Source organism: Kitasatospora sp. NBC_01287 (genome assembly GCF_026340565.1).
Classification (GTDB): domain Bacteria; phylum Actinomycetota; class Actinomycetes; order Streptomycetales; family Streptomycetaceae; genus Kitasatospora.
The window spans coordinates 1,311,254-1,368,924 of sequence record NZ_JAPEPB010000001.1 but is presented as its reverse complement, the minus strand read 5'-3'; the positions used below and the strand labels follow the sequence as shown (position 1 = coordinate 1,368,924).

Here is a 57,671-nt window from a genome sequence, read left to right as displayed (position 1 = left end):
CTGCGCAAGGAGTACCCGGGCGCGGCGCTCACCCCGTTCGGCCGCCGCGCGCGGGTCCCCGCGCTGGACGGCGTCGACCTCGACCTGCACCGGGGCGAGGCGCTCGGCGTGGTCGGCGAGAGCGGCTCCGGCAAGACCACCCTGGGCCGCCTGCTGGTCCGCCTCCTCGAACCCACCACGGGCCTGATCGAGTGGGCCGGTCGCGACATCGGCCACGCCACCGAGCGAGCGCTGCGCCCGATCCGCCAGGACCTGCAGATGGTCTTCCAGGACCCGCTCTCCTCCCTCAACCCCCGCCGCACCATCGGCGACGCCATCTCCGACCCGCTGCGCCTGCGCCCGGGCGCCGGCACCGAGGCCGAGGCGCGCCGCGAGGTGGGCCGGCTGCTGGAGCGGGTCGGCCTGGACCCCGCCTGGCACCGGCGCTACCCCCACGAACTCTCCGGCGGCCAGCGCCAACGCGTCGGCATCGCCCGCGCCCTGGCCCCGGGGCCGCGCCTGCTGGTCTGCGACGAACCGGTCTCCTCGCTGGACGTCTCGACCCAGGCCCAAGTCGTCAGCCTGCTCGGCGAGTTGCAGGCGGAGCTGGGCCTGACCCTGGTCTTCATCGCCCACGACCTCGCCGTGGTGCGCCAGGTCAGTGACCGCATCGCGGTGATGCGCGCGGGCCACGTGGTCGAACTCGGCCCGGCCGACGAGGTCTACCAGCACCCCCAACACCCCTACACCCGAAGCCTGCTGGCGGCGGTCCCGCTGCTGGATCCGGCCGCCGAACGCGAACGGCGGCGCGCCCGCGCGGCCCTCGGGGGCGGGGCCGAGCAGCCGGATCGGGTGGCGTAACGGCGGCCGGGCCATGGGGATCAGTGTCTTCCGCGTGTCGGAGCGAGTACCTCCCGACGCCGGGGAGGGCGGCTCTTCGAGGAGGCTGCGTGCGGTGCTGGTGCCGAGCCACGGCCTGCGGGCCGCGACCTGCTGGCGAAGGAGCCACCAGCATGACCGCTGGACAGGGCCGACGGACTGATCGAGGTCACGACGGTTTTCCTGGAGGTGGAAAATAGATATACCACTTGCCGTTGGCTTCCTTCTCCAGTGGGACTATGAATGCAGGGTGCATTGACTTCGGACTGGAATTTGTCCGACAGTCGACCCGCGAAGAGATTGGTGCGCTTGGTAGGGCCGACGGCGAAGAGGCGCTCGAGCAGAGAGTACCGGTCAGCGTGACAGTGGCAGTATTTCCAGACAGCGCGGCCGGTTCTGCCGAGAGATTATGTTTCCTTCGGTAGTTGTGTGAAGTGTGCGGGCACGGCACTGCCTCCCGCTCCTGGCACACCTGTGCTGGGAGCCGGGACTTGAAAGCCTCCTCGCCGTGGCTCCGTGTCAAAAGGAAGCCACTGGGTCAGGGCCAGGAGGACGATCCCCCAGACGAATGCCCCACCTGTCAGCAGTAGGGCGCTCCTGCGTGCCGCGTTTGCCGGAGTGCTTGAAGTGCGGCTGGTTGCATGGCTCATCGTGAGCGTTCCGATCGTCCGGCCTTCGAGAAGTGCCGGTCCAGTTCGTTGGCGTAGCGCAACCCGAGTTGGGGGCCGTGGGCGGTGAGCCAGTCGGTGAGTGCTGTCCGTCCTGTCGACGGGGCGTCGGAGTCGGCGAGTCCTGCCGCCATCGCCCGGTACTCGTCGCGGGTCAACAGGACGTCGTGGAGTACCAGGCCGAGAGCGCGCGCGAGGACGGGTAGGACGGGGCCAGGAACACGCGCGATGCGGGAGCGGCTTCCCACGGCTGCGCGGACGGCCTCTACCAGTTCGAGGAAGGTCGGCCGCTCGGGGCCGACCGCGTCGACGACGCTGTTCGTCGACTCTTTGCCGTGGATGACACAGAGGCGCGCCAGATCGTCGACGTGGATGCCGCGGATCCGGTAGTCGCCGCGGCCTCCGACGCCGAAGACCGGGAGACGACGCAGCAGCCAGGCGATGTTGTTGATGAGGACGTCGTCGCCACCGAACAGGATCGCCGGGCGCAGGATCGCGTACGGGACGCCGGTCCGGGCCAGTTGCTGCTCGACCTCGGCCTTGCCACGGAAGTACGGCAGCGGTGACTCGGCGCTGGGATGCGTGATGCTCACGTGGACGATGCGCTGGATGCCGGCCTCACGCGCGGCAGCGACCGGACTGGGCGCCTCTCTCCGGCGACGGCACCGGGGCGGGTGTCGAGCCGTGGTCACGACTCGGCACACGACCTGGCACGGGCCTACAGCCAGCGGTCGAACCAGGTGCGGATGCGCCGGAGGGCGTCGAGTTGATGGGCGCGCTCGTAGAGCCCGTGGCCCTCCCGGGGGTAGACGACGAACTCGTGCTCGACGCCGAAGTGGCGCAGCGCGCGATGGAAGTGGACCACCTGGCCGAGCGGGACGTTGGTGTCCTCCTCGCCGTGCAGGATCAGGAGCGGGGTGCGGATCCGGGACGCGTAGGAGATCGGGCTGTTCCGGTCGTGGACGTGCGGTCCCGGCCCGTCCCAGCCGGTGCTGCCGCCGAGCACCGCGTCCATGGCGCCCCAGTCGCCGGTCCCGGCCTGCATGCCCCAGTCGCTGATGCCGGCGCCCATCACGGCGGCCTTGAAGCGCTCGGTCCGGCCGATGGCCCAGGCCGCCGTGAAACCGCCGTGGCTCCAGCCGGAGATGCCCAGGCGTTCGGGATCGGCGACTCCCTCGGCGACCAGCAGGTCGATCCCGGTGAGGATGTCGGTCCACTCGTCACCGCCCACCGCGCCCGCCACCACGGCGGCGAACTCATGGCCGTGGCCCGACCCGCCCCGGGGGTTGGCCAGGAAGACCGCGTATCCGGCGGTCGCCAGCCACTGGCCGCAGTCGACCACGGTGAGCGCGAACTCGTCGGCGTGGCGGAAGTAGGGGCCGCCGTGGACCAGGGTGACGAGCGGGAACGGACCCTGGTCCCGGGTCCGGCCGGCCGGCAGGATCAGCAGGCCGTCCAACTCGAGTCCGTCGGAGGCCTGGTAGCTGAGCCGTTCCTGGACACCCCAGCGGATCCCGCGCAGTTCGGGACTGGTGTCGCTGAGCCTGAGCAGCGGCCCGCCGGTGGGTCCCGCGTGGACGTTCCTGGGCTCGTACGCGGTGCTCGCCAGCACGGCGAGGGTCTCTCCGGAGCGACTCGCGGTGAGCCCGGCGAGCGTGCCGGGCGCGCGGGACAGCCGGTGGAACCGTAGCGACTGCGGATCGAGCCGGTGCAGCGCGGTGTCCAGCCCGTCGGCGAACAGCGCCAGTGGCGGGCCGTCGGCGACCTGCACCAGCTCGGTGGGGCAGGCGGACAGGCCGGCCGTGAGATTGCGCTCTTCGACGGTCGGGCCGGTCGCGGGCGGGACCGTGTCGATCACGGCGAGCGCGCCGACCAGGTGCCCGGGGGTCACCGCCAGGTGGGCCAGATGCCAGGCACCGTCGTGCTGCCACCAGACCGGGGAGTGGGCCTCGAACCCGACCGGGCCCAGGTCCTGGACGGCTCCCGTCTCCGGGGCGACCAGATGCAGTCCCGCCGCCGTGACGCCCGGGTCGATCTCGGGGGTGGCCCAACTCAGCACGGCCAGCGGGCCGCCGTCCGGGCGCTGGGCCACCTCCACGACATGGCGGTCCCCGAGGCCGTCCACGGTGCGGACCGCGCCGGTCGCCAGGTCGAGCAGGCGCAGCCGGGTGACCGGGAGGTGCCGGCCCCAGACCTTCGCGTCGTCGCCTTCGGCCTCCCGGCGTTCGTCCTCCGCGGTGGGCTCGTCCTCGGCGAGCAGCGCGACGGTGCGGCCGTCGGCGAGCGGGTAGTGGTCGCCGATGCCACCGCGCCAGCTGGTCAGGGACTCTGCCTCGGCGATGCCCTCGATGCCCTCGCTGCCGTCCAGGAGGATCCGCTGGAGTTGAGCGGTGCCCTGCTCCTCGCGGTCGGAGGTGAAGAACAGAGAGGCCGAGTCCGGCGCCCACTTCGGGGCGGCGTCGTGGGCCGTGCCGTCGGTCAGCCGGCGCGGGGCCGTGCTGCCATCGGCGGCGGCGATCAGGACCGAGCTGTGCGCGCGTCCGTCCCCTCCGCCGGTCGCGACCACGCCGTAGGCGACCAGGCGGCCGTCCGGTGAGATGGCCGGCGCCACGGGGGCGGCCGCGTCCACCACCAGTTCCGCGGTGAGGAGGTCGGTCGACCCGGGAGCCGGTTGCGGTGCGGGGTGCGGCATGCGGACTGCCTTTCACTCGCCAGTACGACAGGCGGACATCGTGTCGCACTGACGGGCCTGTGTCAGTCGGGTTTCGGAGATGGCCTTCCTGCACCGGCGAGTTGGGGTGTGAGTGGCCTGCGGGCGGCGTTCCCGCTCCTGGACGCCACGGGAAACCACTGGCGGTGGTGAGGCCTGGCCGGGGAAGCTCCCACCGTGACACTTCATGACAACGAGATCCAGGTGGACGAGGCGCTCGTCCGGACGCTCCTGCGCGAGCAGCGACCGCATTGGGCGGACCTGCCGATCTCGCCGGCCGGCGCGGGGACGGACAACACGATGTACCGGCTCGGCGAACACCTACTCGTACGGCTGCCGCGCACCCCGGACAACGCGCAGGCCGTCCGGAAGGAGCAGACCTGGCTGCCGCGGCTGGCCCCGCATCTTCCCTGCCGCATCCCCGAGCCGGTGCACAGCGGCACGCCGAGCGCCGCGTTCCCGCTCGCCTGGTCGGTGTACCACTGGATCGACGGCGACGAAGCGGGCCCGGAGTCGGTCACCGACTGGTCCGCCTTCGGTGCCGACCTGGCGTCGGTCGTGCGGAGCCTGCACACCGCCCCCCTGATGGGAGCCACCCGCGAGGGCGAGCTCAGCTGGTACCGCGGGGGCGGCCTGCGAGCGTGCGAGCGGTGGATCGGCGAGTGCTTCGACGCCTGCCGCACGCTCCAGGGCCTCGACCTCGACCTCGCCCGGCTGCGCGACCTGTGGCAGAGCGCGCTCGCCCTGCCCGAGCCGTCCGGCCCTCACGTGTGGCTGCACGGTGACCTCAAACCCACCAACCTGCTGGTCCAGCAGGGGAAGCTGCACGCGGTCATCGACTTCGGCGCCCTCTCGGTCGGCCTCCCCGACGCCGAGCACTCAACCCTCTGGGACTTCCCGCCCGCGGCCCGACAGGCGTACCGGGACGCGCTGGGCCTCGATGACATGACGTGGCTGCGCGCCCGGGCGTGGGCCATCGCGGTCGGGGTCAGCGGGGTGTCGTACTACTGGGACACCTACCCCGCCTTCGTCAGGGAGTGCCTGGCGCGGCTGCGCTCGATCCTGGCGGCCGCCGACGAGTCAGCAGCCGGCAGCCGGGCAACCTGACGGGCGATATTCGGCTGCCAGTTGATCAGCGCCCTGCTTGGATGGGCGGCATGAACAGCACTCACTCCATAGACACCCCTTGGGGCATGTCGGTGTTCGGCGCGGCCAGCGTGGACGCCTCGCCGGATCTGGCCCGCCTGCGGGTCGCGATCACCCAGACCAGGCCGCAGGCGGGCGAGGCCTTCGAGGTCACCCGCACCGGGGTCAACCAGATCCGCGAGGTGCTGCGGGGACACCGGGTCCCGGACGCGGCCGTCTCGACCTCTCGGCTCAACCTGGAGTCCTCGTGGTCCTACCGGGGCAACGACCGTGAGTTCCTGGGCTATGAGTGCACGGCCTCCTTCGTGATCGAGCTGCGCGAGTTGGAGGACCTGGAGACCGTGTTGGTCGACGTCGTCGAGGCCGGGGCGAACCAGGTCGACGGCGTCGAGTTCGACGTGAGCACGAAGAAGGAGCTCCGCGCCCAGGCCCGCGTCGGCGCGGTGGCCGCTGCCCGGGAGAAGGCTGCGCTGTACGCGGAGGCCGCCGGCGTGCGGCTCGGCCCGGTCGTCCACATCACGGACGTGGACTCGGAGCAACTGCAGAACAGGTACCGCGGCCACGGCCGCGGCAGTGGTGGCGGGTCCGGCGACGGCGACCTGGCCCCCGGCCAGATCACCGTCTCGGCGGGCGTGCTCCTGGGGTTCTCGCTGATCGAGGGCTGACGGCTGACCGTGCGCCGCACGCCGGCGGGCCGGGCCGCTGGCGTCAGCTCGCCCCGGCCGCGAAGCCGCGGTCCTCGATGACCGGGAACGCCCGCTCGGTGGCCACGACCCAGGCGTCGACTGCTTCGGGGGAGCTGCGGAGAGCACCGATCAGCTGCTCGACGATGTCGAGCTTCGACGGCCCGACGTTCAGCCGCAGCTGCTCGATCGTCACCTCCTGATACCCCATGAGAAGCTGCCACCAGAACCGCATGAGGTAGCGGCACTCCTGCTGCTCCCTGTCGTCCGCGAGCCGGTCGTGGACCACCCGCTGGACACGCTGTCGTTGGGCGTCGTCGCGGAAGCCCGTGCGGAGGTTCGTCAAGGTCACGCCGGGACGGTACCAACCAGGCCCAGCGGGAGGCCTCCCATTTTCCACTCAACAGGGCTGACCGGAGCGACAGTCGGGCGCAGCTCAGGAGCCGGCCGACAGGCTCCCGTCGCGCAGGCCGGTGAGGAAGGCCTGCCAGGCGGCGGGGGCAAAGGCCAGGGCGGGTCCATCGGGGCACTTCGAGTCGCGTACGGGGACGGCGCAGGGGATGCCGTCGGCGACCTCGACGCAGTTGCCCTGGTCGCCACTGAACGTGCTCTTCCGCCACCGGGCGTGACGCAAACTCATGTCACAGTGTTCTGTGTGCATCATTCAAGCTCCTTTGCCACCTCTGTGATCAACCGTCCTGATGTACCCGGTCTGCGCACGCAACGTGACAGCCCTCGGCATACCGAGGGCTGTCACGCTCACCCGGGGGCTCAGCAGTCGGCAGCCAGGCCCTCGGTGTGCACGCAGGCCACGAACGTCTGCCAGGCGCCGGTCGGGAAGGCCAGCGCGGGCCCCTCCGGGTCCTTCGAGTCGCGGACGGCCATGCCTCCGGCGACGAGGTGCCCGGTCTCCACACAGTCGTTCGCCTGAGCGCTGTAGCTGCTCTTGTACCAGCCCCGAGCGGTGATCTCCGGCACGGTCATGTGCTGACACCTCTTGTCTGTTCTAGTTCTCACGATTCTGCCGCGATGGCGGCGATCATATCCCGCGATCGCGCAGGGTTCAGGGCCGAGGACCTCAAGTAGTCGAAGGCGAGCCCGTATCCATCCAATTCGCTCTCGTTCTCCAGATAGTGGCTACTCGTCAAGGTCTCAAGGAACACCGCACCGGGCATGGGTGAGTCACTGAACCCGAACATGACGAACGCGCCGCATGCGCCGGCGGTTGCTCCGACTTCGAGTGGAACAACTTGGAGCGTGACGTTCGGCAGCTCAGCCACCTCGGTGAGATGAGTGAGCTGGGTCCGGTGTGCTGCCTCGCCGCCGACAGGGCAGCGGAGGGCAGGCTCCCAGATGATCGCCCAGAAGCGGGCAGGGTCGGCCTTGTTCAGGACTTCCTTCCGTTCCATCCGAATTCTGACCAGTTGCTCGACCCGTTCCTTGCGCACGGCAGCGGGGTTGGCCTCCAGTAGCGCGCGAGTGTAGCCCTCGGTCTGCAACAGGCCCGGGATCACCATGGGCTGCCAGGTCCGGATGTAGCGTGCATCGTTTTCGAGGCCGAGGAAGTCCGCATAGGCAGGCGGCACTGTATCGCCGTAGTCGTGCCACCAGCCGCGCTTCTTGCCGTCCCGAGCCAACTGTTCGAGAGCGTCCCGCGCGTGAGGCTCAGTGATGCCGTACAGGTCGAGCAGGACGCTCAGATCAAGGCGACGGATCCCCGAAGCGCCCGTCTCTATCCGGCTGATCTTCGCGCGGGAACACTTCAGCACGCCCGCAGCATCCTCGGTGGACTTGCCGGATGCATCTCGAAGTCGGCGAAGCTCCGCGCCCAAGCGGCGGCCCCGCACGGTTGGCCGTGATTCCTCGGTCATCGATCCTCCTGTGACGGGCTCAGTCTGCCCTTTTGCGGCCCCGCTGAGCCAGCAGGCAGACAAATCTGCATCGTTGCAACTCATTCGCTTGCGAGTCGCACCGATTCAGTATCACACTACGGGGAGTGGATACATCCACGACAGACCGTGATCATGACGGTTCGTCACCGGGCATCCCCATGTCCGCGTCCGCCCGTCGCCCGGGGGTGCTCGTCTCGCGCCCTCGTTCTCCAAGAGCCATGCCGTGACAGGAGCTTCGCCATGCCCGAAACGCCCGCCCGCCCGCCTTCCCGCCCCTCCGTGCCCGCCTCGCCCGCCGCGCGCGAGCACTGCTGGCTGCCGTGCAGCGAGCGTTCGCCGGCCTTGGCCCGCCGTCTGCTCCGGGAGTTCCTGCTGAAGGTGCGCGGGGGTGAACTCTTCGCGGAGAACGGCGCGCTGGTGGTCAGTGAGCTGGTCACCAACGCGCTCCAGCACGGCACCAGACGCGGTCAGCTGATCAAGCTCGGCCTGGAGGCGGACGGCGAACTGCTCTGTGTCTGGGTGGAGGACGCCTCCGACCAGGCGCCGCAGCTCTGCGTCGCGACCGAGGGGGAGCGCGGGCGCGGCCTCCTGCTGGTCGACAAGCTGTCCCAGCGCTGGGGCTGGGGTGCGCGCGACGGCATCGGCAAGCGCGTCTGGTCGGTCATCGAGCCCGCCCCGGCGGGAGTCCGGCCATGACGGAGGACCACGCCGCAGGCCCCTTCCTGGTGGAGCTGACCGGAGTCGCGCCCCCGCCGTCTTCCCGCGCCTGGTCGACGCGCTGGCCGCCACCTGGGAGGCGATGAAGCTCCTGCCGCTCGACAACGCGCACCGCTGCGCGTTCGAACTGATCCTCGCCCGTCCGCGATCCGAGCGGTACATGCTCGAACGCCTGGCGCAGGACGGTGCGGTGGCCCTGACCTTCACCCTCTCCGACGGCCCCCACCTGCTGAAGCTCGCCCCGAACGCCCCGAGGGCGCCCGGCTGTGCACCGGCCGTGGACAGCATGACCGGTAAGGACTAGACCACTCCCGAGCCCAGGGGCCAGACCATGGTCGAGGTGATCTGCTCATCGGTCGGGTCGACGCCGCCGGCGTGCGTGACGGGGTCAGCAGGATCAGCTTGTTCAGCCGCTCGGGGTAGACGGCCGCGTACATGAGCCCGAGGTCACCGGACCGTGAATGCGCCAGCAACTCCATTGTTTCCGACGTGCCTGAGCGGCGAGGTCAAGGCGATGATCGGCGCGGCGAGCAGACCGAGGCAGGCGAGTGCGATGGACCCCCGCAGGCCGACCCGGGTCGAGGCGAAGCCGCCGGCGAGAGCCCCGACCGGCATAACTGCGACACTCACCCAACGGTGCGCGGCGATGACACGAGAGCGAAGACCGTCCGGTGAGGCGATCTGCCGCAGCGATCGCGACGTCACCGAGTAGCAGACGGAGAAGAAGATAGCGATGAACTGTGCTGCGACCGCGATTAGCTTGCCGGCGAATCCGGGGTGAAGCAGGAGGACTACGGCTTCGGCCGGCCCTCCTGCCAGCACGGCCGTGAGCAGCAGGCGGTCGGTGCCGAGCCACTTGTGCAGACGCCCCGCCAGCATGGAGCCGATGATCCCGCCGACGGCAGCGACACCGAGCACCAGGCCGACGGTCTGCGCCGACCAGTCCAACACCCTTACGTAGAAGACCATGAGGATGGCCTGGATCCACGCGAGGAAACCGTTGTCGACACCGTTGATCGCCATCAGGGTGCGCAGGACCGGGTTGCGGACCACGAACCGAAGCCCTTCGAGGATCTGCTGGCGCAGTCTCGTCCTCTCGCCGGCCACGACGATCGACGGCTCGGTCGACCGGATCCTGAACAGGGTCACGGCGCTGAACACGCTCCCGAATGCTGCCAGGCCGACCGTCGGCGGTCCCCCGAGCGCCGTCATGAGAAAGCCGGCCGCCGTCGGTCCCGCCATGGTCGCGACCGACTCGCTGAGGGCCATTCTGGAGTTCGCCTCGATCAAGTGTGAGTCTTCGACCAGGAACGGGATCAGTGACTGGTCGGCCACCTGAGAAACGATCGCGAAGCTGGTCGAGGTGAGTCCGACCAGGCACAGCACGAGAATTGAGAGTGCATGTAGCCACCACAACAGTGGCAGCAAACCCAATGAAACAGCCTGAGCGAGGTTGGCCCACAGCATCGCCTCCCGCTTGGGCAGCCGGTCCACGATCGCCCCGACCGGCAGGGTGAGGAGAACGGCGGGTACCAGGGAGATGGCCGACACCACGGACGCCTCGAACCCGGACGCGTGCAGGGACAGCACTGCGATCAAGGGCATGGTGATCGGAGTCACCGCCGCGCAGAACAAGGCGACCGATTGCCCGGCGTAGTACGACCGAAAGCTAGCGTCGCGCAGGATCGAGTCTTGGGCGAGGAGCGCCACGTGATGTCTTCTCCGATCGAGCAGTATGGAGGTGGTGTCGGCCCCGGGGTCATCGCTGGTCGCCTCGGTCTGGAGCGGCGCCTCGGGACGACCGAAGCGCACGGCATTCGTTCGGGCGTGGCTCCGGAGATCGACATCCGCCCGTCGAGCTCGACCGCGAGGCCGCGCCCGTTCGACGACATGATTGCGATGAGGGCCCGTCCTCGCGGCGGTCCTGCAGGAGGTCGCGATCCGCTTCACCGAAGAGTATGAATTGGCCTCCAGGCGGGTCGCACCCTCAGGACCGGTCGTTCGGTCGGAGCTGAACCGAGCGGCCACGCCGGACAGTACGGAACCGGAGAACCTGGCGAGCGCTACCCGGCACTGGTTCATCGCACTCAGCAGCGGACCGATCGCCTCGTGCTCAGGAATCAGTTTCGGGTCGTCGGACCAGTAGGCGAAGGACTCGTTGGGATCCGGACGGTCCGGCGTCGCGGAGTGCTGGCGTCCGCACGGGCGGAAGCCGTAGTGGAAGTCCGGGCACGCGTGCCCGAGCTTCGCCTTCCCGTCGAGGGCGAAGAACCGGGCCGCCCCTGAGCGCAACACCAGTGCGCCGTCTGGTCGTCACCGGTCAACACGTCGAAGCCGGACGTTCGCTGTTCGGCGGTCGTGTCAGGCCCGGCTGCACCGGCGGTGGCCAGATGAGACCGCGTCATTCATTCATCTCCGTATGGGAATAATGGCAGGTCAGACAGGTCAGACAGGTCATCCGACGGCGACGCCGTGTTCGCGGAACCACGCGTCCAGCGTTAGCTTGGTCATGGACTTCACCCACCGCAAGCCGTTTTATGACGAGCAGACAGTTCATCCCGAACTCGCCGCCAGGGAACCAACGGGGCCGGGTCGCGCTCCCACCCACCGACCAGGCCGGCGCCTCACCGCGGGGAGCTCGGCCCCGATTTCAGCGTCGAACGCCCGCGTTCCCGTGGCCGCCCCGTGTCACTGAACCCCAGCAGTCGGCCCCGGTCAGACTCAGAGCACCCAGGGCACGCCGGCCGGCACCCGCCGGTCGGCCTCCCCGAACGGTGCGAGCCCTAAGGGCCGTAAGGACTAGACCACTCCCGAGCCCAGGGGCCAGACTTCCGTCATGGGCGACACAACGGCTCCACCTGGGCGTGACGAGGTCCTGGCCCGCTGCCTGGCGGGCCTCGGCGGTGGCGGTGGCGGGGGAGTGCTGCTGACCGGGCCGGCCGGGATCGGCAGGTCGGCGGTGCTGGACGCGGTGCAGGGGGAGGCGGAGCGGGCCGGGGCTCTGGTGCTGCGCAGCAACTCGGCGGCGTGCGAGGCGGGGCTGCCGCAGTTGGCGCTGTACGACCTGTTCGCCGCCGCGCTCGCCGAACGGGACGAGCGGGACGCGTGGGAGCCCGACTCCACCGCCCTCGCGCCCCACCTGCGGGCCGCGCTCGACGCGGCGCTGCTGCGGGCGCCCGCCGGTGACGGCGCCGCCGGGCAACTGGCGCTGCGGCTCGCGGTGCTGGAACTGCTGCGCGCGCTCGCGGTGAGCAGACCGGTGCTGCTGGTGCTGGACGACGCGCACTGCCTGGACCCGGCGAGCGCGCAGGTGCTCGCCTTCGTGGCGCGGCGGCTGGCGGGGCAGCGGGTGGCGGTGCTGGCCGCCGAGCGGCTCGCGGACGGCGCGGAGCCCGGCTGCCTGGACCTGCTCCCCGGGCCGGTGACCGAGGTCGCGCTCGATCCGCTGCCGCCCGCCGTCATCGGGGAGTTGCTGAGCGCGCGGGGCGGGCTGGCCCCGGGGGATCCGGTGGTCGAGCGGATCGCGGCGGCCAGCGGCGGCAATCCCGGCTTCGCGCTCGCCCTGGCGCGCACGGCCCGCCGCTCGTGCGCCCCGCCCGGCGCGGACGAACCGCTGCCGGTGCCGCGCGGCCTGCGTGAGCTGTTCGCCGCCCAGCTGGCCGCGCTCACACCCGAGTTGCTGGCCGAGCTGCTGCCGGCGGCCACCGCGCGCCCGGTGCCGCGCTGGCCCGCCGGGGAGGCGCTGGGCCAGGCGTTCGCGGCGGGCCTGCTCACCCGCACCCCTGGGGGCGAGCCCCGCTTCGCCCACCCGCTGCTGCGCGAACTCGTCTACGCCGACGCCACCGGCGCCCAGCGCCGCCAGTGCCACGCCGCCCTCGCCGAGCAGTTGGACGATCCGCTGGAGAAGGCCAGGCACCGCGCCCTGGCCACCCCCGGGCCCGATCCCGCCCTCGCCGCCGAGCTCGCCGCCGCCGCCGAGCTGGCCGTCGACCGCGGGGCGCCCGCGCAGGCCGCCGAGCTGGCCCGGCTGGCCGCCGAACGCACCGACCACGACCCGCAGTTGGCCGCCGACCGACTGCTGACCGCCGCCCGGCACGCGCGCGACGCGGGCCGGGCCGACCAGGCCCGCCGGACCTGCGACGCCGTGCTGCGCGGCGCGAACCGGGCCGCCCGGGTCGGCGCCCGGCTGCTGCTGGTCGAGCTGGCGGGCGGCGACCGCTCCGGCGTCCCCGCGCTGCTGGACGCCGCGCAGGCCGAGGCCGGTGACACCCCGGGCCTGCGCGCCGCCGTCCAACTGCACCGCGCCGAGCACGCGATCAGCACCGGGCGGCCCGACCAGGGGCTGGCCGAGCTGGCCGAGGCCGCCCGCCAGGCCGAGCGCAGCGGCGACCTGGCCCAGCAGCTGGAGGTGATCGCGGTGCGCGCCCCGATCGAACTGCAGTTGCGGCCCGAGTGGGTGCTGCCCTCGCTGCGCCACGCCACCGAGCTGGCCGCCCGGCGCCCGGCCGCCGCGCCGCGGGCCGCCTCGATCCAGATCCGCTGCTGCCTGGTGGTGGGGCTGCTGCGCGCGGGCGCGGTCGGCGAGGCGATCGAGGAGGTCAACCAGCTGCGCGCGGACGTCGAGAGCGCCGGGCGCCTCAAGGACCTGGCCGACGTGCTGCACCTGGTCGCCTCCACCCATGAGCGCGCCGGGCGCTGCGTCCAGGCCTACCAGGCGGGCCGCCGCGGTGGCCGGCTGCGCCGCGAGCTGGGCCCGACCCCGGCCCCGGGCCTGGTGCTGAGCGCCGCCGCCGAGCTCAACGGCGGCACCGCGCAGCGCGCCACCGAGTTGGCGACCTCGGCGCTGCTGGCCGCCGAGGCGGCCGGTGACGCCGAGTGGACCGCCTACGCGCTGGGCCTGCTCGGCCGCGCCGACCTGCTGGGCCGGCGCCACCAGCGGGCGGCCGAGCATCTGGGCCGCTGCCGCACGCTGCTGCGCGGGCTGGGCTTCACCGACCCGGCGCTCTTCCTGGTGGACGCCGACCTGGTCGAGGCGCTGGCCTGGTCCGGAGCCCTGGCGCCGGCCTGGCAGCTGCTGCGCGAGGCGGGCGCCGAGGTGGACCGGCTGGACCGGCGGGTGCTGCGGCTGGGCCTGGCCCGCGCCCGCGCGGTGCTCGCCGCGCGCGACGGCGACCCGCGCGGCGCCGCCGACGAGCTGCGCGCCCAGCTGCCGGCCAGCCACCCCTACCCGCTGGAGCGCGCCCGCGCCCTGCTGACCCTGGGCGACCTCGAACGCCGGGCGCGCCGCCGCGCCGCGGCCCGCGCGGACCTGCGGGCCGCCGCCGAGGCCTTCGCCGCCGCGCAGTGCCTGCCCTGGCTGGCCCACACCGAGGAGCGGCTGGCCCGGCTGGACGGACTCGACGGCGCCGACGGGCCGGGCCCGGCGCTGAGCGAGCTGGAGCGTCAGATCGTCGCGCTGGTCCGGCAGGGAGCCACCAACCGGCAGGTCGCGGCCGCGCTGCACGTGTCGGTGAAGTCGGTCGAGGGCAGCCTCACCCGGCTCTACCGGCGGTTCGGCGTGCGCGACCGCGCCGGGCTGACGGCTTGTCCGTCGGCCGGGTGAGGGCGGCTGGGCCGGAGACCGGAAAGTCCTGGCGGGGCACGGTCAAGGGTCCCCCCTCGGGTGAGCAAGTCAAGGGCAAGGGTGGCACTTTGACTTCGATTCATTGACCCGCCCCAGGGGGCCGACTACGTTTTGCGCTCGACGCGGGATGCGCAACCCCCACCCCAGCCGACCGCGTCACGCACACCATCCTTCGATGCCCCGACCACGTCCGGGGCCCGGTTCGCCGTGCCCCGGTACCGACTCGGCGGCGCGGGATGCGCTCGCGGGCGACCCCGTCCACGAGCCTCGTCCGCCCCCACACCAAAGGGCGAATTCCGCAAAGGAGTCCGCATGGACAACCGTCCTCCGGAGCACCATCGTCCGGACCACGGCCGTCCCGACCACGACCGCCCGGCACGCCGGCGCCGGTCCAGGTCCAGGTCCAGGTCCGCGACGCTGGCCCCGCTCTCCGTCCTCGGCCTGCTGGTCGCCTCGCTCAGCACGGCCTTCACGGGCACCGCGACCGCGGCCCCGGCCCTGACGGTCGCCGGCTCGAACGGGATCACCGTGGCGCGCTCCTGCGCCGTGCCGACCCACCCGGGCGAGCTGGCCTGCATGGCGCTCAAGCGCACCGACATCCAGGAGAAGGCGCTCTCCCCGCAGGCGACCCCCTCCGGCTACGGCCCCACCGACCTGACCAGCGCCTACAACCTGCCGTCCGGCGGCTCGGGCCAGACCGTCGGGATCGTCGACGCGCAGGACGACCCGAACGCCGAGTCGGACCTGGCCGCCTACCGCTCGCAGTACGGGCTGCCCGCCTGCACCACGGCCAACGGCTGCTTCAAGAAGATCAACGAGAACGGCGGCACCAGCTACCCGACGCCCGACACCGGTTGGGCCGGCGAGATCTCGCTCGACGTCGACATGGTCAGCGCGGTCTGCCCGAACTGCCACATCCTGCTGGTCGAGGCCAGCTCGGCGAACGTGTCCGACCTGGGCGCCGCGGTCAACCAGGCCGTCGCGCAGGGCGCCAAGTTCGTCTCCAACAGCTACGGCGGCGACGAGGACTCCTCGGTCACCTCCTCCGACGCGTCCTACTTCAACCACCCGGGCGTGGCCATCACGGCCAGCGCCGGCGACTCCGACTACGGCGCCGAGTACCCGGCGACCTCCCAGTACGTGACGGCGGTCGGTGGCACGGCACTCAGCCGCGCCTCCAACAGCCGCGGCTGGACCGAGCGGGTCTGGGACACCAGCTCCACCGAGGGCACCGGCTCCGGCTGCTCGGCCTACATCGCCAAGCCCTCCTGGCAGCACGACACCGGGTGCGGGAACCGGATGGAGACGGACGTCTCCGCGGTGGCGGACCCGGCGACCGGCGTCTCGGTCTACCAGACCTACGGCGGCAGCGGCTGGTCCGTCTACGGCGGCACCAGCGCGGCCTCCCCGATCATCGCCTCGGTCTGGGCCCTGGCCGGCGCGCCGAACGCGGGCGACCGGGCGAGCCAGTACCCGTACAACCACACCAGCAGCTTCAACGACGTCACCTCGGGCAACAACGGCTCCTGCTCGGTCTCCTACTACTGCACCGCCGGGACCGGCTACGACGGTCCGACGGGCTGGGGCACGCCGAACGGGACCAGCGGCTTCACCGCGGGGACGGTCGGCGAGAGCGTCACGGTGAGCAACCCGGGCAGCCAGAGCGCGACCGTGGGCCAGGCGGTCTCGCTGCAGCTCTCGGCGAGCGACTCGGCCGGCAAGGCGCTGACCTACTCGGCGACCGGTCTGCCGGCGGGCCTGTCGATCAGCTCCTCGGGCCTGATCAGCGGCACCCCGACCGCGGCGGGCAGCAGCACCTCGACGGTGATCGCGAGTTCGGGCACCGCCTCGGGCAGCGCCGGCTTCAGCTGGACGGTGACCGCCGCCGGCGCCGAGACGATCACCTTCCGGGCGCCGGGCAACCAGTCCGGGGTGGTCGGCACCGCGGCGTCGCTGCAGGTGAGCGCGAGCGACTCGGCCGGCAACGCGCTGACCTACTCGGCGAGCGGCCTGCCGGCGGGTCTGTCGATCAGCTCCTCGGGCCTGATCAGCGGGACGCCGAGCGCGGCGGGGACCTCGACGGTGACGGTCACCGCGAGTTCGGGCACCGCCTCCGGCAGCACCGGCTTCAGCTGGACCATCACCGCCGGTGGCGGCGGCGGTTGCGCGGGCCTGGCGGCCTGGAGCGCCGGTACCTCCTACGTCCCGGGGAACCAGGTGTCGTACAACGGCCACAAGTGGCTCTCCACCTGGTACTCCACCGGTGCCGCCCCGGGGGCGCCGGCTTCCTGGTCGGTCTGGACGGATCAGGGCTCCTGCTGACCGACCCCGGCAGGGCATAGCAGGGGAGCGGTGACCCTGCCGGAGGGCGCGGACCGCGATGGTTTGGGGATCATCGCGGTCCGCGCCGCTTTTCGCTCACCGGTCGGTCGTTCAGCTGCCCAGGCGCTCAGGCGCTCAGGCGCTCAGGCGCCCAGGCGTTCAGTCGTTCAGTCGTTCAGGCGTCCAGCCGGTCGTTGATCAGCCGGGTGAGCCGCCGCAGCCCCTCGGTGATCTGATCAGGCGTCAGCAAACTGACAGCGAGTCGCAGTTGGTGCCGCGCCTCCGGTGCCTCGGTGAAGTGGTGCATCGGGGTCCAGAGCAGCCCGTAGTCCCGGGCCGAGGTCTCCAGCAGCGCGTCGTCCACCTCGAACGGCACGCTCACCACCAGGAAGAATCCGCCGCTGGGCGTGTTCCACCCGACGCCGGACCCGGCGGGGAAAGCGGCGGCCAGGCCGGTCAGCAGGTGGGCCAGGTTCTCCCGGTAGAGCGCGATCTCCCGCGCGTTGGCCCGTACCAGACTGCCCTCGTGCTCCAGCAGCTTGCCGGCGATCACCGCCTGCGCGATCGGCGCCGTGTTGACCGTCAACATGCTCTTCAGCTTGGCGAGTTCGTCGGCGAGCAGCGACTGCGTGCCGTCCGCCGCCGTGACCAGCTGGTCGGCGACCACGAACCCGACCCGGGCGCCCGGGAGTCCGGTCTTGGCGTAGGAGCCGAGGTGGACCACCCGCCGCCGCCGGTCCAGCGCCTTGAGCGTGGGCGGCCGCTCGGCCGGGTCGCCGCTGGCGAAGACGCCGTAGGGGTTGTCCTCCAGCAGCAGCAGGTCCTCGCGCTCGGCGAGTTCGAGCAGGGCGTGCCGGGTCGGCAGGTCCAGGCTCAGGCCGGAGGGGTTGGAGTGGTCGGCCAGCAGGTAGCAGGCGCGCGGGCGCAGACCCTCGGCGCGGGCCCCGCGCACGGCGGCCGCCAGCTCGGCCAGGTCGATCCCGCCAGGTCCGCCGGGCACGGTCAGCACCGGCATGTCGACCAGCTTGGCCGCACCGGTCAGGCCCACGTAGGTCGGTGCCACGGCCAGCACCACGTCCCGCTCGTCGCGCCGCAGCGCGCGCAGCACCAGGAACATCGCCTCCTGGCAGCCGACGGTGACGACGATCGACTCCGGCTCGGCCGAGATCCGCTCGTCCACCGCGAGGTTGCGCGCCACCAGCTCGTGGATGATGCCCTTGGTGCGGCCGTACTGGAAGAAGGCGCGGCGCGCCTGCTCCGGCGAGTAGCCCTGATCCTCCGTCAGATACCGCTGGTAGCGCTCCAGGTAGCGGTGGATGTCGGCGATCTCGAAGAACTCCTCGTGCGGCCGCCCGGCCGCCAGCGAGAGTGCCTCGGGGTAGCGGCCGGCCACCTCGTTGAGGAAGTTCATCGACTCCAGGGCCGGGTCGGCGAGGGAGCCGTGCAGCTCCAGCAGGGCCAGGGTGGTCAGATCGGTCACGGCGACTCCAGGCGGTGGGGGCGGATCACGGTGCGCAGGGAGCGGGCTTCGGCGGGGGAGAGGCACCCGGCCAGGCCGAGCGCGTCGTCGAACTCGGTGGCCAGCAGGTCCAGTACGCGGTGCGCCCCGGCCTCGCCGTCCGCCGCCAGGCCCCAGATCAGCGGGCGCCCGACCAGCACGCCGTCGGCGCCCCGGGCGAGCGCCCGCAGCACGTCGAGGCCGCTGCGGATGCCGCCGTCGAGCAGCACCTGGCAGGCGTCGCCGACCGCGCCGCCCACCGCCTCCCGGACCTCGCCGACCAACTGCACGGCCGGCACCGCGCCGTCCAGCTGGCGACCGCCGTGGTTGGAGACCACCACGGCGGCGGCGCCGGCCCGCGCGGCGAGCACGGCGTCCGCCGGGTCCAGCAGGCCCTTGAGCACGATCGGCAGCCGGGTGGTGGCGCGTAGCTGCTCGACGTCCGCCCAGGTCAGGTCGGGTGCGAAGGCGAGGGCGGTGTGCGTGGCGACCGCCGAGCCGCCCGCCGCGCCGCGGTGCGCGGCCGAGTCGGTCGCCTCGGTCAGGTTGGCCGCCACCACCCCGGCGGGCAGCGCGAAGCCGTTGCGCACGTCGCGCAGCCGCCGGCCCATCCAGGGGACGTCCACGGTGAGCACCAGGGCGGTGCAGCCGGCCGCCTCGGCCCGGCGGATCAACTCCAGGCGGTGGCCCGGATCGCGCAGCCAGTAGAGCTGGAACCAGGTGGTGGCGCCGGTCGCGGTGATCCGCTCGATCGGATAGCTGCTCAGCGTCGCCGCGGTGAACGGCACCCCGGCCTTCGCGGCGGCCCGCGCCACGGCCAACTCGCCCTCGGGATGGGCGAGTCGGTGGTAGGCAACAGGTGCCACGGCGAGCGGCAGGGCGGCCTGGGCGCCCAGCAGCCGGGCGGCGGTGGAGCGGGCCGTGACGTCGCGCAGCATCCGGGGGGCCAGGAAGACCTCGTCCAGGGCGGCGCGGTTGGCCCGCAGCGAGGACTCGGAGCCGCTGCCGCCGGCCACGAAGTCCCAGACCTCGGGCGGCAGTACGGCGCGCGCCCGCGCCTCGACCTCGGCCAGGCAGAGCGCGGCGGCGCTTGCCCACGGGGCTTTCGCGGGCTGGGTGCTCGCGGGCTGGGCGTCCACGGGCTGGGTGTTCGCTGACCGGGCGTTCGCCGAGTCGGCGCTCATCGGGCGGTGTCCCGCGAGCGCGGCTCGGCGACGGTGAGGTCGGCGGCCGCGGTGTCGGCGTCGGCGACGTGGAACTCCACGTGGTCGTGGTCGAGGTCGAGGTCGAGGTCGAGATCGGCCAGGAAGGATGCGGTGGGCAAGGCACGCATGCTGGAGGTCCTCTGCTCGCTTGATGGGGCTGGGGGTGGTCCCGTCAGGAGCCGCACCGCCTGACGGGACCGAGTCTGCTCCCGAACTGCTCAGTAGTGATCGCCTCGGACATGAATCAGCCAACTTGCCAGCAAATTTCGCCAACCTGAGGAGGTATCGCAACCATTTCACGGCAGTGATTGTTTTGATGATCTTCATGTCTGATACGTCTGCTCACGGTCAAGCCCATGTGACCCTCTGTTTACATTGATCGCCACCATCCGTGACCATGCGTGACCAGGTGTCAGTGGGCGATCACCGGCGCCACCGTCCGTGAACCACGACGCGGGTACGGCCGAGCCGCTGGCAGCCCGCCGCGTCGCACGTATCCCCGTTGACGAACCGGAGCACTGAAGACATGTCGGAGTCGCAGACCACTGCCGCCTGGCCGCTGATGGCCGGGCAGGCCGGAATCTGGTTCGCTCAGCAGCTCGACCCGGCCAGCCCGGCGTTCCAGGTCGCGGAGTGCGTGGAGATCCACGGCGCGATCGATCCGGTGCTCTTCGCGGCCTCGCTGCGCCTGCTCCTGCACGAGTGCGAGGCACCCCGGCTGACCTTCCGCTCGGTAGGCGGCGAGCTGCGGCAGATGCTGCGCCCGGTCGAGGAGTTCCCGCTGCGTATCGAGAACCTCGGCACGGCTGACGACCCGTGGGCCGCCGCCCGGGCCTGGATAGACGTGGACCTGGCCCGGCCACTCGACCCCGCCACCGGCCCCGGGGTGGTCCAGGTGCTCTTCCTGGCGGGCCCGGACCGCTGCTTCTGGTACCAGCGCGGTCACCATGCTCTGGTCGACGGCTACAGCGGGCCGCTCTTCGCCGCCCGGATGTCCGAGATCTACAGCGCGCTGACGGCGGGCCGCGAGCCCGACCCGGCCACTGCGGTCCCCGGCTTCAGCACGGTGGTGGCGGAGGAGGTCGCCTATCGCGCCTCCGAGCGGTACGCGGCCGAGCGCAGCTACTGGCTGGAGCAACTGGTCGACCGCCCCGAGCCGGTCACCCTGGCCGGCCGCACCGCCCCGGCCGCCCATCAGAGCCTGCGCCACGAACTGCGGTTGACGCCCGAGCACGCGGATACCCTGCGCACGGCCGCCCGCGCCCTCGGGGTCAGCTGGTCGGCGCTGGTGCTCGGCGCCGCCGGCCTCTACACCGGGCGGCTGACCGGCGCGGACGAGGTGATGATCGGTCTGCCGGTGCCCGGCCGGGTGGGCCGCACCACCCGTGCCGTGCCCGCGATGCTGACCAACATCCTGCCACTGCGGCTGTCCGCCCGCGCCGACCTCAGCGTCCGGGAGCTGGTCCGGCGCACCAGTGCCACGGCCCGCGCGGCGCTGCGCCACCAGCGGTACCGGTACGAGGACCTGCGCCGCGACCTCGGTCTGGTCGGCGGCACGGGCGGGCACCTGGTCGGGCCGATCGTCAACATCATGTCGTTCGACTATGACCTCTCCTTCGGCGGCCACCCAGCCACCGTTCACAGCCTCGCCGGCGGCCCGGTCGAGGACCTCGCCTTCATCATCTACGACCGGCAGGCCGGCCAGGGCATGAGCCTGGTGTTGGCGGCCAACCCCACCTGCTACGACCGGGTGGAGCTGGCCGGCCACGCTGAACGCTTCCTGCGGCTGCTCGACGCGCTGGCCGCCGCCGCGCCCGGGACCCCGGTCGGCATGCTCGACCTGACCGCGCCGCAGGAGCGGGCCGAGCTGCTCGCCGCCGGCACCGGCGCCGTCGCTGCGGTGCCTGCGACGACGCTGCCCCGGCTGTTCGAGGCCCAGGTCGCCCGTGGACCCGAGGCGACGGCGTTGATGTTCGAGGGGGTGTCGCTCACCTATACCGAGTTGAACGCGCGGGCGAATCGGCTGGCTCGCCTGCTGGTGGAGCGGGGGGTCGGGCCGGAGTCGGTGGTGCCGGTGCTGATGGAGCGCTCGGTGGAGCTGGTGGTCGCGCTGTTGGGGGTGCTGAAGGCCGGCGGGGCGTACCTGCCGGTGGACCCGGACCTCCCGGCCGAGCGGATCGCCCACCTGCTGGGTGCGGCGGACGCGCCGGTGGTCACCCGGGAGCTGGTTGACGGTTCGTCAGAGTACGACCCGGCAGATCTCGGGGATCGCGGTCTGCTTCCCGGGCACCCCGCCTACGTGATCTTCACGTCGGGTTCGACCGGTCGGCCCAAGGGTGTGGTGGTGCCGCACGCGGGGATCGTGAACCGGCTCGCGTGCATGCAGGAGGTTCATGGTCTGACGGCTGCGGATCGGATGCTGCAGAAGATTCCGTTCGGCTTCGACGCGTCGGTGCGGGAGATCTTCTGGCCACTGTCGCAGGGTGCGGTGCTGGTGCTGGCCCGTCCTGGTGGTCACCGTGAACCGGACTACCTGGCGGAGCTGATCCGCCGTGAGCGGGTGACGGTCACGCACTTCGTGCCGTCGATGCTCCAGGCGTTCCTGGATGATCCGGCGACGGGGGCCTGCACCGGGTTGCGGACGGTGATGTGCGGCGGCGAGGTGATGACGGCAGCGCTGCGGGACCGGTTCGCGCGCGTTCTGCCGGGAGCGGTGCTGCACAACCTGTACGGGCCCACCGAGGCGACGGTGGAGGTCACCGAGTGGGCCTGTGAGGGTGACAGTGATGACGGCGGCGGGCCAGTGCCGATCGGCCGGCCGGTCCGGAACACCCGCGTCCATGTGCTCGATGCCGCCCTGCGACCGGTTCCGCTCGGTGTGGCGGGTGAACTGTACATATCCGGGGTCCAGCTGGCGCGTGGTTACCTCAACGGCCCCGCCCTCACCGCTGAGCGCTTCGTTGCCGATCCGTTCGGGTCCCCGGGTGAGCGCCTGTACCGCACCGGTGACCTCGTGCGGTGGCGGGCCGACGGCGCCCTCGACTATCTGGGGCGCACCGACGACCAGGTCAAGTTGCGTGGCTTCCGCATCGAACTCGGAGAGATCGAGGCCGGGTTGGTGGCCCACCCCGCCGTCGCGGAGGCCGCCGTCATGGTCCGCGAGGACACCCCTGGCCACCGGCAGCTGGTCGGCTACGCGGTTCCGGCGGGCGAGGTGGACGCCGCCGCCCTGCGGGCCCACCTGGCCGCGACGCTGCCCGAGTACCTGGTCCCCGCCGCGATCGTGGTCCTGGACGCGCTTCCGGTGACGGTCAACGGCAAGCTCGACCATCGCGCGCTGCCCGTCCCTGACCTCAGCAGGCCCGTCGGGCGCGAGGCCCGCACCCCGCGTGAGGAGATCCTCTGCACTCTCTTCGCCGAGGTTCTCGCCCTGCCCACGGTCGGTATCGATGACGACTTCTTCGCTCTGGGCGGTCACTCCCTGCTCGCCACACGCCTGATCAGTCGCATCCGTACCACGCTCGACGTGGAACTCCCCATCCGGGTGTTGTTCGAGGCTTCCTCTGTCGCCGCCCTCGCCGACCGAATGGACGGCACCGTCCACCGGCGCCCGGCCCTGCTGGCCGGCACGCGCCCCGAGTCGTTGCCCGTCTCCTATGCCCAGCAGCGGCTCTGGTTCCTCAATGTACTCGAAGGCCCGAACGCCACCTACAACATCCCCATCGCGCTCCGCCTCACCGGCGCGCTCGACACAACCGCGCTCGAAGCCGCTCTTCACGATCTGGCCGCCCGCCATGAGGTGCTGCGAACCGTCTTTCCGGCCATTGACGGCCGACCTCACCAGCGCATCCTGGGCAGCGACCCGCTCGACCAGGGGCTGTGCACCCTGACGCAGGCTCACGACCTGGACGAAGCCGCGCTGGGCCGAGCCATGGCCGAGGCGGCGGCCCACCCGTTCGACCTGCAGCACGAAGTGCCTCTGCGGGCCCATCTGCTCGAGCTGTCCCAGGGCGAGCACATACTGCTGCTGACGATCCATCACATAGCCGGTGATGGCTGGTCGATGGGTCCACTGGCCCGCGACCTCTCCGCCGCCTACGCCGCCCGGCTCGTCGGGGATGCTCCGGCCTGGCAGCCGCTGCCGGTGCAGTACGCCGACTACACCCTCTGGCAGCGCGACCTGCTCGGCACCCCCGAAGACCCCGCAAGCCTGATTTGCCGGCAACTCGCCTACTGGCGATCCGTGTTGGCCGATCTGCCCGAGGAACTCGCTCTCCCCGCCGACCGACCCCGCCCTGCTGTCGCCGGCCACGACGGCGGGACCGTCGACCTGACCGTGTCCGCGGACCTTCATCGGCAGCTGGCCGACCTTGCCCGTGCCGAGGGCGTCACCCTGTTCATGGTTCTGCAGGCAGCGCTCGCCACACTGCTCTCGCGTCTGGGCGCGGGCACTGACATCCCTATCGGTACTCCGATCGCCGGACGTACCGACGAGGCCCTCGACGACCTGGTCGGCTTCTTCGTCAACACGCTCGTGCTGCGCACCGACCTCAGCGGTGACCCCACCTTCGCCGAGCTCCTGCACCGCGTGCGCGATTCGGGCCTGGGTGCCTACGCGCACCAGGACGTCCCCTTCGAGCGCCTGGTCGAGGAGTTGGCCCCCGCTCGCTCGCTCGCCCGCCACCCGCTCTTCCAGGTCATGCTCTCGCTGCAGAACAACGCCCAGGCGGCCCTGGACCTTCCGGGCCTTGACGCCGCTCTGCTGCCCGTGGGGCAGTCAGCGGCGCGGTTCGACCTGGACTTCACCCTGACGGAGGTCCTCGGAGCTGCCGGCACTCCTGCGGGACTGCGGGGCGCCCTCACGTTCGCGCGTGACCTGTTCGACGCGACGACCGCTCAGCGGCTCGCCGAGCGGCTGGTTCGCGTCCTCGAAGCAGTCGTGGCCGTGCCGCACCAGCCCGTGACCCGTCTCGAGGTGCTCGATCTGGTTGAGCGGCAGCGGTTGCTGAGCGAGTGGAACGACACGGCTCACGAGGTTCCGGCGGGCACGTTGCCGGAGCTGTTCGAGGCGCGGGTGGCGCAGGCGCCGGATGCGACAGCGGTCGTCTTTGACGATACCGAGGTGAGCTATGCCGAGTTGAACGCGCGGGCGAACCGGCTGGCGCGGCTGCTGGTCGAACGCGGGGTGGGGCCGGAGTCGGTGGTGCCGGTGGTGATGGAGCGTTCGGTGGAGCTGGTCATCGCGTTGCTGGGGGTGTTGAAGGCGGGTGGGGCGTATCTGCCGGTGGATCCGGATCTGCCGGCCGAGCGGATCGCGTATGTGCTGGGTGAGGCGGATGCGCCGGTGGTGGTGACACGTGGGGTGATTGACGAGTCATCAGGTCATGGTGCGGCTGACCTTGCGGCGTGTGGGCTGCGTTCTGAGCATCCGGCGTATGTCATCTTCACGTCGGGTTCGACGGGTCGGCCCAAGGGCGTCGTGGTGCCGCATGCGGGCATCGTGAACCGCCTTGCGTGGATGCAGGGCGAGTTCGGGCTCACCGCCGCGGACCGGGTGTTGCAGAAGACGCCGTTCGGGTTCGACGTCTCGGTGTGGGAGTTCTTCTGGCCGCTGCTCCAGGGCGCCACGCTCGTGGTGGCCCGGCCCGGTGGGCACCGCGATCCTTCCTATCTGGCCGGGTTGATTCGGCGTGAGCGGGTGAGCATCACGCATTTCGTGCCCTCGATGCTGCAGGCGTTCCTGCACGAGCCGGCCGCTGCCGGGTGCACCGGGCTGCGCGCGGTCATCTGCAGCGGCGAGGCCCTGCCCGCCGAGCTGCGCGACAGCTTCGCGCGAGTCCTGCCACTGGTGCCGCTGCACAACCTTTATGGGCCGACCGAGGCTTCGGTGGAAGTCACGGCTTGGGCGTGCGCCGATGACACTGGCGCCGCATCGGTGTCGATCGGTCGTCCGGTGTGGAACACGCGGGTGTACGTCCTGGACGCCGCGCTTCAGCCGGTGCCGGTCGGTGTTGCTGGTGAGCTCTACGTCGCGGGTGTGCAGTTGGCGCGCGGCTACCTGAGCAGCCCCTCCCGCACCGCCGAGCGTTTCGTCGCTGACCCCTTCGGGGTGCCGGGCGAGCGGATGTATCGCACGGGTGACCTCGTGCGGTGGCGTGCGGACGGTGCCCTCGACTACCTTGGGCGCACCGACGACCAGGTGAAGCTGCGCGGCTTTCGGATCGAACTCGGCGAGATCGAAGCCGCGTTGACCGCCCAGCCCGACATTGCGCAGGCCGCCGTCGCGCTCCGCGAAGACACCCTCGGCCACCAGGCGCTGGTCGGCTACACGGTCGCCGCAGGCGAGTTGGATGCCGTGGCCGTGCGTGCCCGCCTGGCCTCGGTGTTGCCTGAGTACATGGTGCCGTCCGCGATCGTCGTCCTCGACGCGCTACCCGTGACGGTCAACGGCAAGCTCGACCGCCGCGCCCTCCCCGCACCCGACCTCAGCAACGCCACGGCGACCTATCGGGGGCCGTCGACGCCGCGGGAGGAGGCGATGTGCGCGGTGTTCGCCCAGGTGCTGGGCATGCCCCGAGTGGGAGTGGACGACAACTTCTTCGCGTTGGGCGGGCATTCGCTGCTGGCGGTGACGTTGGTGGAACGGTTGCGGGAACGCGGGGTGCCGTTGAGCGTGCGGGCGCTGTTCGCGGCACCCACCATCGCGGCCCTCGCGTCGGCGGCTGTCGGCTGGGAGGATGGGGCGGTGGTGCCGGCCAACGGGATCCCCGCCGGGGCACCGGAGATCACGCCGGAGATGCTGCCGCTGGTCGATCTGACCAACCATCAGATCAACGGGATCGTCTCGCACTTCCCCGGCGGTGCGGCCGATGTCGCCGACATCTACCCGCTCGCGCCGCTGCAGGAGGGCATCCTCTTCCACCATCTGCTGGCCGCCGGCGACGGCGCCGAGGACCCGTACGTGAGGCCGACCGTGCTGGCCTTCGACTCCCGCGGCTGCCTTGACGATTTCCTGGCCGCGCTGCAGCACGTGATCGACCGGCACGACATCCTGCGCACCGCCGTCCTGTGGCAGAACCTGCCCACACCCGTGCAGGTCGTGGCCCGCCGTGCCGTACTGCCCGTCGAGTACGTCGACCTTGACACTGACATCGGATCTGCCGCCATGGCGCAGCTGCTCGACCGGTGCCGTGCGTCGATGGACCTGACCCGTGCGCCGCTGTTGCGGGCGTACGTCGCAGCCGAACCGTGCTCCGGGCGCTGGCTGCTGCTGCTCCGGTGCCACCATCTGGTGATCGATCAGACCAGTTTGGATGTGCTGCTGGCTGAGGTCCAGGCACTCTTGGAGGGGAGGGGGGCGGACTTGCCGGCTCCGCTTCCGTTCCGTGAGTTCGTCGCCGAGGCGCGGTTGGGTGTCCCGCGCGAGGAGCACGAGCGGTACTTCACCACCCTGCTGGGTGACATCACCGAGCCGACTGCCCCTTTCGGGCTGCTGGACGTGCGCGGGGAGGCCGCGGAGCTTGCGGAGGCCGTGCTGTCCCTGGACTCCGGACTCGCCGGACGGCTGCGGGAGCTGGCGCGGCGGTTGGGTGTGAGCGTGGCCACGGTGTTCCATGTGGCCTGGGCCCGGGTGGTGGCGGTTACCGCGGGCCGTGACGACGTCGTCTTCGGCACGGTGCTCTTCGGGCGGATGAACGCGGGCAGTGGTGCGGAGCGGGTGCCAGGGCTGTTCATCAACACGCTGCCGGTGCGCTTGCCCACCGCCGGGGTCGGTGTGGTGGACGCGGTGCTCGCGATGCGCGGGCAACTCGCCGACCTGCTGGTCCACGAGCACGCCCCGCTCGCGCTCGCCCAGCAGGCCGCCGGCACCGCCGCGACGGTTCCGCTGTTCAGCGCGCTCCTCAACTACCGGCACAGCCGCACGCTGGAAGGCGACGCGCGGGCCGGCCTTCCGGGCGTCACGGTCCTGCACAGCCACGAACGCACCAACTACCCGCTCACAATGACGGTGGACGACACCGGCACCGGCTTCATCCTCACCGCCCAGACGGTCACTTCCGTAGACCCCGGCCAGCTCTGCGCCATGACCCGCGCCGTAGTCGAGGCTCTGGCCACGGCATTGGAGACCGCTCCCGACAGTCCCCTCGCGCACATCGAGGTGCTCGATCTGGTTGAGCGGCAGCGGTTGCTGAGCGAGTGGAACGACACGGCTCACGAGGTTCCGGCGGGCACGTTGCCGGAGTTGTTCGAGGCGCGGGTGGCGCGGACGCCGGATGCGACAGCGGTCGTCTTTGACGATACCGAGGTGAGCTATGCCGAGTTGAACGCGCGGGCGAACCGGCTGGCGCGGCTGCTGGTCGAACGCGGGGTGGGGCCGGAGTCGGTGGTGCCGGTGGTGATGGAGCGTTCGGTGGAGCTGGTCATCGCGTTGCTGGGGGTGTTGAAGGCGGGTGGGGCGTATCTGCCGGTGGATCCGGATCTGCCGGCCGAGCGGATCGCGTATGTGCTGGGTGAGGCGGATGCGCCGGTGGTGGTGACACGTGGGGTGATTGGCGAGTCATCAGGTCATGGTGCGGCTGACCTTGCGGCGTGTGGGCTGCGTTCTGAGCATCCGGCGTATGTCATCTTCACGTCGGGTTCGACGGGTCGGCCCAAGGGTGTTGTTGTTTCTCATGCCGGGATCGTGAACCGTTTGGCTTGGATGCAGGGCGAGTTCGGGCTCACCGCCGCGGACCGGGTGTTGCAGAAGACGCCGTTCGGGTTCGACGTCTCGGTGTGGGAGTTCTTCTGGCCGTTGCTGCAGGGTGCCGCGTTGGTGGTGGCCCGGCCCGGTGGGCACCGCGATCCTGCCTATCTCGCGGACCTGATCCGGCGTGAGCGTGTCACGATCGCGCACTTCGTGCCCTCGATGTTGCAGGTGTTCCTGCGCGAGCGGGCTGCTGCGGCGTGTGCTGGTCTTCGTGAGGTCATCTGCAGTGGTGAGGTGCTGGCTGCCGGTCTGCGCGAGGCCTTCGCGCGAGTGCTGCCGGGCACAGCGCTGCACAACCTTTATGGGCCGACCGAGGCTTCGGTGGATGTCACGGCTTGGGCGTGCGCCGATGACACTGGCGCCGCATCGGTGTCGATCGGTCGTCCGGTGTGGAACACGCGGGTGTACGTCCTGGACGCCGCGCTTCAGCCGGTGCCCGTCGGTGTTGCTGGTGAGCTCTACGTCGCGGGTGTGCAGTTGGCGCGCGGCTACCTGAGCGGGCCCTCCCGCACCGCCGAGCGTTTCGTCGCTGACCCCTTCGGGGTGCCGGGCGAGCGGATGTATCGCACGGGTGACCTCGTGCGGTGGCGTGCGGACGGTGCCCTCGACTACCTTGGGCGCAGCGACGACCAGGTGAAGCTGCGCGGCTTTCGGATCGAACTCGGCGAGATCGAGACCGCCCTCGCCTCCCATCCCGCCGTCTCCCACGCCGCCGCTATCATGCGCGAGGACGCCCCTGGCCACCAGCACCTGGTCGGTTATGCTGTCCCTGCGGGCGAGTTGGACCTGGAGGCCCTGCGCCTCCACCTCGCGGCACGGCTGCCCTCCTACATGATTCCCGCGGCGTTCGTGGTGCTGGAGGCGCTGCCGCTGATGGTGAACGGGAAGCTGGACCGCCGCGCCCTGCCCGCGCCGGACTTCGTCGCGGCCTCGCGCTATCGGGCTCCCGCGAGCTTGCGCGAGGAGGTGCTGTGCGGGGTGTTCGCGCAGGTGTTGGGTGCGCCCATGGTCGGGGTGGATGACGACTTCTTCGAACTGGGCGGCCACTCGCTGCTCGCAGTCTCGCTGGTGGAGCGGCTGCGCGAGCGCGGCGTCCAGGTGGACATCCGCACGCTCTTCACCACGCCGACGCCCGCCGGCCTGGCCGCGGCCTCCGCGGTGGCCGAGGTGGCGGTCCCGCCGAACCTCATCCCGCCCGCAGCGCGGGAGATCACCCCCGCCATGCTGCCACTGGTGCGGCTGAGTACCGAGGAGATCGAGCGGATCACCTCGGCCTTCCCCGGCGGCGCGGCCAACATCGCCGACATCTACCCCCTCGCGCCCCTGCAGGAAGGCATCTTCTTCCACCACCTGATGAACGCCGGCGGCAGCGACGTCTACCTCCTGCCGACCGTCCTGACCCTCGACTCACGCACCCGCCTGGACGCCTTCCTCGCCGCGCTGCAGCACGTGGTGGACCGCCACGACATCCTGCGCACCGCCGTGTTGTGGCAGGGCCTGCCCGAACCGCTGCAGGTGGTGGCCCGCCAGGCAGCGATCCCCGTCGACCAAGTCGAACTCGGCACACCGACAGGCGGTGACCCGGTCGCCGAACTCACCGCACTCGCCCCCGCCTCCATGGACCTCGGACGGGCGCCTCTTCTGCGCGCCCTGATCGCACCCGAACCGGGCAGCCGGCGCTGGCTGCTGCTGCTCCAGCGCCACCACCTGGCCTCCGACCACACCGCCATGGAAGTCCTGCTGGCCGAGATCCGGGCCGTGCTGGCCGGCGAACAGGAAACCCTGCCGGCTCCGCTTCCGTTCCGTGAGTTCGTCGCCCAGGCGCGGTTGGGTGTCCCGCGCGAGGAGCACGAGCGGTACTTCACCACCCTGCTGGGTGACATCACCGAGCCGACTGCCCCTTTCGGGCTGCTGGACGTGCGCGGGGAGGCCGCGGAGCTTGCGGAGGCCGTGCTGTCCCTGGACTCCGGACTCGCCGGACGGCTGCGGGAGCTGGCGCGGCGGTTGGGTGTGAGCGTGGCCACGGTGTTCCATGTGGCCTGGGCCCGGGTGGTGGCGGTTACCGCGGGCCGTGACGACGTCGTCTTCGGCACGGTGCTCTTCGGGCGGATGAACGCGGGCAGTGGTGCGGAGCGGGTGCCAGGGCTGTTCATCAACACGCTGCCGGTGCGCTTGCCCACCGCCGGGGTCGGTGTGGTGGACGCGGTGCTCGCGATGCGCGGGCAACTCGCCGACCTGCTGGTCCACGAGCACGCCCCGCTCGCGCTCGCCCAGCAGGCCGCCGGCACCGCCGCGACGGTTCCGCTGTTCAGCGCGCTCCTCAACTACCGGCACAGCCGCACGCTGGAAGGCGACGCGCGGGCCGGCCTTCCGGGCGTCACGGTCCTGCACAGCCACGAACGCACCAACTACCCGCTCACAATGACGGTGGACGACACCGGCACCGGCTTCATCCTCACCGCCCAGACGGTCACTTCCGTAGACCCCGGCCAGCTCTGCGCCATGACCCGCGCCGTAGTCGAGGCTCTGGCCACGGCATTGGAGACCGCTCCCGACAGTCCCCTCGCGCACATCGAGGTGCTCGATCTGGTTGAGCGGCAGCGGTTGCTGAGCGAGTGGAACGACACGGCTCACGAGGTTCCGGCGGGCACGTTGCCGGAGTTGTTCGAGGCGCGGGTGGCGCAGGCGCCGGATGCGACAGCGGTCGTCTTTGACGATACCGAGGTGAGCTATGCCGAGTTGAACGCGCGGGCGAACCGGCTGGCGCGGCTGCTGGTCGAACGCGGGGTGGGGCCGGAGTCGGTGGTGCCGGTGGTGATGGAGCGCTCGGTGGAGCTGGTGGTGGCGCTGTTGGGGGTGTTGAAGGCGGGCGGGGCCTACCTGCCGGTCGACCCTGATCTGCCGGCCGAGCGGATCGGCTATTTGGTTGGCGAGGCCAATGCCCCGGTGGTGGTCACCGAAGAGCTGATTGGCGAGGCGTCGGAGTTCAGCTCGCAGGGCTTGGTGGGACGTGGGCTGTGTTCTGGGCATCCGGCGTATGTGATCTTCACGTCGGGTTCGACGGGTCGGCCCAAGGGTGTTGTTGTTTCTCATGCCGGGATCGTGAACCGTTTGGCTTGGATGCAGGGCGAGTTCGGGCTCACCGCCGCGGACCGGGTGTTGCAGAAGACGCCGTTCGGGTTCGACGTCTCGGTGTGGGAGTTCTTCTGGCCGCTGCTCCAGGGCGCCACGCTCGTGGTGGCCCGGCCCGGTGGGCACCGCGATCCTTCCTATCTGGCCGGGTTGATTCGGCGTGAGCGGGTGAGCATCACGCATTTCGTGCCCTCGATGCTGCAGGCGTTCCTGCACGAGCCGGCCGCTGCCGGGTGCACCGGGCTGCGCGCGGTCATCTGCAGCGGCGAGGCCCTGCCCGCCGAGCTGCGCGACAGCTTCGCGCGAGTCCTGCCACTGGTGCCGCTGCACAACCTTTATGGGCCGACCGAGGCTTCGGTGGAAGTCACGGCTTGGGCGTGCGCCGATGACACTGGCGCCGCATCGGTGTCGATCGGTCGTCCGGTGTGGAACACGCGGGTGTACGTCCTGGACGCCGCGCTTCAGCCGGTGCCGGTCGGTGTTGCTGGTGAGCTCTACGTCGCGGGTGTGCAGTTGGCGCGCGGCTACCTGAGCGGGCCCTCCCGCACCGCCGAGCGTTTCGTCGCTGACCCCTTCGGGGTGCCGGGCGAGCGGATGTATCGCACGGGTGACCTCGTGCGGTGGCGTGCGGACGGTGCCCTCGACTACCTTGGGCGCAGCGACGACCAGGTGAAGCTGCGCGGCTTTCGGATCGAACTCGGCGAGATCGAAGCCGCGTTGACCGCCCAGCCCGACATTGCGCAGGCCGCCGTCGCGCTCCGCGAAGACACCCTCGGCCACCAGGCGCTGGTCGGCTACACGGTCGCCGCAGGCGAGTTGGATGCCGTGGCCGTGCGTGCCCGCCTGGCCTCGGTGTTGCCTGAGTACATGGTGCCGTCCGCGATCGTCGTCCTCGACGCGCTACCCGTGACGGTCAACGGCAAGCTCGACCGCCGCGCCCTCCCCGCACCCGAGTTCGTTGCCACGGCCCTCGGACGCGCCCCCCGCACCCCCCGCGAGGAGATCCTCTGCGACCTCTTCGCCCAGGTCCTCGGACGCCCCGCGGTCGGGATCGACGACGACTTCTTCGACCTCGGCGGCCACTCCCTCCTCGCCACCCGCCTGATCAGCCGCATCCGCACCGCCCTGGACGTCGAACTCGGCGTGCGGGAGCTGTTCGCGACACCAACCGTGGCCCGGCTCGCCGAGCACCTGGCGCAAGGTGGTTCGACCGCTGCCGCGGACCCGTTCGTACCGCTGCTCCCGTTGCGCGCCACCGGCAGCCTGCCGCCGCTCTTCTGCGTGCACCCGGGCTTCGGGATGAGCTGGGGCTACCGCGGCCTGGTGGACCACCTGCCCGCGGACCGCCCCCTCTACGCTCTGCAAGCGCGCGGGCTTCGGGAGAGCGAGGGGCTCGGGGAGAGCATCGAGGAGATGGCCGCGGAGTACGTGGCGCGGATCCGGTCCGTCCAGCCCAACGGTCCCTACCATCTGCTCGGCTGGTCCTTCGGCGGCGTGGCGGCGCACGCGATGGCGACCTGCCTGCAGGCTGCCGGGGAACGGGTCGAGCTGCTGGCCGTGCTCGACGCCTACCCAGGGGTGCCCGTCGAGCGGCTCGAGTTCGCCGAGGCGCTGGCAGAGGTGAGGCGGACGCTTGCCCGGTACGGTGCTGAAGGGTGGCTGGCCGAAAGTGAGCTGGCGGCCATCGCGGCCATCGGCATCCGGAGCGGTGCCCTGATGGACATGTTCACCCCACGGACGTACGACGGTGACCTGCTGTTCTTCCGTGCCGACCAGGGTCGGACGGCGGCCTCGCCCACCCCCGAGCTGTGGCGCCCGCACTGCACGGGTGAGTTGCTGGTCACGGGCGTCGACTGCACGCACGACGACATGACGCTACCCTCCGCCCTGGGTGTGATCGGCCCGGTCGTGGCCGCCGCGCTGCGGCGCGTGAGCGCACCCGCCACGAGTGCGCCCGCCCACCCCTGACCGCTGTTCAGCCGCTCTGAAAGGAACCAAGACCCATGGCGAACCCGTTCGAGGACGCGGACGGCACCTACCTGGTGCTGGTCAACGAGGAGAACCAGCACTCGCTCTGGCCAGCCTTCGCCGAGGTGCCGGCCGGCTGGACCGTCGCGCACGGGCCGGACGGCCGCCAGGCGTGCCTGGACCACGTCGAGGCCAACTGGACGGACATGCGGCCGGCCAGCCTGGTCCGCGCGATGGCCGAGGCGGAGTAGCGACCGGGGCCGGTCCGGTGCTTCCCGTCGGGAAGTGCCGGCCGGCCCTTGGCCCGCGTCCCCGATTCCTGAAAGGCTTCCGCCATGCCATCGCAGCCCGTCACCCCCACCGGCGCCTGGACCCTCCCGCTGGCCGTCCGCCCGCAGAGCCGCCTGCGCCTGATCTGCTTCCACCCCGCCGGCGCGGGCGCCTACCTCTACCGGGGCTGGGCGGCCGCGCTGCCGGCCGATGTCGACCTGTTCGCCGTCCAGCTGCCGGGCCGGGAGAACCGGCTGGCCGAGCCCTGCCTGACGGACTACCAGCAGGCGGTCACCGAGCTGTCCGAGGTGCTGCGGCCGCTGCTGCTGGATGGGCCCTACGCCTTCTTCGGGCACAGCATGGGCGCGATGCTCGCCTACGGCGTCGCCGCCGCCGCGGCCCGGCGCGGCGACCCGCTGCCGCACCGGCTGCTGCTGAGCGGCTGCGGCGGGCCCGGCACGCCGCAGCGCAAGCCGGGGCGCGGGCACTGGACGGACGACGACCTGGTGGCCGACCTGCGCGAGATGGGCGGCACGCCCGAGGAGGTGCTGGCCCAGCCCGAGCTGCTGGAGCTGATCCTGCCGACGCTGCGTGCCGACTACACCCTCTGCGACGGCTACTACCGGGACCACCGGGAGCCGGTGTTCCCGCCGCTCGCCTGCCCGGTCTCGATCTTCGGTGGGGTGGACGACCTGGTCTCCCGCACCGACCTGGAGCGCTGGACGGCCACCACGCGGGCGGGCAGCTCGGTGCGGATGTTCCCCGGTGGGCACTTCTACCTCACCGGCGAGTCCCGGGGCCCGCTGCTGAGTGCCCTGACGGCCGAACTCGCCACGGCCTGACGGCCCGCCGCCTCCCGACGTCACAGGGCGCCGTCGTCCCGGGCCCACATCGGGCCCGGGACGACGGCATCAGGAACGCACGGCCTCGCGACCTCAGTCCGAGAGCCGCTCCCGCTCCGGCTGATCCGGCGCCAGCATCCGCCGCACCTGCTCCAGCAGCGCGCTCGCGTCCGGCCCGGCCTCGGCGGCCGTCCCGCCGCTGCCCCGCAGGGCGTCCGCGATCTCCTTGAACTGGGCGTCCCAGTCGTTCTGGTAGACCTGCTCGTGCTCCTCGGCGGTGCTCGACTGGCGCAGGCCCACCGTCAGGTCGACCACCTTGCCGATCACCGCGGTCATCCCGAACGAGAAGAGCCCGAGCACCAGGACCGCGACCAACTGCTTGCCCAGCAGGTCCCAACCGCCGCCGTAGAAGACGCCCTTCTTGCCGGTCATCACGCCGGTGGCCGCCAGGCCCACCATCACCATGCCGAAGAGCCCGCCCCAGCCGTGGATGCCGACCACGTCGAGCGTGTCGTCCACGCCGAAGCGGTACTTCCAGCTGATCGCGAAGGCGCAGGTGAGCCCGGCCAGGAAGCCGATGACGGTGGCCCACATCATGCTGACGCCGCCGGCCAGCGGGGTCATCGCGACCATGCCGGTGACCGCGCCCATGCACATGTCGAGCAGCCCGACCTTGCGGGTGCGCAGGTAGACGGTGGCCGCCCAGCCGGCCATCGCCGCGCCGGCCGCCAGCTGGGTGTTCATCACGCCCATCGCGGCCGCGCCCGGAGTGCCCAGCGAGGAGCCGGTGTTGAAGCCGAACCAGCCGAACCAGAGCAGCGACAGGCCCACCACGACCAGCGGCAGGTTGTGCGGGCGGATCTTCGTCCGCTCGAAGTCCTGCCGCTTGCCGGCCACCAGGGCCAGGGCCAGGCCGGCCGCGCCGGAGCTGAGTTCGACCACCGTGCCGCCGGAGAAGTCGACCGCGCCGACCTGCTTCACCACCCAGCCGTCGGGCGCGAAGACCCAGTGCGCCAGCGGGATGTAGACCAGCAGGGTCCAGGCGCAGACGAAGGCGATCCAGCCCTTCATCGTCGCCCGCCCGGCCACCGAGCCGCTGATCAGCGCGACGGTCACGATGGCGAAGGACATGTGGAAGACGGCGAACGCCACGGTGGGCACGCCGTTGGTGTTGCTCTCCATCCCGACCCCGGACATGAACACGTGGTCCAGCCCGCCGATCACCCCGAGCCCCCCGGCATCCGGGCCGAAGGCGAGGGAGTAGCCGACGGTGACCCAGATCAGGGTCACCAGCACCAGGCAGACGAAGCACATCTTGAGCATCGCGATGACCTGACCGGTCTTCACCATGCCGCCGTAGAAGAAGGCCAGGCCCGGTGCCATCAGCAGCACCATCGCGGCGGCCATCATCAGCCAGGCGGAGTTGCCCGAGTCCAGCGCCGGGGTCACTTCTCCTGCTCCCGTCGCTCCAGCACCTCGCGCAGGTCGGCCAGCAACTGGTGGTCGGCGGCGGCGGAGAGGGCGGAGTCGCCGTCCGCCGCGCCCCCGCCCGCGCCCGCGCCCACCGCGACCGGGACCCGGGCCTGCGCCAGGCGCGCCCGGATCTCGGCGATGGTCTCGTCGTCGTAGGCCAACTCCTCCTCCTGGCCGGGGACGTGCTCGTACTCCTCGTCGGCGCGGAAGCCGACCGTCTTCTCGATCGCCTTGGCGATCAGCCAGGTCATCCCGAACGAGAAGGCCGCGCAGACCACCACCCCGACCACCTGGCGCCACAGCAGGTCGAGGCCGCCGCCGTAGAACAGGCCCTTCTTGCCGCTCATCTGCACGGTGGCGAAGAGACCGATGGCCACCGTGCCGACGATCCCGCCGAAGCCGTGCACGCCGACCACGTCGAGGGTGTCGTCGTAGCCCATCTTGTACTTGAAGTTGATCGCGAAGGCGCAGACCACACCGGCGACGAAGCCCACGGCCAGCGCGCCGACCGGGGAGATCTCACCGCAGGACGGGGTGATCGCCACCATGCCCGCCACCGCCGCGCCCGCCACGCCGAGCATCTCGACGTGCCCGAGCTTCCACTTCTCGATCAGCAGCCAGCCCACCATCGCACCGGCGGCGGCGAGTTGGGTGTTGAAGAAGGCCATCGGGGCGGTGCCGCCGGTCTGCAGCGCGGAGCCGGCGTTGAAGCCGAACCAGCCGAACCAGAGCAGCGCCAGACCGATCACCACGAGCGGCAGGTTGTGCGGGCGGATGGTCTCCCGCTCGAAGTCCTTGCGCTTGCGCACCACGATCGCCACGGCCAGGCCGGCCGCACCGGAGTTGATCTCGACCGGCATGCCGCCGGCGAAGTCGAGCGCGCCCAGGTGCGCGGTGACCCAGCCGTCCGGGGCGAACACCCAGTGGGCCAGCGGCACGTAGACCAGCAGCGTCCAGACGACGGCGAACCACACCCAGCCGCGCATGGTGGCCCGGCCCGCGATGGAACCGCTGATCAGGGCCACCGTGATGATGGCGAAGGCCATCTGGAAGCAGGAGAAGATCACGGTCGGGATGCCGGTGGAACCCCACAGGCTGGTCATCCCGATGTCGTGCATCATCCAGTGCGAGGGGGTGCCGATCAGGCCGGCGCCGCCGACGTCCTTGCCGAACGCCAGGCTGTAGCCGATGGCCAGCCAGAGCAGGGTGACCACGGCCAGGCAGACGAAGCTCATCTTGAGCATGACCAGCACGTGCTTGGTCTTGACCATGCCGCCGTAGAAGAAGGCGAGGCCGGGGGTCATCAGCAGGACCATGGCGGTACTCGCCATGAGCCAGGCGGTGTTGCCCGTATCGAGGGTGGTAGGCATCCGAAGTCTCTCCGGGGGACGGGGAAGCGGGGAACGGGAGGGTGGGATCAGGAGGGCGGGATCAGGAGGGCGGGGTTCGGGTTCGGGTTCGGGTTCGGTCAGGAGGAGCGCAGGGCCGGGGCCGGAACCCCGATGAGCAGCCGGCGCACCGCGTCCCAGGCGCGCAGTACGGCCGCCGTGACGGTGGGGGAGTCGCCGCCCAGCACGCGCAGCCAGGCCCCCGCCTCCTCGGGCAGCACGCTCACGCCGTGCAGCAGGCCGCTGCCGTCGAGCGCCCGGTGCAGCGCGTCGGCGACCTGGGCGGCGGGGGCCAGCGGCGTGACGGCGAAGAAGCTCGACACCAGGTCGTGCCCGCCCAGCACGGCCGGGCCGGTGACGCCGGAACCGGTGACGCCCGAACCGGTGACGCCCGAACCGCCGGGCTCCAGCCGCACGGTGTCCAGCGCGAAGAGCCGGCCGTCGGGCCGGCGCCACTCCAGATCGGCGGCGAAGACCTGGTAGGCGTTGCGCTCGCCGCGCGCCAGCCGGCCGGCCAGCACGGTCTCGGCGGCGAGCACGGTCGCCGTGGGGTCCACCGTGAGCACGGTGCGCTGGTAGAAGCGCGCGTCGCGGTAGGGGATGACCGGTTGGGGCAGGTACTCGACGTAGGCGCCCGCCTCGGCGGTCAGGAAGACCTGCTGGGTCGCGTAGTCGGCGTCCATCCGGTGGACCTTGGTCGCGGCCTGGGTGGTCAGGTGCACGGCGGTGTCCCGGCCGCAGCGCAGGTCCAGGCGCAGCCGGTCGGCCTGCACGATGCCACCGCCGGTGGACATCAGCTGGGTGATCGCCAGGTCGGGACGGGCCGGGTCGAAGTAGAGCGGCCGCATGATCTGCAGCGGCGACTTCTGGTAGTGGCTGACCAGTTCGGTCCGTGGGCCGGTGGCGGTCGGCGCGCCGATCCGCTCGAAGCCGAGTTCGAGCAGGCCGACCTTGCCCGGCGCGCCGACGCCGAGCGCCGCGGGCCGGCCGGCGTGCCGCCGCACCTGGGCGGGGACGCGGGCCGGCTCGTAGTGCGCGGGCGTCAGCCGGACGGTCACGCGGCGACCCCGCGGTAGCCCTCCAGCAGCTCGACGACCCGCTCGATCCCGTCCCCGGTGAGGCTGTTGGTGAGCACCACGGGTCGCCCCTCGCGGACCCGGTCGGCGTCGGCGGACATCACCGCGAGGTCGCAGCGCACGTACTGGGCGATGTCCACCTTGTTGATCACCAGCACGTCCGAGTCGGTGATGCCGGGGCCGCGCTTGCGGGGCATCTTCTCGCCCTCGGCCGTGTCGAGGACGAAGAAGAACATGTCGACCAGCACCGGGCTGAAGGTCAGCGTGAGGTTGTCGCCGCCCGACTCGTAGAGCAGCGTGTCGATGTCCGGGAAGCGTTCCAGGAGTTCGGCACCGGCCGCCAGGTTCATCGTGGGGTCGTCCCGGACGGCCGTGTGCGGGCAGGCGCCGGTCTCCACGCCCACCACCCGCTCGGGGTCCAGCACCCCGGCCAGGTTGCGCCGCACGTGCTGGGCGTCCTCCTGGGTGTAGATGTCGTTGGTGACCACCGCCGGGCGCCGGCCCCGGGCGATCAGCACCGGCACCAGGGCCTCGATCAGCGCCGTCTTTCCGGAGCCCACCGGTCCGGCGATGCCCACCCGCAGCACGTCGTCCGTCATGTCCTGCCTTCTTCCTCGCTGGTGTACCACTGGCTGGTGTACCACTGGCTGGTGTACCGATGGCTGGTGTACCGATGGCCTGAGCCGTCCTGAGCCGTCCTGAGCCGTCCTGAGCCGTCCTGAGTCGGCCTGATGGACCTGAACAGATCTGACGAACCGTCAGGAGGCGAACATCCGCGCCTCGGCCCGCTCGTGCCGACCCGACATGGCGTCGGCGATCGGCACGCAGCCGCCCAGGTCGGCGAGTTCGCGGTGCAGGGCCGCCCCGGTGACCTCCTTGATCACCGGGGCGATGGAGCGCAGCGTGGTCTGCGCCCGCCGGTGATCGGTCAGCCGCAGCCGCAGCGCCGCCGAGACGAAGCTCACGGCGAAGGCGAACAGGTCGCTCGCCACCGCCTGTTCGGCCGCCACCCCGCCGGCCGCGTACGCCACACCGGCGGCCACCGCCTGGCAGCCGGGTGAGCGCTTGGCGACCACCAGCTCGGCATAGCGGTCCAACGCCTCACCGCCCAGCGCCAGTCGGGCGGTGTCCAGCATCTGCCGCCCGGTGCGGGTGGCGGCCAGCCGCAGCTCGCGGTTGAGCTTGCTCGCGAACAGCCGCTGGTCCACCTCCACCAGGGCCGCCCAGTCCCCGGCCGCGGCGGCCCGGTTGGCCAGCGCGAGCGCGGTTGCGTCCGCCGGGCCGACCGAGTGGCGCAGCAGGTCGGCCAGCAGCTCCGGCATGCTCTCCCGGTCCACCTGCTTGGCCTGCAGAAAGCCTTCGAGGCCGTGCGAGAGGGTGTAGAGGCCGCTGGGGAAGGCGGAGTCGGTCAACTGCAGGCTGATCAGCAGCGTGTCCAGCGCGGAGGCGCTCACGCGAGGTAGAAGAGGTGGTTGAGCGGCAGCGACTCGGCCGGCGCGATGGTGGCGGGCACCCCGTCCAGGGTGACCTCGTAGGTCTCCGGGTCCACCTCGATCCGGGGCCGCGCGTCGTTGCGCACCATGTGCTCCTTGCCCACCGTGCGGCAGTGCCGCACCGGCAGCACCCTGCTCTCCAGGCCGAGTTCGGCCGGCACCCCGCGGTCCACGGCCGCCTGCGACATGAACGAGACCCGGGTGGCCTGCCGGGCCTTGCCGAGCGCGCCGTACATCGGGCGGTAGTGGATCGGCTGCGTGGTGGGCAGCGAGGCGTTCGGATCGCCCATCAGCGCCCAGTTGACCATGCCGCCCTTGATCACCAACTTGGGCTTGGCGCCGAAGGAGTTGATCGGCCAGAGCACGATGTCGGCCAGCTTGCCCGGCTCCAGCGAGCCGAGGTACTCGGCGGTGCCGGAGGCGATCGCCGGGTTGATGGTGAGCTTGGCCAGGTAGCGCAGCACCCGGAAGTTGTCGTGGCGCTCGCTGTCGCCGTCCAGCTTGCCGCGCTGGTCCTTGCAGTGGTGCGCGGTCTGGAAGGCCCGGGCGAAGGACTCGCCGATCCGGCCCATCGCCTGCGAGTCCGAGGAGAAGATGCTGATCACGCCCTCGTCGTGCAGCACCGTCTCGGCCGCCACCGTCTCGCAGCGCACCCGGGAGTCGGCGAACGAGACGTCCTCGGGGATGTCGTGGCTCAGGTGGTGGCAGACCATCACCATGTCGAGCAGCTCGTCGATCGAGTTGACGGTGTAGGGCAGGGTCGGATTCGTGGACGAGGGGAGGACGTTGGGCTCCCCGGCGATCCGCATGATGTCCGGGGCGTGGCCGCCGCCCGCGCCTTCGGTGTGGAAGGTGTGGATGGTCCGGCCGTCGATCGCCGACAGGGTGTCCTCGTAGAAGCCGGACTCGTTCAGGGTGTCGGTGTGGATCGCCACCTGCACGTCGTACTCGTCGGCCACCCTGAGCGCGGTGTCGATCGCGGCGGGGGTGGTGCCCCAGTCCTCGTGCACCTTCAGGCCGCAGACGCCCGCCTCGACCTGCTCGCGCAGCGCGTCCGGCAGCGAGGCGTTGCCCTTGCCCAGCAGGCCGACGTTGACCGGGAGGTCCTCCACCGCCTGGTACATCCGGTGGATGTTCCACGGACCCGGGGTGCAGGTCGTGCCGTTGGTGCCGTCGGTGGGTCCGGTGCCGCCGCCGATCAGCGTGGTGATGCCGTTGGTCAGGCCCTCCTGGACCTGCTGCGGGGCGATGAAGTGGATGTGGGTGTCGATCCCGCCCGCGGTGGCGATCAGGTGCTCGCCGGAGACCACCTCGGTGCCCGGGCCGATCACCAGCTTCGGGTGCACGCCGCTCTGCAGCCGCGGGTTGCCCGCCTTGCCGACGGCGGTGATGAAGCCGTCCTTGACCCCGATGTCGCCCTTGACGACGCCGAGCACCGGGTCCATCACCACCACGTTGGTGATCACCAGGTCGAGCGCGCCCCGCAGGCTGGTGGCCGCCGGGTCCTGGGCCATGCCGTCGCGGATGCCCTTGCCGCCGCCGTAGACGGCCTCGTCGCCGTAGTGGCCCTGGTTGAAGTCCTGCTCGACTTCGACCACCAGGTTGGTGTCGGCGAGCCGGAAGCGGTCGCCGACGGTGGGGCCGAAGAGGTCGGTGTACTGCCTGCGGGGGATGATCGCCATCAGAGCTCGCCCTCCTGGTTCGGGGTGGGGGCCGCCGCGACCCGTGCTTCCTTGTCCTGCGCCGCTGCGTCCTGCGCCACCGCGTCCTGCGCCGTTTCGAGTCGGGCGCCCTTGAAGCCCGCCTCGACCGCGCGCCGCAGCGCCCTGGCCCTGGTGTCGGCCGAGCCGAGTCCGCCGTCGACCAGCGCGCTGAAGCCGATCAGCCGCCGGTGGCCGGCGTACGCGGCCAGCTCCACCTCCCGGGTGTCGCCCGGCTCGAACCGCACGCCGGTCCCGGCCGGCAGGTCCAGGTGCATGCCGAAGGCCCGGTTGCGGTCGAAGTCCAGGGCCCGGTTCACCTCGAAGAAGTGGTAGTGCGAGCCGACCTGGACCGCGCGGTCCCCGGTGTTGCTGACCGCGAGCCTGACCTTGGCACGGCCGGCGTTGATCTCGACCGGATCGTCTCCGTACAGGTACACGGGCCTGCCTGACATGGGTGTTCTCTCTTTTCGGCAGCGAAGCGGTGGGGGAGTGGCGGGGTGGCTCAACGGTCACTGGGGGCGTGGGCGCGGGTGTGGCTGTGGCTGTGCCCGTGCCCCGGCCCGTGCCCGTGCGAGTGCGGGAAGCCGTGCCCGTGCTCGGCGCCGAGCCCGGCCGCGATGCCGTCCTCGCCGTGGCGCAGGCGGTCCAGCGCGATGGCCGTCCGGGCCCGCAGCACCCCGGCCACGGCCCGCGCCGAGAGCAGCGGCCCGCCGTCCTCCGCGCCCGGCGCGGTCGGTGCGGGGCCGAAGGCGGCCGGCAGGACCACGACCTGGCGGGCGCCGAGCCGGCGGCAGCGCTCAACGCCCTCGGCGATGCCCGGATCGCCGCCCTCGAAGGCGACCTCCACCCAGCGGTGGGTCCGGTACTGGCGTACCAGCCGGGCGATCCGGAACAACTCGGCGTCCTCGAACGGTCCCGCGGCGGGCGCGCTGACCAGCACCGCCGTCTCGTCGGGCTCGGTGGCGCGGGTCCGCCCGGCAGCGGCGCGCAACCAGCCGATCAGGTGCGCGGCGTCGCCGAACGGGTCGCAGAGCGCGATCCGCCCCGGCCGGTCCTGGTCGGCCAGCCAGCGCAGCGTCCGGGCGGTGTCGGCGACCAGCCGGGGATCGCGGCCCAGTGTCATCGGCACCACGCAGACCGGCCGCTCCGACGCGGCCAGCGCACCGGCGACAGCGGCCGCCAGCTCCCGGCCGACCCCGACGGCCCGGACCTCGCCGGCCCTGACATCGCCGGTGAGCAGCGGGCGCAGCCGGCTCCCGGCACCGCTCTCGTGCCCGCCGACCAGGATCAGGTCGGCGGGCAGTTGAGTGGCGGGCAGTTGAGTGGCGGCCAGTTCCGTGACGACCGGTCCGGTCGCGGCATCCAGCTCCAGCACGGCTCAGGCCCCGACCGGGTCGTGGCAGGAGACCAGCTTGGTGCCGTCCACGAAGGCGGCCTCGATCTGCAGCAGCGGCAGCATCTCCCGCACACCGGGCATGACGTCGTCGGCGGCGACGATCTTCTTGCCGAGCTCCATGCACTCGGCGACCGTCCTGCCGTCCCGGGCCGCCTCCAGGATCGCCTCGCTGATCAGGGCGACGGCCTCGCTGTAGTTCAGCTTGACCCCGCGATCACGGCGGCGGCGCGCGAGGTCGGCCACCACGTAGACGAAGAGCTTGTCGATCTCGCGCGGAGCGAGGTTCATGGTGCGACTCCTTTCGGGGGCGGGGTTCTTGCGGGGCGGTCGGAGGCACGGCTGGCCGGCCCAGGGCGTGCCGGAGCGTGCCGGGGCGGGTCTGTCGGGCTGTCATCGGGTGGCCACCGAGGACCGCGGTCTGCGAGCGGGGATCCGGGCAGGCCGCGGCATGTTCCATAATGTGGAATTCAGTTTCCGGATATGAGAAACGTAGAGCGACCAGCAGGGCTCGTCAACACACTGTTGAAAGGCTTGGCCATCTTTTGAGAGGTTTGGCCATCTCTTTAGAACTCGGGCCCGCCGGGGGATCGACAGAGCGCCGCACCCCGGTCACGGTGGGTGCGGCGCTCGGTGGAGGGTCAGCTGCTCCTCACTCGGCGGTGCTCAGCAGCTCGGCCCGTGACGGCCGGCGCAGCAGTGCCGGCAGCGTCGCCAGGCCAACCAGCAGGCCGATTCCGCCGCCGATCGTCCAGGGCGCGGTGGGCCCGAACCAGGCCGTCACCATCAGGGGTGTGGCGCCGCCGGTCGCGTCGGCGAATTCGAGTGCGGCCCGCTCGGCCCGCGTGATACTCCTCCTTGCCATGGGCGATCCTACTGAGGGCGATCTTGTGACGGCGCGGCTCGTGCTCCACCCGATGAGTGTCGGCGAGGCCGAGCGAGTGGTGGCGGGGAGGCCGAGCGGCGATGCCCACTGGGCGGCCGAATACCCCACCGAAGGCGACGTGTTCGCCGCCAGGCGCTTCCTGGGCACCTGTGCGGACACCGGTGATCCCCAGCCGTTCGGCAACTACGAGATCCGTCGCCGCGAGGACGGACACGCGATCGGCGGTCTGGGCTTCCACGGGCCCGCGGACGCGAACGGCAGCGTCACGATCGGCTACGGCCTCATCCCGTCGGTGCGCGGCCAGGGATACGCCGCCGAAGCCCTCCGCGAACTGCTGCTGTTCGCACGGGCGCGCGGCGTCACCCGCGTGAAGGGCGACGCCGACCACGACAACGCCGCGTCCCACCACGTCATGACGGCGGCCGGCATGCTGCCGGCCGGACAGGACGAACGCGTCAGGTACTTCGAGATCGCCTGGACCGACACGACGGCGAACAGCGACGGTGACGCTGATCCCGACCATGCCCGCAGCTCCTGGATGAATGAGTCCAAGGGCTCGTGGTCACAGGCCACCAGCGAGCGGTGACGCAGGTTGTGCCATGGCTCGCCCAGCGCGTGCAGGGCGTGCCAGTCGGCCTGACGATCAGCGGACGGCACATGGCCGCCCGTACCTCAGCAACTGGGAGGGCGTCTCGGTCAGGGGCCCAGTAGGGGAATAGCCTTGAGCCTCCAGTGACTGGAGACAGCAGAGTGGGGGACATGGACGTTACGACCCTCTACTCGATCGGGGAGCTTTCCCGGCGGACCGGCTTGTCCGTGAGGACCATCCGGTTCTACTCCGATTCGGGGGTGGTAGCGCCGACCACCCGAAGTCCCGCCGGTTATCGGCTCTACGACCTCGACGCACTGCTCCGTTTGGAACTCCTGCGCACACTGCGCGAACTGGGCATGGACCTGGCCACGATCCAAGGGGTACTGGACCGCGAGTTCTCGGTGGCGGAAGTCGCCGCGGCGCAGGCCGACGCCCTGGACGTCCAGATCCGGGTGCTGCAACTGCGCCGGAGCGTTCTGCGAGTCGTGGCCGGCCGCCGGTCCAGCCCCGAGGAGACCAAACTCATGCACAGGCTCACGCAGTTGACCGGCGAGGAACGCCGACGTCTGATCGACGATTTCCTGGACGGCACCTTCGGCACAGTGGATGCCGATGCGGCCGCGGTGGCCATGGTTCGCGCTGCCGCTCCCGACCTCCCCGGTGATCCGTCCAGCGAGCAGGTCGCCGCGTGGGTGGAACTCACCGAGCTGGTCGGCGACGAGGACTTCCGGGCCCGGATGCGCCGAACAGCCACGCGCCAGGCCGCTGGGCACACGCTCGACATCGAGCGCGAGGCCGGCGAGGAACTGACGGAATTCACCCGTCAGAAGGTCGTCGAGGCCATGGAGTCGGGCATCGACCCGCTCAACGACAGGGCCGTGCCCGTCATCGACGACCTCGTGCACCGCTTCGCCGAGGTATTCGCGCGCACCCCGGACGCGGAATTCCGGGACTGGATGGCCCAGCAGTTCGAAGAGGCGCACGATCCCCGGGTCGACCGGTACTGGCGGTTGGTGTGGATCATCAACGGCTGGCAGGTCCTACCGAACCTGCTCCCGGTGCACCCCTGGCTCATCCAGGCCCTGCGAAACGGCCTGGGCCCCGCCACCGCCGTGGAGACCTGAACAGGTCAAGTGATGGCCCCCATTCCCGACCCCGCTCCCGGTCCCGCCCCGGTGCGGGCGCGGCCGAGGCCGCCACCGCGGTGCTGCCGGTGGCGGCCTCGGTCCTGCCCGGGTCCCGGGCCGGCGCTACGACCTGTCCGGGACGGTGAACCGGTAGCCCGCGGCCAGGAGCTTCGGCAGGTAGACGCGCAGCGCGTCCACGGTCTGCGAGCGGTCACCAGGGCCGCCGGGCGCGGTGATCAGCGTGTCGGTCAGGCAGCCGTCGTGGTTGAGCACGATCGAGCTGGTCCGCGTGGTGCTCAGCACCCGGCTGGTGATGGCGGCGGCGCCGGGGTTCGACCAGTCCTCCGGGTCCACGTTCCAGCAGATCGAGCGCAGGCCGAGGTCGGCGCAGACCGCGTAGGAGTTGCGGGTGAAGTGGCCGCCCGGGGCGCGGAACAGGGCGGGGCGCTCCCCGCAGGTGGTGGCGATGATGTCGCTGGTGCGCTCGATCTCCCGGCGGACCCCGGCGCGGGAGAGGGTACCGAGGTCCGGGTGCGACCAGGTGTGGTTGCCGACCTGGTGGCCGGCCTCCACGACCTGCCGCACGGTGTCCGGGTAGCGCTTGACGTTCATGCCGATCATGAAGAACGTCGCCGTGACGCCGTGCTCGCGCAGGATGTCCAGGACGTGCGGGGTGTCGATCGGGCTGGGGCCGTCGTCGAAGGTCAGCGCCACCACCTTGGGGCCGCCGTGCACGGTGGTGTCCGCCCGCCCGGTGACCGCCGCCGAGTTTCCGGGTGGCACGGTCGGGGCCGGGCTCGGCGTCGGCGTCGGTGGTGCCGCCGCCGCGGTGGCCGCCCCCGGCGCACCGCTCGCCGAAGCCGAGCCCGAGCCCGAGGCTGAGCCCGAAGCCGAAGCCGAAGCCGAAGCCGAAGCTGAAGCCGAAGCCGAAGCCGAAGCCGAGCCCGACGCCGAGGCCGCGCCCGAGCCCGATGGCGCCGCCGTCCCGGCCGCGGCGCCGGCCGGAACGGGCGCGGCTCCCCGGTTGAGGTGGGTCCGACCGCAGGCGCAGAGCAGCGCCGCGCCGCAGGCGGTGAGGAGAAGCCTTCTCGATGCGTGGATCTGATTGATCGTCATGCCGTTTGCTACCTCCGGAGACGCGAACCCGCCTCAGCGACCTGGACCTACCGGACCTACCGGGCCGAGCGCCCCCGTCGGGGCCACCGCCCGCACGGGGCCGAGCGCGGCCGCCGCCCCGCTCGGCCGCGGTGGCGCCGCTTGCCCCACCGGAGCGCCGCACCAGGGCGCCGGCTGCGGCCGGCCGCTTCCGCAGCGGCCGCCCCAGCCGACGCGGCTGTACCGGCCGGACGCGCTCCCCGGTGCTCCCCGCGTCCCCAGCACCCCCAGCGCGCCGAGCACCCCGGGCCGCCCGCCGGCACCGCCGCCGCCTCCCCCGAGACCGGCACCGCCGCCGTTCGCGCCGCCGACTCCGCCGCCGGCGAGCCCCGCCCCGCCGAGCCCCACCCCGCTGCGGCCCGTCCCGCCGCGGCTCGCGACGGCCTCGGTCCGGCCGCCCGCGCAGGCGTCGCCGAGCAGGCTGCTGAGCGGATCCAGGCAGCGCGGCGGCCGCCAGTCCGGCGCGGGGTGCGGTCGGCGCGGGTGCGGCCGGTCCAGCAGCTGGGAGAACTGGCCCGGCTGCTGCGCCGTGCCGCTGCAGGTGCCGGCCAGCACGCCTTCGGTCAGGCAGGACTGGTCGCGGCCCACCGACCAGAAGGAGAGCAACTGGATGCCCTTCTCGTCGGCGAACTTCGCCAAGGTGCGGGCGTCCTCGACGGAGAAGACCTCGTTGGTGGCGTCGTTGACACCGATCATCGGGGTGTTCCCCTGCATCGCCCAGAGCTCGGCGGCGCTCTTCTCCGGCCAGATCCGGGCCATCTGGTCGTGCAGGCCCTCGGCGGCCGTGGTGGCGATCCTGCCCATGTTCAGGTCGGGCCCGTAGTCCATCGTCATGATGTTGACCAGCGAGACGTCCAGGCCCCGCTCCCTGGCGTTCCGCAGCAGCCGCAGGGACTCGGCCGAGAGCCCGTCCGGGTTGGCGGGGAGCGTGTAGTGCACGGAGAGGGTGCGGCCGCCGGCGGCGTACTCCCGGCAGAGCTCGGCCAGGGCCTGGTTGCGGCGGTCGATCGCCGCGGTCTCGCCGAGTCCGGTGCCCTCGATGTCGAAGTCGATCACGGTCAGGTCGAGCGCGTCGATCACCCGCCGGTAGGCGGCCTTCAGGGCGCCGACCGACTCGCAGGTCAGGGCGAGCTCGGTGCCGGCGCCGCCACCGAAGGAGGCGATGGCGTCCCCGCCGCTGGTCCGCAGCTGGCTCAGCGCGGTCTGCCACTCCTGGTCGGTGACCGGCACGGTGCCGTCGAAGGCGCCGTTGCAGGTGCCGTCGCTGATCACGAAGGCGAGCGTGAAGTACTGCAGCCCGGTGGCCCGCCGGGCCGCGGTCAGTGAGGAGCCCGCTCGCCAGGTTTCCAGGTACGGGGCGGTGTAGCGGGCCGGGAACCCCGGCCCTGGTAACGCGGTGGCCTGTGCGGGGGAGGGGGTGCCCAGCAGGAGCCCTGTGCTCAGGGCGAGTGGGACCAGGGTCAGGGCCAGGCGGGGAGGGTGGCGCATCGCTGTCCTCGTGATCGGACCGGGCGGCGCATCGGCGGTGGGACGCCTACCGGTGCGCCGCTGACTGCGGATGACGGCCCATCAGGAGCTTGATCGTGTGCTCATATGAAGAATGCGGACCATCTGGAGCACGGTAAGCGACGCCTTCGTCACCGCCTGGCCGCGAAACGCCCGTCCCGTCCCCAACTTCGCCCGTTCGGCCCCGCTCCCCGCCCCGCCCACCGCCGCGCCCGCCCCGCTTCCCCGCCCCGCCCCCCGCTCCGCCGGGGTGGCAGCGCGGGGGGCGGTGCGGGGAAGCGGCATAAACGGCGATACCGTCCCTAGGTGCTCCGTATCCTCATGACCCGACGCTGGGTGATCCTGACCCTCGTCTTCTTCGCGATCATCCCCGCCATGATCCTGCTCGGGCAGTGGCAGTACCACCGCTATGAGCAGACCAACCGGCAGAACGGCACCACCGCTGCCGCCATGGCCGCGCAGCCGGTCGCGATGGATGCCGTCTCCCGGCCGGGCGGCACCGTGCCGACCTCGGAGACGTACCGCACCGTGACCGCCACCGGTCACTACGACCCGGCCCACGAGTTCGTGGTCCGCCAGCGCACCGACGCCTCCGGCGACGCCATCGGGTACTACGTGGTCACCCCGCTGGTCACCGCCTCGGGTGAGGTGGTGCTGGTCAACCGCGGCTGGGTCGCCTCGGGCTCGGACGCCAGCACCTACCCGACCGTGCCGCCGGCCCCCACCGGTCAGCTGACGGCCACCGGTCGGCTGCGGCCGGACGAGACGGCCAAGAGCACCGGCATCCGTGAGCGCGGCGGACTGCCGGACCGGCAGTTCATGCTGATCAACAGCGGTGAGCAGACCACCCGGCTGTCGCAGCCGGTGGTGGCGGGCTACCTGGAGCTCACCGCCACCACCCCCGCGACGCCGGCCGCCGACCAGGCCGAACTGGTGCCCAGCCCCAGTGTCACCAACACCGGCGACGACGCGGTCGTCGGCAAGGGCGTCCACCTGCCCTACGCGATCCAGTGGTGGCTCTTCGCCGCCCTGATCCCGGCCGGCTGGGTGGTCCTGCTGCGCCGCGACCTCCGTGACGCCCGCGCGGAGCAGGCAGCGGCGGCAGCGTCCGGCGCGGGGCCCGAGCCCGACCCGGACGTCGAGGATGCGGCAGCCGCCCCGGTCGGCGGCCCGCAGCACCCCGCCGCCCGCTGAGGCGCCTGCTCCACAACCGCAGCCCCCGCCGAGCCCCGCAGCCCCCGCGTCGGTCCCCGCCGAGCCCCGCAGCCCCCGCGTCGGTCCCCGCCGAGCCCCGCAGCCCCCGCGTCGGCCCCCGCCGTCCCCGCCTCAGCCCCCGTCGCTCCCGGGCAGCGGGAACTCGCACCAGACGCTCTTGCCGGTGCCCCGCGGCTCCACGCCCCAGTTCGTCGCCAGCGCGTCCACCAGCAGCAGGCCCCGCCCCGAGGTGGCGGTCTCGCCGGGCTCGCGGCGGCGCGGCCACGCGCTGGAGCGGTCCTGGACGTCCAGGTGGATCCGGAGCGCCGGCGCGGGGAGCAGCTCGACGGTGAGGATCGCGCCGCCGTCGGTGTGCACCAGGGCGTTGGTGAGCAGTTCGTCGGTCACCAGCTCGATGTCACCGCTCAGCGCCACCGCGCCCCAGGCGGCCAGCGCCTGGCGGAGCATCGTGCGGGTCTCCACCAGGCCCTCCGGGTCGGCCTGGTGGATGTGCTGCACCATCCGCCGCGAGGCGCTCTCGCCGGGCACGGCCGCTCGCCGCAGCAGCAGGAAGGCCATGTCGTCGTCGGCACCCGTCTTGCCGAGCAGCCGGGCGCTCAGGTGGTCGGCCAGCTCCTCGGGGTCCACGGGGCCCGAGCCCAGCGCGCGGGCGAGGGCGTCCAGGCCCTCGGAGATGTCCTGGCCGCGGTGCTCGACCAGCCCGTCGGTGCAGAGCAGCAGGGTGTCGCCCGGGTTCAGGTCGAGCCGGGTCTCCGGGTACTCGTCCTGGCCGAAGACGGTGGCGACCCCGAGCGGCAGGCCGCCGCGCACCGAGGGCCCGCTGACCCGGTGGCGGCCGTGCCGGACGAGCGGTTCGAGGTGCCCGGCCCGCACCAGGCGCAGCGTGCCGGTCTCCAGGTCCGCTTCCGCGTAGACGCAGGTCGCCGACCGGTCGGTGTCGAGGTCGGCGAGGAACCGGGAGGCGCGGGCCATCACGGTGGAGGGGATGTGCCCCTCGGCGGAGTACGCGCGCAGCGCGATGCGCAGCTGGCCCATGACGGCGGCGGCGTGGCTGTCGTGCCCCTCGACATCGCCGACGATCAGCGCGACCCGGCGCCGGGGCAGCGCGACCACGTCGTACCAGTCCCCGCCGACCTCGCGCCCGCTGCGCCCCGCGCGGTACCGGACGGCGACCGAGCCCCCGCTGATCTCCGGGAGCCGGCGGGGGAGCATGGTGGTCTGCAGGGTGGTGGCGAACTCGCGCTCCTGGTCGAAGAGCATCGCGCGCTGCAGCGACTGGGCGACGGCGCTGGCCAGGGCGATGCAGATGTTCCGGTCCTCGGTGCTGAACTGCCGCCGGTCCCGGTAGTACAGGCCGAGGGCGCCGATCGCGCGGGCCTGCGCGGCCAGCGGCAGGAAGGCGGCGGCCCTGATCCCCATCTGCTCGGCGTAGGGCAGCAGCCGGGGGTAGCGCGCGATGAGCTCCTCCTCGCTGCCGATGAAGCGCGGGCGCCGGCTCAGCACCGCCTCGGCCAGCGGCAGCTGGTCGTCCAGGCTGGTCAGCGACAGGTCGTCCAGGGCCTTGAGGGCCGGTGAGGGCTGGGTGGTCACGGCGACCAGTCGCAGCATGCCACCGTCGGTGAGGCCGAGCGCCAGCCCGTCCGCGCCGAAGCGCCGCAGGCCCTCGTCGTCGGTGAGCACGGCGGTCACGTCGCGGACGGTGAGGGCGCGGGCCAGGGCGTCGGTGGTGATCCGCACCGAGTCGGTCTGCCGCCGGCGGTCGGCGGCCAGGGTGCGCATCCCGGCCGCGTGGGCGAGTTCCTCCTCGGCGTTGCGGACGATCCCGACGATGCGGTACGGGTGCCCGTGGGCGTCGCGCAGGACCCTCCCCTGGGTGTGCGCCCAGCGCGGGGTGCCGTCCCGGCAGTGGAGGCGGAAGTAGGCCGCGAAGGTCAGCTCCCCGCCGTCCAGCGCCCGGGTCACGGTCTCGTCCAGCTGCGCGCTCTCCTCCGGCGGGACCCGGCTGGTGAGCGAGGTGGCCAGCCCGTCGAACTCGTCCGCCCGCAGGTCGAAGACCCGCAGGCCCACCTCGTCGAGGTGGTAGGTGCCGGTGTCGAGGTCCCAGTCGAAGCTGCCCATGCCGTTGAGCACGAGCCGGTCGTTGGCGGCGGTCGGCCGCGCCTCGGCGGGGGTGGCCGGGGAGGCGGCCGGGGAGGCGCCCGCGGCGGTGCGGTCGGGCGGGGACGACGGGGGGAGGTCCGCCATGGCCGCTCTCCAGGGGGTGGGTGGCCGGGGGCCGGGCAGCAGCGCGGATCGGGTGGGTCCGGATGCTTCCGGTGGGGGCAAGACGTTCCGCCCAGTCTATCGACGGCACCTCGCGGCTGCCCGGCTTGACCGCGTCCGTGCAGGTCAGCGCAGGTCAGTGCGGGTCAAGGCCGCTCGGCGGGCTCCACCGCGAGCGCGTGGCGGAAGACGCCGCGCGGGTCCCAGCGGGCCTTCGCCCGCTGCAGGCGCGGGTAGTTGTCCTTGTAGTAGAGGGTGTGCCAGGGCACGCCCGAGGTGTTCCAGGCCGGGTCGGCCAGGTCGCGGTCCGGGTAGTTGATGTAGGAGCCGTCGCTGACCTCGCCGGGCACCGGCACGCCGCCGGTGTCCGCGTACACGTCGCGGTAGAACGCGCGGATCCAGGCGAGCCGGTCCGCGTCCTCGGACTCGTCGGCCCAGAAGACGTGGAACACGGCCTTCATCACCGCGTCGCGCTGGGCGACGGCGGTGGCGTCCGAGGGCACCGTGCCGACCTGGCCGCCGTAGCCGACCAGCAGCATGCCGCCGCTCGGGCAGCCGGTGTCGTTCGTCAGGTTCCGGTACACGGCGGCGAGTTGGGCGTCGGTGAGGGAGCGGCGCAGGTAGCCGGCCTTCTCCTTGTAGCGGCGGGTGGCCACGTCCCCCGGTTCATCCGGACCGCGTCCTCGACCGCCCGCACCACCCGCGCGGTCGACCCGACCACCCGGATCTCGTCCGGCCGGCCCACGAAGCGGAAGTTGTCGCCGCGCAGCAGGCTGTCGTAGCGCGGATCGCCGGGCCGAACGCTCGCCGGGCCGAACGCCGCCGGCTCGGGCGCACCACCGCCGGCCGTGGCACCACCGCGACCTGCGGCATCCGTGCCACCCGCGTCCCCGGGCTCCGCCCCGGCCGCCCGCCCGGCGCCCAGGGCGCCGGCCAGCGCCGTGGTCACGCCGCCGGCGGCCACCGCGCCCGCGGCGGCGAGCAGGCCGCGACGGTCCAGCGGATCGGGCTCCGACCGCTTCATCGCACGCTCCCATCCGGCCGGTGCGGGTCCGGCTCGCGCCGGACCCGCGCCGGGACAGTGCCGTCGACGCCTCGACTGTACGGGTCCGAACCGTGCCGCGGTCGGTGATCCGCCGCCGGTCGTGCGGCCGTGGAGGCATTGAACTCCGTTGCTGATAGCAATGATTGACATACAGTCAGCTCATCGCCCGGCGCGCGGCCCGGCCCGGCGGCCGGCGGGCGGTGTCACGCAGAGTGTCAAAGTCAGGGGTCGACGCATGACAGGGTGACGGATTGCCCGCCGCAGTGGCAGGGCCGAAACTCTAGGGACGCCAGCGGGGCCACGTCAGGTGCCGGCCGGTTCGCCGCGCCACCCCCACGAAGGCGCCGCGAATGCGCACCCCTGTGGCCCCCACCCAGCACCAGCGGCCGACCACCCTGAGGTGACCATGACTGCCATGACCATGCACCAGCCGCCCAGTCGCCTGCTGACTCCCAAACGCGTGCGCCTGATGCCGCTGGTCGCGCTGATCTTCTTCAGCGTCTCCGGCGGCGCGTACGGCATCGAAGGACTGTTCTCGACATCGGGACCCGGCATGGCGATCGTGCTGATCGTCGTCACGCCGCTGATCTACAGCATTCCGCACGCCCTGGTCTGCGCGGAGCTGGGCACCGCGATACCGGAGGAGGGCGGCTACTACCACTGGGTCAAGCGCGGGCTCGGCCGGTTCTGGGGCTTCCAGCAGGGGCTGCTGAGCTGGGTGTGCAGCTTTGTCGACATGGCGCTCTACCCGGTGCTGTTCACCAGCTACCTGCAGAACCTGGTCGGCGCGGTGGCGCCGGGGCAGCACGTGCTGTTCCACATCGGGGGGCTGCGGTTCGACCTCAACTGGTTCATCTGCGTCGCGGTGATCGTGGTGTTCACCCTGCTCAACCTGCTGGGCGCGGGCTGGGTCGGCGAGTCCTCCGTCGCCTTCGCGCTGATCTGCCTGCTGCCGATGGTCATCCTGACCGTGGTCGGGGTCGCGCACCTGGTGCAGCACGGCACGAACCCGGTCGGGACGCTGACCGCCACCTCCGGGCAGTCGACCTGGAACGCCTTCGGCGCCGGGCTCTTCATCGTGATGTGGAACTACTCCGGCTGGGACAGCGTGACCACCGTCGCCGGCGAGATGGAGAACCCGCGCAAGCACCTGCCGAAGGCGCTGGCGATGGCGGTGGTGCTGATCATGGTGGGCTACCTGCTGCCGTCCATCGCCTCGCTGGCCACCGGCGCCGACGGCAAGGCGGGCTGGCAGAACTGGGACACCGGTTCGTTCTCCGACGTCGCCAAGCAGCTGGCCGGGCCCTGGCTCCAGGTGACGGTCACCGTCGGCGGGATGTTCGCGGCGGTCGCGATGTTCTCGGCCCTGCTGGCCGCCAACTCGCGACTGCCGCTGGTGCTGGCGCAGGACGGCTACTTCCCGGCCTGGGTCGCCAAGGAGAGCCGGCGCTACCGGGTGCCGATCGTCTCGATCATCGGGTCGTCGGTGATCTACGCGCTGTTCTGCCTGAGCAGCTTCACCAACCTGGTGATCTTCGACGTCTTCCTCACCAACCTCGGCATCCTGCTGGAGGTCGCCGCGCTGATCGCCCTGCGGATCAAGGAGCCCGAGCTGGAGCGGCCCTACCGGATCCCCGGCGGCTGGTTCACGGTGGCGGGCATCACGGTCTCGCTGCTCGGCATCTGCGGCTGGGCCGCCTGGGAGCAGTACCAGGAGAGCGGCGTGCAGGCCGTCACCTACGCCGCCGTGGTGGTGGGCGGCTCGCTGCTGCTCTACCCGCTGCTGTCGCGCCGGCGGGCCGCACGGGCCGCACGGGGCGCGGTCCACCCGCTGCCGGCCTCGCCGGTGGCCGCCGACCTGGTCGGCTGACGGATGGACCTGCTGACCTGCTGACCTGCTGACCTGTTGACCAGCTGGGCGGCTGACCCGCTCACCGGCTGACCAGCCGGCCGGCCGGCACACGATCGGACCGGCGTGCCGGGGAGGGCCGAGATGGCCGCCCCCGGCCCGCCGGTCCTGCCGTTGGCCCGTCCGGGTGAGGCCGCCCGCACCGGATTACGGGGTGTCAGCGGCCTCTGCCGGATGCAGACAGTGTGCAGCGGCGCCGGTGCCCGCGCAGTGGTTAGCGTCAGGGCATGACCAACAGCTTCGTGATCCACCTCCCCGACACCGGGCTCGCCCTCGACCCCGAGCCGCTGGACCCGGCGCAGATCGTCTCCGGCGCTCCGGAGGTCACCGGGCAGGTGCTCTGGGAGTCCGCGGATGGGCGGCAGCTGCGCGGGATCTGGCAGATCACCCCGGGCGTGGTGACCGACACCGAGGCCGACGAGTTGTTCGTGGTGATCAGCGGCCGAGCCACCATCGAGATCGCCGGCGGGCCGGTGCTGGAGGTCGGTCCGGGCGACGCCGCCGTGCTGCGGGAGGGCGACCGGACCACCTGGACCGTCCACGAGACGCTGCGCAAGGCCTACGCCCTCACACTGCCCGCCGGGGACTGACCGCCGGGGACCGACCGCGGCCGGGGCCCGACCCCCACCGGGCCCCGCCCGCTCCCCCCGCCCCGCCCCGCGCCGCACCCCCCGCCCCCGCACCCCCGCCCCCACCCCGTGCCACCCGCTCTCCCACGCACCGAAGGAAGCAGCCACCCATGGATCCCGCTCTCTCCCTGCAGGACGTCAAGCCCACGCCGTTCTGGCTGGACGACGCGGCCCGGCCCGAGGCCAGGTCCGCCCTGGTCGGCGACGTCCGCTGCGACCTGCTGGTGGTCGGCGGCGGCTACAGCGGCCTCTGGACGGCCCTGATCGCCAAGGAGCGCGACCCCTCGCTGGACGTCGTTCTGGTCGAGGGGCACGAGGTCGGCTGGGCGGCCTCCGGACGCAACGGCGGCTTCTGCGCGGCCAGCCTCACCCACGGCCTGGGCAACGGCCAGCAGCGCTGGCCCGGTGAGCTGGCCCGGCTGGAGGAGCTGGGCGCGCGGAACCTGCAGGCCATCGAGGACAGCGTCAAGCGGTACTCGATCGACTGCGACTGGGAGCGCACCGGTGAGATCGACCTGGCCACCGAGCCCTACCAGCTCGACGACCTGGCCGAACTCGCCGACCTGGCGAGGCAGTTCGGTGGCGAGCTGACCGTCCTGGACACCGAGGCGGTGCGCGCCGAGGTCAACTCCCCGACCTACCTGGGCGGGGTCTGGGACCGCGACGGCGTCGGCATGGTCAACCCGGCCAAGCTCGCCTGGGGCCTGAAGCAGGCCTGCCTCGACCTCGGCGTGCGCGTCTTCGAGCACACCCCCGCGACCGAGATCGCCGAGTCGGGCGCCGGGATGGCGGTGCGCACCGCCTACGGACGGGTCTTCGCCCGCCGGGTCGCGCTGGGCACCAACGTCTTCCCCTCGCTGGTGCGCCGGACCCGCGCCTACACCGTGCCGGTCTACGACTACGCCCTGATGACCGAGCCGCTGAGCCCCGAGCAGCTCGCCTCGATCGGCTGGCAGAACCGCCAGGGCCTGGGTGACAGCGCCAACCAGTTCCACTACTACCGGCTCTCGGCCGACAACCGGATCCTCTGGGGCGGCTACGACGCGATCTACCACTTCGGCGGCCGGGTCCGCTCCGAGCACGACCAGCGCCCGCGGACCTACCAGACGCTGGCCACCCACTTCTTCCAGACCTTCCCCCAGCTGGAGGGCCTGCGCTTCACCCACGCCTGGGGCGGCGCGATCGACACCTGCACCCGGTTCTCCGCCTTCTTCGACACCGCCTACCACGGCAAGGTCGCCCTCGCCGCCGGCTACACCGGCCTGGGCGTGGGCGCCACCCGCTTCGGCGCCGAGGTGATGCTCGACCTGCTGGCCGGCGAGCGGACCGAGCGCACCGCCCTGGAGATGGTCCGCCGCAAGCCGCTGCCCTTCCCGCCCGAGCCGGTCCGCTGGGCCGGCATCGAGCTGACCAAGTGGTCCCTGGACCGCGCCGACCGCAACGCGGGGCGCCGCAACCTCTGGCTGCGGACCATGGACCGGCTCGGCCTCGGCTTCGACTCCTGACACCGGTGGCGCCGGGCTGCCCAGTTACGTAGGTCCACCAGTTCTGTCCGTTGTCCGCTGCGCAGGCACTCACCCGGGCTCCCTACTCGTCGCTGATCAGCGGCCCACTGCGCGGATGAGTACCTCTCGACCTACCGTCCGGATGACCCTCGATCTGACCTCGGTCGAATCCGTGGGTGGTCCGCGCAGAGGCGGAGCGGGAAGCCGGATGATCCTGCGTGTCTCTGCTGGGCGTCGCTCGGGCGTTGGATGTCATTGCCCCTGACACCAATTGCGCAGCACTTGTCTCAGGCGCCCCGGGCCTGGCTTGTCAGCGCAGGGCCCTAGCATGCTCCGCGTGACGCAAGCCGTGCAGACCTACACCTACCTCCGGTCCTCCGCCGTGCGGAACAGCAGCGCCGGCCGGAGCCTCACCCTGGAGACCTCCGGTGGGGCGACACTGACCGGGGCGGCCGCGAACCCGCGCTTCTTCCACGGGTTCCTGACCGCTCCGGCGGCGGCCGCCGCCGCACTGCTCACGGTCGCCAGCGTGGCCGCGACCCGGTACTACCAGCCGCTGCGGCCCGCCTCGCTCGACCCGGTGGTGACCGCCAACGGCGACCGGCTGCGCTTCGAGTCGTTCTCCGGCTGCTGCGGTGTCTACGCGCGCCTCGACGTGCTCCCTGAGGGACTGGACGGAAACAACGTCGGCCACGGCACCACCAACGTCGACGTCAACCACCCACTCCGCGAGGCGCTCGGCCTGATCGGCGCCACCGACCCGCTTCACCTGGCCATCGGCCCGGATGAGCTGGCGGTCACCACCCTCGACGGCCGACGGGTCGAGAAGAGGGTGCCGCTGCCGGACCGCTGGCTGCGCGGTTTTGCCGAGACCCAGGTGCTGGCCGCGGGCTTCGACCTGCGTATCGAGGTATCGGCCGCGGAAGCCGTTCGCTTCCTGCGATCGCTGCCGCGTGACAGCGGCCGTTTCGGCACCCGCAGCACGCAGTGGGTGGTCGCTGCGGGCCGTGTGCTGCGCCGGACCAGCAGGC

At 71.9% G+C, this 57,671-nt stretch carries 43 protein-coding genes (2 of these 43 running past the window's edge); 18 read left to right on the top strand and 25 right to left on the bottom strand.

What is annotated here, in order from left to right:
* Positions 1 to 840: the 3' end of an ABC transporter ATP-binding protein gene (locus OG455_RS05550; RefSeq protein ID WP_266300670.1), read on the top strand. It extends 894 nt beyond the left edge of the window; 840 of the gene's 1,734 nt are visible here — the last part of the coding sequence; its start codon lies beyond the left edge, outside the window; the stop codon is at positions 838 to 840.
* A 664-nt stretch (positions 841 to 1,504) separates the two neighbouring features.
* Here OG455_RS05550 and OG455_RS05545 read toward each other — a convergent pair.
* Together OG455_RS05545 and OG455_RS05540 are read right to left on the bottom strand one after the other, a co-directional pair.
* Positions 1,505 to 2,119, bottom strand: coding sequence for a hypothetical protein (locus OG455_RS05545; protein ID WP_266290792.1), 615 nt, complete (start codon positions 2,117 to 2,119; stop codon positions 1,505 to 1,507).
* Positions 2,120 to 2,244: 125 nt separating this feature from the next.
* Positions 2,245 to 4,218 carry a S9 family peptidase gene (locus OG455_RS05540; RefSeq protein ID WP_266290790.1) on the bottom strand — a complete coding sequence of 658 codons (1,974 nt, stop codon included), beginning with the start codon at positions 4,216 to 4,218 and terminating at the stop codon, positions 2,245 to 2,247.
* A gap of 195 nt (positions 4,219 to 4,413) precedes the next feature.
* On the opposite strand from OG455_RS05540, the gene OG455_RS05535 reads away from it, so the two are divergent.
* The gene (locus tag OG455_RS05535; RefSeq protein WP_266290788.1) at positions 4,414 to 5,343 is read left to right on the top strand and encodes an aminoglycoside phosphotransferase family protein; all 930 of its coding nucleotides are present in this window, start codon (positions 4,414 to 4,416) and stop codon (positions 5,341 to 5,343) included.
* Between the two features lie 50 nt (positions 5,344 to 5,393).
* Positions 5,394 to 6,047 (top strand): SIMPL domain-containing protein, encoded by a 654-nt coding sequence (locus OG455_RS05530; protein ID WP_266290786.1) that lies wholly within the window; start codon positions 5,394 to 5,396, stop codon positions 6,045 to 6,047.
* A 43-nt stretch (positions 6,048 to 6,090) separates the two neighbouring features.
* Here OG455_RS05530 and OG455_RS05525 read toward each other — a convergent pair whose 3' ends face one another.
* The 4 genes from OG455_RS05525 to OG455_RS05510 all read right to left on the bottom strand — a co-directional run bounded on the left by OG455_RS05525 (position 6,091) and on the right by OG455_RS05510 (position 7,936).
* Positions 6,091 to 6,417 (bottom strand): hypothetical protein, encoded by a 327-nt coding sequence (locus OG455_RS05525; RefSeq protein WP_266290784.1) that lies wholly within the window; start codon positions 6,415 to 6,417, stop codon positions 6,091 to 6,093.
* An 84-nt stretch (positions 6,418 to 6,501) separates the two neighbouring features.
* Entirely contained in the window at positions 6,502 to 6,726 is a 225-nt protein-coding gene (locus OG455_RS05520) for a DUF397 domain-containing protein (RefSeq protein WP_266300669.1), read from the bottom strand.
* 110 nt (positions 6,727 to 6,836) lie between these two features.
* Positions 6,837 to 7,049, bottom strand: a complete 213-nt coding sequence (locus OG455_RS05515) for a DUF397 domain-containing protein (RefSeq protein ID WP_266290782.1) — start codon at positions 7,047 to 7,049, stop codon at positions 6,837 to 6,839.
* 29 nt (positions 7,050 to 7,078) lie between these two features.
* Positions 7,079 to 7,936 carry a helix-turn-helix transcriptional regulator gene (locus OG455_RS05510; RefSeq protein ID WP_266290780.1) on the bottom strand — a complete coding sequence of 286 codons (858 nt, stop codon included), beginning with the start codon at positions 7,934 to 7,936 and terminating at the stop codon, positions 7,079 to 7,081.
* Positions 7,937 to 8,197: 261 nt separating this feature from the next.
* On the opposite strand from OG455_RS05510, the gene OG455_RS05505 reads away from it, so the two are divergent.
* Both OG455_RS05505 and OG455_RS05500 read left to right on the top strand, forming a co-directional pair.
* Positions 8,198 to 8,653: an ATP-binding protein gene (locus tag OG455_RS05505; RefSeq protein ID WP_266290778.1), complete on the top strand. Its 456-nt coding sequence runs from the start codon at positions 8,198 to 8,200 to the stop codon at positions 8,651 to 8,653.
* 103 nt (positions 8,654 to 8,756) lie between these two features.
* On the top strand, positions 8,757 to 8,978 hold the full coding sequence (locus OG455_RS05500; protein WP_266290776.1) for a hypothetical protein: 222 nt from the start codon (positions 8,757 to 8,759) through the stop codon (positions 8,976 to 8,978).
* A 143-nt stretch (positions 8,979 to 9,121) separates the two neighbouring features.
* Here the strand turns inward: OG455_RS05500 and OG455_RS05495 are convergent, their stop codons facing one another.
* On the bottom strand, positions 9,122 to 10,969 hold the full coding sequence (locus OG455_RS05495) for an MFS transporter (RefSeq protein ID WP_266290774.1): 1,848 nt from the start codon (positions 10,967 to 10,969) through the stop codon (positions 9,122 to 9,124).
* A gap of 541 nt (positions 10,970 to 11,510) precedes the next feature.
* Here OG455_RS05495 and OG455_RS05490 point away from each other — a divergent pair.
* Positions 11,511 to 14,276: a LuxR family transcriptional regulator gene (locus tag OG455_RS05490; RefSeq protein ID WP_266290772.1), complete on the top strand. Its 2,766-nt coding sequence runs from the start codon at positions 11,511 to 11,513 to the stop codon at positions 14,274 to 14,276.
* Between the two features lie 333 nt (positions 14,277 to 14,609).
* Positions 14,610 to 16,619, top strand: a complete 2,010-nt coding sequence (locus OG455_RS05485; protein ID WP_266290770.1) for a putative Ig domain-containing protein — start codon at positions 14,610 to 14,612, stop codon at positions 16,617 to 16,619.
* 175 nt (positions 16,620 to 16,794) lie between these two features.
* On the opposite strand, the gene OG455_RS05480 is transcribed toward OG455_RS05485, so the two are convergent.
* The 3 genes from OG455_RS05480 to OG455_RS05470 form a co-directional block, all read right to left on the bottom strand.
* Complete coding sequence (locus OG455_RS05480) at positions 16,795 to 18,030, bottom strand: PLP-dependent aminotransferase family protein (protein WP_266300668.1); 1,236 nt, start codon at positions 18,028 to 18,030, stop codon at positions 16,795 to 16,797.
* A gap of 65 nt (positions 18,031 to 18,095) precedes the next feature.
* Entirely contained in the window at positions 18,096 to 19,301 is a 1,206-nt protein-coding gene (locus tag OG455_RS05475) for an alpha-hydroxy acid oxidase (RefSeq protein WP_266290769.1), read from the bottom strand.
* On the bottom strand, positions 19,298 to 19,441 hold the full coding sequence (locus OG455_RS05470; RefSeq protein WP_266290768.1) for a hypothetical protein: 144 nt from the start codon (positions 19,439 to 19,441) through the stop codon (positions 19,298 to 19,300). Before OG455_RS05470 ends, OG455_RS05475 begins: the two co-directional genes overlap by 4 nt.
* A gap of 407 nt (positions 19,442 to 19,848) precedes the next feature.
* Here OG455_RS05470 and OG455_RS05465 point away from each other — a divergent pair, with 407 nt between their 5' ends.
* From OG455_RS05465 to OG455_RS05455, 3 genes are all read left to right on the top strand, one after another.
* Positions 19,849 to 33,171, top strand: a complete 13,323-nt coding sequence (locus tag OG455_RS05465; protein ID WP_323185422.1) for a non-ribosomal peptide synthetase — start codon at positions 19,849 to 19,851, stop codon at positions 33,169 to 33,171.
* A 35-nt stretch (positions 33,172 to 33,206) separates the two neighbouring features.
* Positions 33,207 to 33,422 (top strand): MbtH family protein, encoded by a 216-nt coding sequence (locus OG455_RS05460; protein ID WP_266290767.1) that lies wholly within the window; start codon positions 33,207 to 33,209, stop codon positions 33,420 to 33,422.
* 84 nt (positions 33,423 to 33,506) lie between these two features.
* The gene (locus tag OG455_RS05455; RefSeq protein ID WP_266290766.1) at positions 33,507 to 34,283 is read left to right on the top strand and encodes a thioesterase II family protein; all 777 of its coding nucleotides are present in this window, start codon (positions 33,507 to 33,509) and stop codon (positions 34,281 to 34,283) included.
* A gap of 93 nt (positions 34,284 to 34,376) precedes the next feature.
* Here OG455_RS05455 and OG455_RS05450 read toward each other — a convergent pair whose 3' ends face one another.
* The 10 genes from OG455_RS05450 to OG455_RS05405 form a co-directional block, all read right to left on the bottom strand.
* Entirely contained in the window at positions 34,377 to 35,732 is a 1,356-nt protein-coding gene (locus OG455_RS05450) for an ammonium transporter (protein ID WP_266290764.1), read from the bottom strand.
* Positions 35,729 to 37,126 (bottom strand): ammonium transporter, encoded by a 1,398-nt coding sequence (locus tag OG455_RS05445; protein ID WP_266290762.1) that lies wholly within the window; start codon positions 37,124 to 37,126, stop codon positions 35,729 to 35,731. The genes OG455_RS05450 and OG455_RS05445 overlap by 4 nt, the downstream gene beginning before the upstream one ends.
* A 98-nt stretch (positions 37,127 to 37,224) precedes the next feature.
* A complete protein-coding gene (locus tag OG455_RS05440) occupies positions 37,225 to 38,148 on the bottom strand; it encodes an urease accessory protein UreD (protein WP_266300666.1) in 924 nt (307 codons plus the stop codon).
* Between the two features lie 50 nt (positions 38,149 to 38,198).
* Positions 38,199 to 38,819, bottom strand: a complete 621-nt coding sequence (ureG, locus tag OG455_RS05435; RefSeq protein WP_266290760.1) for an urease accessory protein UreG — start codon at positions 38,817 to 38,819, stop codon at positions 38,199 to 38,201.
* A 159-nt stretch (positions 38,820 to 38,978) separates the two neighbouring features.
* On the bottom strand, positions 38,979 to 39,674 hold the full coding sequence (locus tag OG455_RS05430) for an urease accessory protein UreF (protein WP_266290758.1): 696 nt from the start codon (positions 39,672 to 39,674) through the stop codon (positions 38,979 to 38,981).
* Complete coding sequence (gene ureC, locus OG455_RS05425; protein ID WP_266290756.1) at positions 39,671 to 41,395, bottom strand: urease subunit alpha; 1,725 nt, start codon at positions 41,393 to 41,395, stop codon at positions 39,671 to 39,673. Before ureC ends, OG455_RS05430 begins: the two co-directional genes overlap by 4 nt.
* Positions 41,395 to 41,868: an urease subunit beta gene (locus OG455_RS05420; protein ID WP_266290755.1), complete on the bottom strand. Its 474-nt coding sequence runs from the start codon at positions 41,866 to 41,868 to the stop codon at positions 41,395 to 41,397. The genes ureC and OG455_RS05420 overlap by 1 nt, the downstream gene beginning before the upstream one ends.
* 50 nt (positions 41,869 to 41,918) lie before the next feature.
* Positions 41,919 to 42,791 (bottom strand): sirohydrochlorin chelatase, encoded by an 873-nt coding sequence (locus OG455_RS05415; protein ID WP_266290754.1) that lies wholly within the window; start codon positions 42,789 to 42,791, stop codon positions 41,919 to 41,921.
* Between the two features lie 3 nt (positions 42,792 to 42,794).
* Positions 42,795 to 43,100 carry an urease subunit gamma gene (locus tag OG455_RS05410; RefSeq protein ID WP_266290753.1) on the bottom strand — a complete coding sequence of 102 codons (306 nt, stop codon included), beginning with the start codon at positions 43,098 to 43,100 and terminating at the stop codon, positions 42,795 to 42,797.
* Between the two features lie 361 nt (positions 43,101 to 43,461).
* A complete protein-coding gene (locus OG455_RS05405) occupies positions 43,462 to 43,674 on the bottom strand; it encodes a hypothetical protein (RefSeq protein WP_266290752.1) in 213 nt (70 codons plus the stop codon).
* Here OG455_RS05405 and OG455_RS05400 point away from each other — a divergent pair.
* Together OG455_RS05400 and OG455_RS05395 are read left to right on the top strand one after the other, a co-directional pair.
* Positions 43,673 to 44,281, top strand: coding sequence for a GNAT family N-acetyltransferase (locus OG455_RS05400; RefSeq protein WP_266300665.1), 609 nt, complete (start codon positions 43,673 to 43,675; stop codon positions 44,279 to 44,281). The genes OG455_RS05405 and OG455_RS05400 overlap by 2 nt on opposite strands.
* 173 nt (positions 44,282 to 44,454) lie before the next feature.
* On the top strand, positions 44,455 to 45,411 hold the full coding sequence (locus tag OG455_RS05395) for a MerR family transcriptional regulator (protein WP_266300664.1): 957 nt from the start codon (positions 44,455 to 44,457) through the stop codon (positions 45,409 to 45,411).
* 126 nt (positions 45,412 to 45,537) lie between these two features.
* Here OG455_RS05395 and OG455_RS05390 read toward each other — a convergent pair whose 3' ends face one another.
* Positions 45,538 to 46,149 (bottom strand): polysaccharide deacetylase family protein, encoded by a 612-nt coding sequence (locus OG455_RS05390; protein ID WP_266290751.1) that lies wholly within the window; start codon positions 46,147 to 46,149, stop codon positions 45,538 to 45,540.
* Between the two features lie 19 nt (positions 46,150 to 46,168).
* Here OG455_RS05390 and OG455_RS05385 point away from each other — a divergent pair, with 19 nt between their 5' ends.
* Entirely contained in the window at positions 46,169 to 46,519 is a 351-nt protein-coding gene (locus OG455_RS05385; protein WP_266290750.1) for a hypothetical protein, read from the top strand.
* A 44-nt stretch (positions 46,520 to 46,563) separates the two neighbouring features.
* Here the strand turns inward: OG455_RS05385 and OG455_RS05380 are convergent, their stop codons facing one another.
* Positions 46,564 to 48,057 carry a chitinase gene (locus OG455_RS05380; RefSeq protein ID WP_266290749.1) on the bottom strand — a complete coding sequence of 498 codons (1,494 nt, stop codon included), beginning with the start codon at positions 48,055 to 48,057 and terminating at the stop codon, positions 46,564 to 46,566.
* Between the two features lie 324 nt (positions 48,058 to 48,381).
* Between OG455_RS05380 and OG455_RS05375 the strand changes: the two genes are divergently transcribed.
* The gene (locus OG455_RS05375; protein ID WP_266290748.1) at positions 48,382 to 49,269 is read left to right on the top strand and encodes an SURF1 family protein; all 888 of its coding nucleotides are present in this window, start codon (positions 48,382 to 48,384) and stop codon (positions 49,267 to 49,269) included.
* A 132-nt stretch (positions 49,270 to 49,401) separates the two neighbouring features.
* On the opposite strand, the gene OG455_RS05370 is transcribed toward OG455_RS05375, so the two are convergent.
* The 3 genes from OG455_RS05370 to OG455_RS05360 form a co-directional block, all read right to left on the bottom strand.
* A complete protein-coding gene (locus OG455_RS05370; protein WP_266290747.1) occupies positions 49,402 to 51,534 on the bottom strand; it encodes a SpoIIE family protein phosphatase in 2,133 nt (710 codons plus the stop codon).
* A gap of 164 nt (positions 51,535 to 51,698) precedes the next feature.
* Positions 51,699 to 52,208, bottom strand: coding sequence for a BBE domain-containing protein (locus OG455_RS05365; RefSeq protein ID WP_266290746.1), 510 nt, complete (start codon positions 52,206 to 52,208; stop codon positions 51,699 to 51,701).
* A complete protein-coding gene (locus OG455_RS05360; protein ID WP_266290745.1) occupies positions 52,121 to 52,576 on the bottom strand; it encodes a hypothetical protein in 456 nt (151 codons plus the stop codon). Before OG455_RS05360 ends, OG455_RS05365 begins: the two co-directional genes overlap by 88 nt.
* A gap of 436 nt (positions 52,577 to 53,012) precedes the next feature.
* On the opposite strand from OG455_RS05360, the gene OG455_RS05355 reads away from it, so the two are divergent.
* From OG455_RS05355 to OG455_RS05340, 4 genes are all read left to right on the top strand, one after another.
* Entirely contained in the window at positions 53,013 to 54,467 is a 1,455-nt protein-coding gene (locus OG455_RS05355; RefSeq protein WP_266290743.1) for an APC family permease, read from the top strand.
* Between the two features lie 266 nt (positions 54,468 to 54,733).
* Positions 54,734 to 55,096: a cupin domain-containing protein gene (locus OG455_RS05350; protein ID WP_266290741.1), complete on the top strand. Its 363-nt coding sequence runs from the start codon at positions 54,734 to 54,736 to the stop codon at positions 55,094 to 55,096.
* Between the two features lie 149 nt (positions 55,097 to 55,245).
* Positions 55,246 to 56,640: an FAD-binding oxidoreductase gene (locus OG455_RS05345; RefSeq protein WP_266290739.1), complete on the top strand. Its 1,395-nt coding sequence runs from the start codon at positions 55,246 to 55,248 to the stop codon at positions 56,638 to 56,640.
* A gap of 337 nt (positions 56,641 to 56,977) precedes the next feature.
* A protein-coding gene (locus OG455_RS05340; RefSeq protein WP_266290737.1) for an SWIM zinc finger family protein crosses the window boundary here: on the top strand, positions 56,978 to 57,671 show its 5' end (the start). It continues 725 nt past the right edge of the window; the window shows 694 of its 1,419 coding nt (coding positions 1–694); its start codon is at positions 56,978 to 56,980; its stop codon lies off the right edge, out of view.

Excerpts from the sequence above, each read along its gene's own strand:
- OG455_RS05500 (WP_266290776.1), top strand. The coding sequence starts at position 8,757 with ATGAAGCTCCTGCCGCTCGACAACGCGCACCGCTGCGCGTTCGAACTG.
- OG455_RS05485 (WP_266290770.1), top strand. The coding sequence starts at position 14,610 with ATGGACAACCGTCCTCCGGAGCACCATCGTCCGGACCACGGCCGTCCC.
- OG455_RS05400 (WP_266300665.1), top strand. The coding sequence starts at position 43,673 with ATGGGCGATCCTACTGAGGGCGATCTTGTGACGGCGCGGCTCGTGCTC.
- OG455_RS05520 (WP_266300669.1), bottom strand. The coding sequence starts at position 6,726 with ATGCACACAGAACACTGTGACATGAGTTTGCGTCACGCCCGGTGGCGG.
- OG455_RS05420 (WP_266290755.1), bottom strand. The coding sequence starts at position 41,868 with ATGTCAGGCAGGCCCGTGTACCTGTACGGAGACGATCCGGTCGAGATC.
- OG455_RS05355 (WP_266290743.1), top strand. The coding sequence starts at position 53,013 with ATGACCATGCACCAGCCGCCCAGTCGCCTGCTGACTCCCAAACGCGTG.
- OG455_RS05490 (WP_266290772.1), top strand. The coding sequence starts at position 11,511 with ATGGGCGACACAACGGCTCCACCTGGGCGTGACGAGGTCCTGGCCCGC.
- OG455_RS05510 (WP_266290780.1), bottom strand. The coding sequence starts at position 7,936 with ATGACCGAGGAATCACGGCCAACCGTGCGGGGCCGCCGCTTGGGCGCG.
- OG455_RS05530 (WP_266290786.1), top strand. The coding sequence starts at position 5,394 with ATGAACAGCACTCACTCCATAGACACCCCTTGGGGCATGTCGGTGTTC.
- OG455_RS05480 (WP_266300668.1), bottom strand. The coding sequence starts at position 18,030 with ATGAACTTCCTCAACGAGGTGGCCGGCCGCTACCCCGAGGCACTCTCG.
- OG455_RS05350 (WP_266290741.1), top strand. The coding sequence starts at position 54,734 with ATGACCAACAGCTTCGTGATCCACCTCCCCGACACCGGGCTCGCCCTC.
- OG455_RS05515 (WP_266290782.1), bottom strand. The coding sequence starts at position 7,049 with ATGACCGTGCCGGAGATCACCGCTCGGGGCTGGTACAAGAGCAGCTAC.
- OG455_RS05405 (WP_266290752.1), bottom strand. The coding sequence starts at position 43,674 with ATGGCAAGGAGGAGTATCACGCGGGCCGAGCGGGCCGCACTCGAATTC.
- OG455_RS05410 (WP_266290753.1), bottom strand. The coding sequence starts at position 43,100 with ATGAACCTCGCTCCGCGCGAGATCGACAAGCTCTTCGTCTACGTGGTG.
- OG455_RS05505 (WP_266290778.1), top strand. The coding sequence starts at position 8,198 with ATGCCCGAAACGCCCGCCCGCCCGCCTTCCCGCCCCTCCGTGCCCGCC.
- ureG (WP_266290760.1), bottom strand. The coding sequence starts at position 38,819 with ATGACGGACGACGTGCTGCGGGTGGGCATCGCCGGACCGGTGGGCTCC.
- OG455_RS05540 (WP_266290790.1), bottom strand. The coding sequence starts at position 4,218 with ATGCCGCACCCCGCACCGCAACCGGCTCCCGGGTCGACCGACCTCCTC.
- OG455_RS05360 (WP_266290745.1), bottom strand. The coding sequence starts at position 52,576 with ATGAAGCGGTCGGAGCCCGATCCGCTGGACCGTCGCGGCCTGCTCGCC.
- OG455_RS05370 (WP_266290747.1), bottom strand. The coding sequence starts at position 51,534 with ATGGCGGACCTCCCCCCGTCGTCCCCGCCCGACCGCACCGCCGCGGGC.
- OG455_RS05445 (WP_266290762.1), bottom strand. The coding sequence starts at position 37,126 with ATGCCTACCACCCTCGATACGGGCAACACCGCCTGGCTCATGGCGAGT.
- OG455_RS05460 (WP_266290767.1), top strand. The coding sequence starts at position 33,207 with ATGGCGAACCCGTTCGAGGACGCGGACGGCACCTACCTGGTGCTGGTC.
- OG455_RS05465 (WP_323185422.1), top strand. The coding sequence starts at position 19,849 with ATGTCGGAGTCGCAGACCACTGCCGCCTGGCCGCTGATGGCCGGGCAG.
- OG455_RS05345 (WP_266290739.1), top strand. The coding sequence starts at position 55,246 with ATGGATCCCGCTCTCTCCCTGCAGGACGTCAAGCCCACGCCGTTCTGG.
- OG455_RS05475 (WP_266290769.1), bottom strand. The coding sequence starts at position 19,301 with ATGAGCGCCGACTCGGCGAACGCCCGGTCAGCGAACACCCAGCCCGTG.
- OG455_RS05395 (WP_266300664.1), top strand. The coding sequence starts at position 44,455 with ATGGACGTTACGACCCTCTACTCGATCGGGGAGCTTTCCCGGCGGACC.
- OG455_RS05455 (WP_266290766.1), top strand. The coding sequence starts at position 33,507 with ATGCCATCGCAGCCCGTCACCCCCACCGGCGCCTGGACCCTCCCGCTG.
- OG455_RS05380 (WP_266290749.1), bottom strand. The coding sequence starts at position 48,057 with ATGCGCCACCCTCCCCGCCTGGCCCTGACCCTGGTCCCACTCGCCCTG.
- ureC (WP_266290756.1), bottom strand. The coding sequence starts at position 41,395 with ATGGCGATCATCCCCCGCAGGCAGTACACCGACCTCTTCGGCCCCACC.